The sequence below is a fragment of the Clostridium sp. 1001275B_160808_H3 genome, assembly GCF_015550425.1.
Taxonomy (GTDB): Bacteria; Bacillota; Clostridia; order Clostridiales; family Clostridiaceae; genus Clostridium.
This window is the reverse complement of record NZ_JADNAT010000013.1, coordinates 54717-109871: the sequence shown is the minus strand read 5'-3', so window position 1 is coordinate 109871 and position 55155 is coordinate 54717. Positions and strand designations below refer to the sequence as shown.

At 27.4% G+C, this 55155-nt stretch carries 67 protein-coding genes, 1 pseudogene and 1 CRISPR repeat array; of the genes and pseudogenes, 10 read left to right on the top strand and 58 right to left on the bottom strand.

Translation table 11 applies throughout. The features are described 5' to 3' along the window. Positions 1 to 89: 89 nt before the first annotated feature. Positions 90 to 1035: direct repeats of the CRISPR family, unit length 30 nt; unit sequence ATTTAAATACATCTCATGTTAATGTTAATC. Positions 1036 to 1442: 407 nt separating this feature from the next. After that, entirely contained in the window at positions 1443 to 1679 is a 237-nt protein-coding gene (locus I2A75_RS11510; protein WP_195264607.1) for a helix-turn-helix transcriptional regulator, read from the top strand. Beyond that, a complete protein-coding gene (def, locus tag I2A75_RS11505; RefSeq protein WP_195264606.1) occupies positions 1680 to 2132 on the top strand; it encodes a peptide deformylase in 453 nt (150 codons plus the stop codon). A 299-nt stretch (positions 2133 to 2431) separates the two neighbouring features. Here def and hydA read toward each other — a convergent pair whose 3' ends face one another. Both hydA and I2A75_RS11495 read right to left on the bottom strand, forming a co-directional pair. Further along, complete coding sequence (hydA, locus tag I2A75_RS11500) at positions 2432 to 3817, bottom strand: dihydropyrimidinase (protein ID WP_195264605.1); 1386 nt, start codon at positions 3815 to 3817, stop codon at positions 2432 to 2434. Between the two features lie 312 nt (positions 3818 to 4129). Further along, the gene (locus I2A75_RS11495; RefSeq protein ID WP_195264604.1) at positions 4130 to 5074 is read right to left on the bottom strand and encodes a hypothetical protein; all 945 of its coding nucleotides are present in this window, start codon (positions 5072 to 5074) and stop codon (positions 4130 to 4132) included. Positions 5075 to 5232: 158 nt separating this feature from the next. On the opposite strand from I2A75_RS11495, the gene I2A75_RS11490 reads away from it, so the two are divergent. Both I2A75_RS11490 and I2A75_RS11485 read left to right on the top strand, forming a co-directional pair. Continuing rightward, complete coding sequence (locus I2A75_RS11490; protein ID WP_195264603.1) at positions 5233 to 6909, top strand: DUF2207 domain-containing protein; 1677 nt, start codon at positions 5233 to 5235, stop codon at positions 6907 to 6909. Positions 6910 to 7163: 254 nt separating this feature from the next. Next, the gene (locus I2A75_RS11485) at positions 7164 to 8057 is read left to right on the top strand and encodes a DUF1002 domain-containing protein (protein WP_195264602.1); all 894 of its coding nucleotides are present in this window, start codon (positions 7164 to 7166) and stop codon (positions 8055 to 8057) included. Positions 8058 to 8246: 189 nt separating this feature from the next. On the opposite strand, the gene ybaK is transcribed toward I2A75_RS11485, so the two are convergent. The 4 genes from ybaK to I2A75_RS11465 all read right to left on the bottom strand — a co-directional run bounded on the left by ybaK (position 8247) and on the right by I2A75_RS11465 (position 12886). Then, positions 8247 to 8714, bottom strand: a complete 468-nt coding sequence (gene ybaK / locus I2A75_RS11480) for a Cys-tRNA(Pro) deacylase (RefSeq protein ID WP_195264601.1) — start codon at positions 8712 to 8714, stop codon at positions 8247 to 8249. A 566-nt stretch (positions 8715 to 9280) separates the two neighbouring features. Next, positions 9281 to 11332, bottom strand: a complete 2052-nt coding sequence (locus I2A75_RS11475; RefSeq protein ID WP_195264600.1) for an ATP-binding protein — start codon at positions 11330 to 11332, stop codon at positions 9281 to 9283. Positions 11333 to 11862: 530 nt separating this feature from the next. Then, positions 11863 to 12729, bottom strand: a complete 867-nt coding sequence (locus I2A75_RS11470) for an SDR family oxidoreductase (RefSeq protein WP_195264599.1) — start codon at positions 12727 to 12729, stop codon at positions 11863 to 11865. Further along, complete coding sequence (locus I2A75_RS11465; RefSeq protein WP_195264598.1) at positions 12722 to 12886, bottom strand: hypothetical protein; 165 nt, start codon at positions 12884 to 12886, stop codon at positions 12722 to 12724. Before I2A75_RS11465 ends, I2A75_RS11470 begins: the two co-directional genes overlap by 8 nt. A 147-nt stretch (positions 12887 to 13033) precedes the next feature. Between I2A75_RS11465 and ilvA the strand changes: the two genes are divergently transcribed. Continuing rightward, a complete protein-coding gene (ilvA, locus tag I2A75_RS11460) occupies positions 13034 to 14233 on the top strand; it encodes a threonine ammonia-lyase (protein ID WP_195264597.1) in 1200 nt (399 codons plus the stop codon). A gap of 165 nt (positions 14234 to 14398) precedes the next feature. Here ilvA and I2A75_RS11455 read toward each other — a convergent pair whose 3' ends face one another. The 11 genes from I2A75_RS11455 to I2A75_RS11405 form a co-directional block, all read right to left on the bottom strand. Next, the gene (locus I2A75_RS11455) at positions 14399 to 14614 is read right to left on the bottom strand and encodes a hypothetical protein (RefSeq protein ID WP_195264596.1); all 216 of its coding nucleotides are present in this window, start codon (positions 14612 to 14614) and stop codon (positions 14399 to 14401) included. A 153-nt stretch (positions 14615 to 14767) separates the two neighbouring features. Continuing rightward, positions 14768 to 15952 carry an amidohydrolase gene (locus I2A75_RS11450; RefSeq protein WP_243242155.1) on the bottom strand — a complete coding sequence of 395 codons (1185 nt, stop codon included), beginning with the start codon at positions 15950 to 15952 and terminating at the stop codon, positions 14768 to 14770. A gap of 314 nt (positions 15953 to 16266) precedes the next feature. Then, positions 16267 to 16419 (bottom strand): hypothetical protein, encoded by a 153-nt coding sequence (locus tag I2A75_RS11445; protein ID WP_195264595.1) that lies wholly within the window; start codon positions 16417 to 16419, stop codon positions 16267 to 16269. Positions 16420 to 16488: 69 nt separating this feature from the next. Further along, positions 16489 to 17001, bottom strand: a complete 513-nt coding sequence (locus tag I2A75_RS11440) for a hypothetical protein (protein WP_195264594.1) — start codon at positions 16999 to 17001, stop codon at positions 16489 to 16491. Positions 17002 to 17105: 104 nt separating this feature from the next. Beyond that, positions 17106 to 17834 (bottom strand): HAD-IB family hydrolase, encoded by a 729-nt coding sequence (locus tag I2A75_RS11435; RefSeq protein WP_195264593.1) that lies wholly within the window; start codon positions 17832 to 17834, stop codon positions 17106 to 17108. Positions 17835 to 17881: 47 nt separating this feature from the next. Next, positions 17882 to 19546, bottom strand: a complete 1665-nt coding sequence (locus I2A75_RS11430; protein ID WP_195264592.1) for a ribonuclease J — start codon at positions 19544 to 19546, stop codon at positions 17882 to 17884. A 129-nt stretch (positions 19547 to 19675) separates the two neighbouring features. Continuing rightward, complete coding sequence (locus I2A75_RS11425) at positions 19676 to 21184, bottom strand: DUF1846 domain-containing protein (protein WP_195264591.1); 1509 nt, start codon at positions 21182 to 21184, stop codon at positions 19676 to 19678. Positions 21185 to 21421: 237 nt separating this feature from the next. Further along, a complete protein-coding gene (locus I2A75_RS11420) occupies positions 21422 to 22354 on the bottom strand; it encodes a hypothetical protein (RefSeq protein ID WP_195264590.1) in 933 nt (310 codons plus the stop codon). Positions 22355 to 22430: 76 nt separating this feature from the next. Then, positions 22431 to 22763 carry a hypothetical protein gene (locus tag I2A75_RS11415; RefSeq protein WP_195264589.1) on the bottom strand — a complete coding sequence of 111 codons (333 nt, stop codon included), beginning with the start codon at positions 22761 to 22763 and terminating at the stop codon, positions 22431 to 22433. Positions 22764 to 22891: 128 nt separating this feature from the next. Next, a complete protein-coding gene (locus I2A75_RS11410; protein ID WP_195264588.1) occupies positions 22892 to 23788 on the bottom strand; it encodes an HD domain-containing protein in 897 nt (298 codons plus the stop codon). A 138-nt stretch (positions 23789 to 23926) separates the two neighbouring features. Then, positions 23927 to 24130: a hypothetical protein gene (locus I2A75_RS11405; protein ID WP_195264587.1), complete on the bottom strand. Its 204-nt coding sequence runs from the start codon at positions 24128 to 24130 to the stop codon at positions 23927 to 23929. Positions 24131 to 24293: 163 nt separating this feature from the next. Between I2A75_RS11405 and I2A75_RS11400 the strand changes: the two genes are divergently transcribed. After that, complete coding sequence (locus I2A75_RS11400) at positions 24294 to 24683, top strand: PadR family transcriptional regulator (protein ID WP_195264586.1); 390 nt, start codon at positions 24294 to 24296, stop codon at positions 24681 to 24683. 332 nt (positions 24684 to 25015) lie between these two features. Further along, complete coding sequence (locus I2A75_RS11395) at positions 25016 to 25495, top strand: hypothetical protein (protein ID WP_195264585.1); 480 nt, start codon at positions 25016 to 25018, stop codon at positions 25493 to 25495. Between the two features lie 29 nt (positions 25496 to 25524). Here I2A75_RS11395 and I2A75_RS11390 read toward each other — a convergent pair whose 3' ends face one another. The 5 genes and pseudogenes from I2A75_RS11390 to I2A75_RS11370 form a co-directional block, all read right to left on the bottom strand. Then, a complete protein-coding gene (locus I2A75_RS11390) occupies positions 25525 to 25722 on the bottom strand; it encodes a hypothetical protein (RefSeq protein WP_195264584.1) in 198 nt (65 codons plus the stop codon). A gap of 79 nt (positions 25723 to 25801) precedes the next feature. Beyond that, positions 25802 to 26335 (bottom strand): hypothetical protein, encoded by a 534-nt coding sequence (locus I2A75_RS11385; RefSeq protein ID WP_195264583.1) that lies wholly within the window; start codon positions 26333 to 26335, stop codon positions 25802 to 25804. Positions 26336 to 26359: 24 nt separating this feature from the next. Further along, entirely contained in the window at positions 26360 to 26542 is a 183-nt protein-coding gene (locus tag I2A75_RS11380) for a hypothetical protein (protein ID WP_195264582.1), read from the bottom strand. A 40-nt stretch (positions 26543 to 26582) separates the two neighbouring features. Further along, complete coding sequence (locus tag I2A75_RS11375) at positions 26583 to 27164, bottom strand: hypothetical protein (protein WP_195264581.1); 582 nt, start codon at positions 27162 to 27164, stop codon at positions 26583 to 26585. Positions 27165 to 27431: 267 nt separating this feature from the next. Then, positions 27432 to 27929 (bottom strand): annotated as a pseudogene (locus tag I2A75_RS11370) (FAD-dependent oxidoreductase); the annotation flags it as partial. On the opposite strand from I2A75_RS11370, the gene I2A75_RS11365 reads away from it, so the two are divergent. Then, a complete protein-coding gene (locus I2A75_RS11365; protein WP_195264580.1) occupies positions 27927 to 28220 on the top strand; it encodes a helix-turn-helix transcriptional regulator in 294 nt (97 codons plus the stop codon). The pseudogene I2A75_RS11370 and the gene I2A75_RS11365 overlap by 3 nt on opposite strands. 277 nt (positions 28221 to 28497) lie before the next feature. Beyond that, on the top strand, positions 28498 to 28782 hold the full coding sequence (locus I2A75_RS11360) for a helix-turn-helix transcriptional regulator (protein WP_195264579.1): 285 nt from the start codon (positions 28498 to 28500) through the stop codon (positions 28780 to 28782). A gap of 290 nt (positions 28783 to 29072) precedes the next feature. Here the strand turns inward: I2A75_RS11360 and mobV are convergent, their stop codons facing one another. The 5 genes from mobV to I2A75_RS11335 all read right to left on the bottom strand — a co-directional run bounded on the left by mobV (position 29073) and on the right by I2A75_RS11335 (position 32284). Then, positions 29073 to 30038: a MobV family relaxase gene (gene mobV, locus I2A75_RS11355; protein ID WP_195264578.1), complete on the bottom strand. Its 966-nt coding sequence runs from the start codon at positions 30036 to 30038 to the stop codon at positions 29073 to 29075. After that, on the bottom strand, positions 29989 to 31563 hold the full coding sequence (locus tag I2A75_RS11350; RefSeq protein WP_195264577.1) for a type IV secretory system conjugative DNA transfer family protein: 1575 nt from the start codon (positions 31561 to 31563) through the stop codon (positions 29989 to 29991). The genes mobV and I2A75_RS11350 overlap by 50 nt, the downstream gene beginning before the upstream one ends. Further along, positions 31563 to 31883: a hypothetical protein gene (locus tag I2A75_RS11345; protein ID WP_195264576.1), complete on the bottom strand. Its 321-nt coding sequence runs from the start codon at positions 31881 to 31883 to the stop codon at positions 31563 to 31565. The genes I2A75_RS11350 and I2A75_RS11345 overlap by 1 nt, the downstream gene beginning before the upstream one ends. Next, positions 31880 to 32023 carry a hypothetical protein gene (locus tag I2A75_RS11340; protein ID WP_195264575.1) on the bottom strand — a complete coding sequence of 48 codons (144 nt, stop codon included), beginning with the start codon at positions 32021 to 32023 and terminating at the stop codon, positions 31880 to 31882. The genes I2A75_RS11345 and I2A75_RS11340 overlap by 4 nt, the downstream gene beginning before the upstream one ends. A 96-nt stretch (positions 32024 to 32119) precedes the next feature. Next, positions 32120 to 32284 carry a hypothetical protein gene (locus tag I2A75_RS11335; RefSeq protein ID WP_195264574.1) on the bottom strand — a complete coding sequence of 55 codons (165 nt, stop codon included), beginning with the start codon at positions 32282 to 32284 and terminating at the stop codon, positions 32120 to 32122. Between the two features lie 84 nt (positions 32285 to 32368). On the opposite strand from I2A75_RS11335, the gene I2A75_RS11330 reads away from it, so the two are divergent. Then, a complete protein-coding gene (locus I2A75_RS11330; protein WP_195264573.1) occupies positions 32369 to 32737 on the top strand; it encodes an HNH endonuclease in 369 nt (122 codons plus the stop codon). Positions 32738 to 32883: 146 nt separating this feature from the next. On the opposite strand, the gene I2A75_RS11325 is transcribed toward I2A75_RS11330, so the two are convergent. The 31 genes from I2A75_RS11325 to I2A75_RS11175 form a co-directional block, all read right to left on the bottom strand. Then, entirely contained in the window at positions 32884 to 33081 is a 198-nt protein-coding gene (locus I2A75_RS11325; RefSeq protein WP_195264572.1) for a hypothetical protein, read from the bottom strand. Between the two features lie 87 nt (positions 33082 to 33168). Continuing rightward, entirely contained in the window at positions 33169 to 33831 is a 663-nt protein-coding gene (locus I2A75_RS11320; protein WP_195264571.1) for an AP2 domain-containing protein, read from the bottom strand. After that, positions 33816 to 34265: a helix-turn-helix domain-containing protein gene (locus I2A75_RS11315; protein WP_195264570.1), complete on the bottom strand. Its 450-nt coding sequence runs from the start codon at positions 34263 to 34265 to the stop codon at positions 33816 to 33818. The genes I2A75_RS11320 and I2A75_RS11315 overlap by 16 nt, the downstream gene beginning before the upstream one ends. A gap of 61 nt (positions 34266 to 34326) precedes the next feature. Further along, positions 34327 to 34647 (bottom strand): hypothetical protein, encoded by a 321-nt coding sequence (locus tag I2A75_RS11310; protein ID WP_195264569.1) that lies wholly within the window; start codon positions 34645 to 34647, stop codon positions 34327 to 34329. 187 nt (positions 34648 to 34834) lie between these two features. Continuing rightward, a complete protein-coding gene (locus I2A75_RS11305) occupies positions 34835 to 35734 on the bottom strand; it encodes an N-acetylmuramoyl-L-alanine amidase (RefSeq protein WP_195264568.1) in 900 nt (299 codons plus the stop codon). A gap of 2 nt (positions 35735 to 35736) precedes the next feature. Further along, positions 35737 to 35988: a phage holin family protein gene (locus I2A75_RS11300; RefSeq protein ID WP_195264567.1), complete on the bottom strand. Its 252-nt coding sequence runs from the start codon at positions 35986 to 35988 to the stop codon at positions 35737 to 35739. A gap of 18 nt (positions 35989 to 36006) precedes the next feature. After that, entirely contained in the window at positions 36007 to 36240 is a 234-nt protein-coding gene (locus I2A75_RS11295) for a hemolysin XhlA family protein (RefSeq protein WP_195264566.1), read from the bottom strand. 108 nt (positions 36241 to 36348) lie between these two features. Then, a complete protein-coding gene (locus I2A75_RS11290) occupies positions 36349 to 37272 on the bottom strand; it encodes a hypothetical protein (RefSeq protein ID WP_195264565.1) in 924 nt (307 codons plus the stop codon). A 72-nt stretch (positions 37273 to 37344) separates the two neighbouring features. Then, positions 37345 to 38364, bottom strand: a complete 1020-nt coding sequence (locus tag I2A75_RS11285; RefSeq protein ID WP_195264564.1) for a hypothetical protein — start codon at positions 38362 to 38364, stop codon at positions 37345 to 37347. Between the two features lie 15 nt (positions 38365 to 38379). Next, a complete protein-coding gene (locus I2A75_RS11280; RefSeq protein ID WP_195264563.1) occupies positions 38380 to 38886 on the bottom strand; it encodes a hypothetical protein in 507 nt (168 codons plus the stop codon). After that, on the bottom strand, positions 38886 to 39491 hold the full coding sequence (locus tag I2A75_RS11275) for a BppU family phage baseplate upper protein (RefSeq protein WP_195264562.1): 606 nt from the start codon (positions 39489 to 39491) through the stop codon (positions 38886 to 38888). Before I2A75_RS11275 ends, I2A75_RS11280 begins: the two co-directional genes overlap by 1 nt. A gap of 4 nt (positions 39492 to 39495) precedes the next feature. Then, entirely contained in the window at positions 39496 to 39810 is a 315-nt protein-coding gene (locus I2A75_RS11270) for a hypothetical protein (protein WP_195264561.1), read from the bottom strand. Between the two features lie 8 nt (positions 39811 to 39818). Beyond that, the gene (locus I2A75_RS11265; RefSeq protein ID WP_195264560.1) at positions 39819 to 42092 is read right to left on the bottom strand and encodes a phage tail spike protein; all 2274 of its coding nucleotides are present in this window, start codon (positions 42090 to 42092) and stop codon (positions 39819 to 39821) included. Next, positions 42089 to 42775: a distal tail protein Dit gene (locus tag I2A75_RS11260; RefSeq protein WP_195264559.1), complete on the bottom strand. Its 687-nt coding sequence runs from the start codon at positions 42773 to 42775 to the stop codon at positions 42089 to 42091. The genes I2A75_RS11265 and I2A75_RS11260 overlap by 4 nt, the downstream gene beginning before the upstream one ends. Beyond that, a complete protein-coding gene (locus I2A75_RS11255; protein ID WP_207733813.1) occupies positions 42768 to 46046 on the bottom strand; it encodes a phage tail tape measure protein in 3279 nt (1092 codons plus the stop codon). Before I2A75_RS11255 ends, I2A75_RS11260 begins: the two co-directional genes overlap by 8 nt. Before the next feature lie 15 nt (positions 46047 to 46061). Beyond that, positions 46062 to 46214, bottom strand: a complete 153-nt coding sequence (locus I2A75_RS11250; protein ID WP_195264558.1) for a hypothetical protein — start codon at positions 46212 to 46214, stop codon at positions 46062 to 46064. Between the two features lie 86 nt (positions 46215 to 46300). Then, the gene (locus tag I2A75_RS11245; RefSeq protein WP_195264557.1) at positions 46301 to 46657 is read right to left on the bottom strand and encodes a hypothetical protein; all 357 of its coding nucleotides are present in this window, start codon (positions 46655 to 46657) and stop codon (positions 46301 to 46303) included. A gap of 40 nt (positions 46658 to 46697) precedes the next feature. Then, complete coding sequence (locus tag I2A75_RS11240) at positions 46698 to 47276, bottom strand: major tail protein (protein WP_195264556.1); 579 nt, start codon at positions 47274 to 47276, stop codon at positions 46698 to 46700. 3 nt (positions 47277 to 47279) lie between these two features. After that, positions 47280 to 47624 (bottom strand): prohead protease, encoded by a 345-nt coding sequence (locus tag I2A75_RS11235; RefSeq protein ID WP_195264555.1) that lies wholly within the window; start codon positions 47622 to 47624, stop codon positions 47280 to 47282. Next, positions 47625 to 47972: an HK97-gp10 family putative phage morphogenesis protein gene (locus I2A75_RS11230; RefSeq protein WP_195264554.1), complete on the bottom strand. Its 348-nt coding sequence runs from the start codon at positions 47970 to 47972 to the stop codon at positions 47625 to 47627. It abuts the gene before it with no gap. Continuing rightward, positions 47962 to 48294 (bottom strand): phage head closure protein, encoded by a 333-nt coding sequence (locus I2A75_RS11225; protein ID WP_195264553.1) that lies wholly within the window; start codon positions 48292 to 48294, stop codon positions 47962 to 47964. Before I2A75_RS11225 ends, I2A75_RS11230 begins: the two co-directional genes overlap by 11 nt. Beyond that, the gene (locus I2A75_RS11220) at positions 48291 to 48569 is read right to left on the bottom strand and encodes a head-tail connector protein (RefSeq protein ID WP_195264552.1); all 279 of its coding nucleotides are present in this window, start codon (positions 48567 to 48569) and stop codon (positions 48291 to 48293) included. The genes I2A75_RS11225 and I2A75_RS11220 overlap by 4 nt, the downstream gene beginning before the upstream one ends. 30 nt (positions 48570 to 48599) lie before the next feature. Continuing rightward, entirely contained in the window at positions 48600 to 48755 is a 156-nt protein-coding gene (locus tag I2A75_RS11215) for a Rho termination factor N-terminal domain-containing protein (RefSeq protein ID WP_195264551.1), read from the bottom strand. Between the two features lie 10 nt (positions 48756 to 48765). Further along, a complete protein-coding gene (locus I2A75_RS11210) occupies positions 48766 to 49908 on the bottom strand; it encodes a phage major capsid protein (RefSeq protein ID WP_195264550.1) in 1143 nt (380 codons plus the stop codon). Positions 49909 to 49946: 38 nt separating this feature from the next. Beyond that, the gene (locus tag I2A75_RS11205; protein WP_195264549.1) at positions 49947 to 50663 is read right to left on the bottom strand and encodes a head maturation protease, ClpP-related; all 717 of its coding nucleotides are present in this window, start codon (positions 50661 to 50663) and stop codon (positions 49947 to 49949) included. Positions 50664 to 50666: 3 nt separating this feature from the next. Further along, positions 50667 to 51929, bottom strand: coding sequence for a phage portal protein (locus I2A75_RS11200; protein WP_243242153.1), 1263 nt, complete (start codon positions 51927 to 51929; stop codon positions 50667 to 50669). Between the two features lie 12 nt (positions 51930 to 51941). Then, on the bottom strand, positions 51942 to 53645 hold the full coding sequence (locus I2A75_RS11195; protein WP_195264548.1) for a terminase TerL endonuclease subunit: 1704 nt from the start codon (positions 53643 to 53645) through the stop codon (positions 51942 to 51944). After that, positions 53638 to 54072 (bottom strand): phage terminase small subunit P27 family, encoded by a 435-nt coding sequence (locus I2A75_RS11190; RefSeq protein WP_207733812.1) that lies wholly within the window; start codon positions 54070 to 54072, stop codon positions 53638 to 53640. Before I2A75_RS11190 ends, I2A75_RS11195 begins: the two co-directional genes overlap by 8 nt. 126 nt (positions 54073 to 54198) lie before the next feature. Then, on the bottom strand, positions 54199 to 54570 hold the full coding sequence (locus tag I2A75_RS11185; protein WP_195264546.1) for an HNH endonuclease signature motif containing protein: 372 nt from the start codon (positions 54568 to 54570) through the stop codon (positions 54199 to 54201). Further along, on the bottom strand, positions 54542 to 54916 hold the full coding sequence (locus I2A75_RS11180) for a hypothetical protein (protein ID WP_195264545.1): 375 nt from the start codon (positions 54914 to 54916) through the stop codon (positions 54542 to 54544). The genes I2A75_RS11185 and I2A75_RS11180 overlap by 29 nt, the downstream gene beginning before the upstream one ends. Positions 54917 to 54972: 56 nt before the next feature. After that, positions 54973 to 55125, bottom strand: a complete 153-nt coding sequence (locus tag I2A75_RS11175) for a hypothetical protein (RefSeq protein ID WP_195264544.1) — start codon at positions 55123 to 55125, stop codon at positions 54973 to 54975. Positions 55126 to 55155: the final 30 nt, after the last annotated feature.

Genomic DNA, 55155 nt, shown 5'->3' with positions numbered 1-55155 from the left:
TAACCAAGTTTAAACCACTTGTAAATGCTTATATATATGCTATTTTTTTAACTCAACATCGCAATCAAGCCAACTCATATTGCGTACTTATTTAAATACATCTCATGTTAATGTTAATCGGGGATAAAGTATTACCTGCTAAAGCTAAAGATTAATTTAAATACATCTCATGTTAATGTTAATCATCTATGGCCTATAATGAAATTACAAGATTAATAACATTTAAATACATCTCATGTTAATGTTAATCATGTAAAACTTGTAAAAAGGAATTTGTATTACTAACATTTAAATACATCTCATGTTAATGTTAATCCATCGCCTTTTGGTACTGAACAGGATACAAAACCTAATTTAAATACATCTCATGTTAATGTTAATCTCTACAATAAGGCACAATAGAGCAAGGGGAAGTCAATTTAAATACATCTCATGTTAATGTTAATCCTATAATTGGCAATGTATCAATTAATTCAGAACCAAATTTAAATACATCTCATGTTAATGTTAATCTATTATCGCGAATTAAGAAAGAGGGGTTAAAAATAAATTTAAATACATCTCATGTTAATGTTAATCAATGAGAAAGTGCTATGAGGAAGATGAAGAGTTTCTATTTAAATACATCTCATGTTAATGTTAATCAGAAAACGAAATTAAAAGTACAGATATAGAGATAACATTTAAATACATCTCATGTTAATGTTAATCCCAATTAAAAGAAAGATAAGTCCATTCAATCACTAATTTAAATACATCTCATGTTAATGTTAATCCAAATGTGTAAGGATTATTTTAATAAACAATATGAATTTAAATACATCTCATGTTAATGTTAATCTTACTAGATGGAAATGAAATAGCTTATGAAACTACATTTAAATACATCTCATGTTAATGTTAATCTGCAAAGTTTATACATTAATTCAACTGTTATTTCATTTAAATACATCTCATGTTAATGTTAATCGCAGGAGCAGGATACGCTATCTATAAAGGACTTAAATTTAAATACATCTCATGTTAATGTTAATCCATTGATTTTAAGCCTTTCATAAATTATACAATCCTAAGGAATCTTTGTAAATACCTCACTTTCCAGACTTTTTACCAACCTTGCTTAAATTAAAGAAACTTTATATAAATGACAGCCTAAACTGGCAATATAACTTATTTTTCAAATACTTCATGAAATAATAACTTGGTAAAAATACTTAATATGTTTTTTAACACTCCAAATAATATCAAGGGGGTCGCGTAACGCGACCACCTTTACAATCTGAATAATAAGTCTATTTATAATTTATTCAAATGAATATAATACTAAATCATATAAAAATTGTTACTACTTTCCACACATTTTATGTAAGGTTAGCTTGACACTCACCTAAAGAAATGCTAAATTAGAAATGTAAGGTAAACATTACAAGGAGTGATATTTGATGAAAAATAAATTAAAACAATTTCGTGAAGATTTGGGTTTAACTCAAGAGCAATTAGGAAAGCTTGTAGGTGTTTCCAGACAAGCAATTAATGCTATTGAAACTGAAAAATTTGAACCATCTATTTGGTTAGCTTATGATATTGCTAAAGTATTTCATAGTAATATAGAAGAAGTTTTTCTTTTTGAGGAAAGTGAAAGGAAATCAAGATCTGAACAAAGTAGAGGTGTTGTTTAAATGGCTTTAAGACAAATTAGATTATTTGACGATGAAATATTAAGAAAAAGAAGTAAAGAGGTTGAAGTTGTTGATGATAAAATAAGACAAATATTAAATGATATGGCTGATACTATGTATAATACAGAAAATGGTGGTGGATTAGCTGCTCCACAAGTTGGTATTTTAAAAAGATTGGTTGTAATAGATATGGGACAAGGGCTTATAAAGCTTGTTAACCCTAAAATAATAAAAAAAGAAGGAACTCAAGAAGTTATTGAAGGTTGCTTAAGTATTCCAAATAAATGGGGAAAACTTAAAAGACCAGCAAAGGTAACAATTCAAGCATTAAATGAATATGGCAAAAAAATTATTTTAACAGGTACAGGTGATTTAGCAAAATGCTTCTGCCATGAAATAGATCATTTAGATGGTATTCTTTTTACTGATTTTGTTACTGAATATATAAAATAGCATAGTTAAATTTATCAGTAAATAGGTTAAATTTTCACCGATAAACCTACTCCTCCATAATATTTAATATAGTTATTTAATTTAACTATATTAGGAGTCTACAGCAATTTATACAGAATTCATTGATTCAATTATTTCAATACCTCCTAACTCTACTTTACTTCTTAAAATAACCAATAGTTTATTATCTATCCAAACAATTGCTATAAATATATTTTGGTACGAAATTTAAATAAAATAGGAGATATATCTAAAGTGCTATTTATATACACTACACTTTAACTCTCTCCTATTCCTTATTATAACTTCTCTTTTATCTCTCTTTTTATAAATCTACCACTACCTTTTTCCCCTATAAAATTATTATCCTTTACTATAATATTTCCCCTTAAAATAGTATAAATAGGATAACCTTTTACTTTGATTCCTTCATAAGCACTGTAATCAACATTTGAATGTAAATCATTTATAGTTAATTCTTTTTCTATAGTTGGATCAATTATAACTATATCTCCATCTGACCCTACTTGTATTGAACCTTTTTTAGGATACAATCCAAAAATTTTAGCAGGATTCGTACAGCAAACTTCAACAAACTTATTAATGTTGATTTTTCCTTTCATTACTCCTTCTGAAAAAATTAATGGTATTCTCTCTTCAATTCCTGGTGCTCCATTAGGACATTTTGTAAAATCATCTTTTCCAAGTTGTTTATCTTTACTAAAGGCAAATGGACAGTGATCTGTTGCTATAGTTTGTATATATCCATCCTTAATTCCCTTCCATAAAGAATTTATATCATCTTCTTTTCTTAAAGGAGGACTCATAATATATTTTAATCCCTCATTATTTTCCAAATCATATTTGCTATCATCTAAAACTAAATATTGAGGACATGTTTCTGCATATATGTTTTGTTCTCTATCTCTTGCCATTTTTATATAGCTCAATCCTAAATTTGAAGATAAATGAACTATATATAAAGGTGCATCACCTGCCATTGATGATAAATTTATCATTCTGTTTACAGCTTCACCTTCTGCTTCTACAGGTCTACTTAAAGGATGATATTTAGGAGCTTTTAAACCATTTTTCACATAATAATCTTTTAATACCTTTATACTACCATGATTTTCACAATGAACAGTTGTAACTCCATTAAGTTCTTTTAATCTATTTAATACTTTTAATACTTCCTCATCATTTACCATATAATCATATGTTAAATAAACTTTAAAGCTTGGTATCCCTTCATCTTTCACTATGCTTTCCATTTCATTAAGTATTTCCTCATTTACATGTTGAATTACTCCATGAAAACTATAATCTATTACAGCATTATTATCTGCATATCCATGATATACATCTACTTGATGTTTTAAATTACATCCTTTAGGTCCAAAGCCCATATGGTCAACTATCGTAGTTGTTCCTCCACAAGCTGCTGCAACTGTACCTGTATAAAAATCATCATTTGCTACAGCAATTCCAACATCTAAATTTAAATGAGTATGAACATCTACCCCACCTGGTATTACATATTTCCCCTTAGCATCAATTACTTCATTTGCTTCTTTATTGATACAAGTACTAATTTCTTTTATAATGTCATCTTCAATATATATATCACCTTTATATGTTTCACTTGCTGTTACAATTGTCCCATTCTTTATTAGTAATGACATTAGCTTCACTTCACTTTCTTATATTTAAAATAATATATCTTTACATTATTTATTATATATAAGCAATGAATATGCCAAATTATATTTAATTGTAACAACTCATTTTTTAAGTATAATTTAATATCAATTTGAGAATTGATTATCATTTTGATAAAGCATTTTATACCATGATATCTTTAAATAGATCCTACACAATTTAAAATTATATATTATGCATTTCATGCTAAAGCAATTCTATAAAATCATTCAATAAAATAATAAGACATCCCAAAATTTTAATATTATGAGATGCCTATTTTATTAATATTTTTATTATCTTAATATTGATTGAGCCATTCTTCTATAAGTATGTCTAATTCCTCTTATTGTTACTGAAAGAGCCATTATATTTTCAGGTAATGCTATTCCAAAAGTTCCACAATCTCCAATATGTTGAATATCAGCTCCTGCCATTTTTGAATTTAATGCTATTTGCTCTATTATACTTTTACTTGAACCTTCTTGAGATGTTCCTATTGTAGTCATTGCAAGTGCATCATTTTCATGAATAAGAGAAATTATTTTCTTTGCTAAATCTAAATCATATCCTGGTACTGTTCCTGGAGCTGGTATTAATACAACATCTGCCCCACAATCTATAAAGCCTTTTATAGCATTTTCATCATATATATTTCCACTTCCTGCTCCATGCATTTTTCCTGCTATAATCAAAGTGCTATCACCTAATACTTCCTTAGCAAGCTTTATTCCTTCGCAAATGGTCTTTTCAGTAACACCTGTATTAGGGTTTCCTGTTAATACTATATAATCAAAACCATATTCCTTAACCTTCTCAAGATTTTCTCTATTTAATGTATATCCTCTTTCATAAGTGCTTCCTTCTGGTACAGGTTCTAAATTTACTCCTATCATTCTACCAACTAGCTTTTTAATATTTTTTATATAATCTTTATTATTTAAATTATCTTTAATTTGATCTCCTATTTTAGCTAAGTTATCTATTGAAGAAAGTAAGTTTGTTCCCCCATCTATTCCAAAAATAAAAGGTTTTTCAAAATTAAATGTATTTAAAGTTATCATATCTGCTCCAAAACTTGCAGCAAGCTCTAAATTTGATACTTCTCTTATAAATGGAGTATAACTTATAATAGTCTCTGACATAACAGTTCTACCTTCTGAAGTCTTTATTATCTCCTTAAGAGTATTCTTATTTAAACTTTCGATATCACTTGTTGTTAATTCAAATATTCTTTTCATAAATCTATTCTCCTTTATAGTTATTATGTAAACTATTATATAATACTTTTTTCCTTTTGAAAACGTTAACCGATATGAACATTATTATAATACTATTTAATAATATGGAGAAAATACATATAATATGATATCCTAATATTTACAAGGGGGTATAGATAATGAAAAAACTAATTTTCTTTTTAACCTTATTATTTTCATTAACAATTCCTATTACTGTATTTGCAGATAGTAAGAATTATTCAATTGATAAACTACTTATTAATGCTGAAATACAAAACAATGGGGATGTTTTAGTAAATGATGAATTTACTTATACTTTTAATGGAGATTTTAATGGTATTTACCTAAATCTAAATTTAAATGAATCTAATGGTTATTCTATTAATAATGTAACACTTGAGGATTCTACTGGATCATATAATTTAGAAAACAAAAATGATAAATCAAATAACAGTTACGAAATTATAAATACTGATGGGAAAGTTCAAGTAAAGATTTATTCTAAAAGTAGTAATGAAGAAAAGAAATTTAAAGTTGAGTATTTAATAAGCTCTGCTGCAAAGAAATATGAAGGTTTTAGTTCTTTAAATTGGAGCTTTTATACAGCTTCAGCAGACAATCCAGTAAATAATGTTGAACTAAATTTAAAATTAAATTCCGCAAATTTTAATGCAAATAATTTATATTATACTGTTTATGGTGATGGAGTTTTTAATGCAGGAACTTCAGAAGATAAAATTAAAATTACTGGTGAAAACTTAACTTCAAATTTTGGTCTTGATTTAAGATTTCAGTCTGATTTTCTTACAATTCCAATTACAACTTCACCAATTGAAAATAATAACAACTCAAATATTATAGATAATAATATAAATGGATATTTAGAAAAAGATTCTTCTGATATGTTATTACCTATTTTAATTCCTTCTTCATTGATTTTGTTAATAGCTATAATATTTTATCTTGCACACAAGCGTTCAAAAAGAATTTTCAATGAAGCTTTAAATGAATATAGATCAAACTTTGTTTTTATCCAAGAAGATATGCTTCCATATCCACCTTCTAACACAAGCCCAGCTTTGGTTGCATATTTATATAACAAAAATAATATTAATTGGCCTCTAGTTCCTTCTACATTAATGTATCTTGCAAATAAAGGTTTTTATATTCTAGATAGCAGTATATCTGATGGAGATGAACTTATTAATGTTAAATTTAAAAGAATAAAAGAAAGTTCAAAATGTGAATATTCACATTTAAAAGTTTTAATGGACTGGTTTAAAAAATATGAAGATAGTAATAATGAATTTTCTTTTGAATCTATAAAAAAGAAAATTAATAATAGCCAAAAGGCCGCTAAAAAATTTAATAATTCATATTATGATTTTATAAATGAAGTTAAACAAAATGGAAAATCTCATAATTATTATATAAGTATTAAGAATAAAGAAGTATTAAATAATGATGCTTATAATGAATATCTTAAATGGTCTGCTTATAAAAAATACTTATTATCATTAATAAATACTGAAAATATAGATAATATTAAAGAATCTATAATATATGCTCCTGCATTGGGAATAAGTCATTATGATTTAGATATAGATACTCCTAATGGAGATTCCCTTTCTAATAATAATTTTAATCACACTTTTTATAGTTGCTATATGACAAATTTATTTTTATTTAATGAAATACACAATTCAGTAAATGAGAATTATGGAAATGATACAAATTTCAATACTAGCATGGATTTTAGCAATAATAGTTTTAATGACTTTTCATCTGGAGGAGATTTTTCAGGTGGCGGAGGCGGAGATTCTGGCGCATTTTAAAATTAAGGAAGTCTATTTAAATTAGACTTCTTTTTATATTAGGCTTATTTTAGTATTAATATTTTTATTTTATTAAATTATTATATTCTAGATATAAAGCGTTTTATAATTATGATAATGAACTCAACTTAGTTTTATATTTTAATTTTTCATTATCAAATTCTTAAATAAATCTTAAAAGCCTTCTATTTTTCTACTTTCTTTAATAATATTAAAGTAAAGCAATTTTATATATGTAAAAGGAGTTTTTTATTATGAAAAAAAATATACTAAAGCTAATTACAGCATGCACTGTTGCATTTTCCTTATTTAGTTTTACTGTACAAGCCCAAAATAATGAAAGAGTTACTTTTGGTATTGACTTAACAGATGCTCAGGAATCTGAAATGTTAAAAGAATTTGGTGTTAAAGAAAATGAAGTTAGCATAGATAGAATAACTAATGAAGATATTATAAAACAATTAGGTCTTGATCCAAATGATCAATCTAATTATCAAGGTGGCTGTTATTCCTCTTCATATGTTAAGCTTACTAATAATGGTGGAATACACGTAACAGCTAAGAATTTAACAGAAGTCACTCCACTTATGCTTTCGAATGCTCTAGTTACATCTGGAGTAACTAATGCTGAGGTAAAAGCAAGTTCACCTTTCCATGTTACTGGTACTTCTGCATTATCAGGAATATTAAAAGGTTTTGAAGCTGTTAAAGGTGAAGAGTTATCATTAAAAAATAAAAAGACAGCTCAAGAAGAAATAGAAACAACATCAGATCTTGGAGAAGAAATTGGATATGATGAAGCTGCTAAAGTTATTAATGATGTTAAAACAAAAGTTATAAAAGAATCTCCAAAAAATAGTGAAGAAATATCAAAAATAGTTGAAACTGTTACAAATAATTATACAGTTGAAATATCAGATGAGCAAAAAGAGCAAATAAAAGCTTTGATGGCTAATATAAATGACTTAGATATAGATTATGATAATGTTAAAGATACTTTAAAAAATATAGGTAATCAAATTTCAGAAGCACTAAAAAACTCTGGGAAAGATATTCAAGATAGTGGATTCTTTCAAAGACTTTTTGATGCAATAGGTAACTTTTTTTCTAAGTTTCTTGATTGGATAAAAGGATTAGGAAATAATTAAAAACTCCATACTTACTTATTAAACTAAAAGCAATTAAATTTTATAGTATAATATATAAAGTTCCAACCATTTGCCTTAAATTTGGTTGGAGCTTTATAATTTCCTATGTCATATCCTTAATAATAAAGAATTATATATTTCATGAAATTAAATATGGTTAATTTATATTACCACTACAAATAAGACTATTTATACTAAGTCAGATAACTGAAATCTAATAACTTTTTTAAGCTCATCTAAGCTTAATTCCACTTGATATCCTATTTTACCAGCACTAAAAATAAATGTTTCTAGTTCTTCAACTGATATATCAATTGTTGTAACAAATGATTTCTTCATACCAATAGGTGAACATCCCCCGTGAATATATCCTGTCAATGGTAGTAATTCTTTTGATTTTATCATTTCAATAGATTTTTCACCAACACTTTTTGCTGCTTTTTTCAAATTCAACTCTTTTTCTACAGGTATTACAAATACATAATAGTTTTTTGATTTACCTACTGTAACAAGAGTTTTAAAAACCTGATTTGGGTCTTGCCCTAAAACGCTAGCAACTTCTACTCCACTTATAGCATCAGTATTTACATAAGAATAACTATTATATTTAATCTTCTTTTTATCCAAAATTCGCATTACATTTGTTTTTTCATCCATTTAGTATCCCTCCAAACAATACAATTATATCACTTTATAAAAACATTACCATTTTAAAACACTATAAGATTATTTAATAAAAATCACTAGTACCTCTAGCTAACTTTCTAAAACATTGTATATCTATAATTATTCTAATTTTATATTGTAATAAATAACGCCTTATTAAATCGTTTTCTAAAATATATTTCCATGCTAAAATATTAATATATAAATGAAATGAATATAACCTAACTTTTCATGTTTAAACTATATTTATCATATATTTAAAATAAACTCTACTTAATATTTATTAACATTAAAAGGGAGATTGAGATTTATGAAATTACAAAAAGAACTGCAAATTTTGCTAGAAGATTAAAATTAGAAAATGATGTATTTTTTACAGGTGGACTTGCAAATTCAAATTCATTTAAAGAAATATTAAGTGATTATTTAGAATTTAAAGTTGTAACTGATGAATTAAGTCAATATGCAGGAGCAATTGATGCATCAGTTATAGGCTACAAGAAACATAAAAAATTATATACTAAATAAAGATAGCCAAAATTTTGGCTATCTTTATTTTATTCTATATAAATGTTAGAAAACTCCATATCCATGGTTTGAACTAACCTATTATTTATAAGATTCATATCTAATACTTTAGTATCATCTGAAACTACTTTATTAGGAAGGATAATAGTAAAAGTACTACCTTCTCCCAATTCACTTGTTAATTCTATTTTTCCGCCCATAGAATTTATAAGCATTCTAACTAAGCATAATCCTATTCCTGTTCCTTCAGACTTTCTTGTTAATTCATTATTCACTTGTCCAAACCGATTAAAAATAATTTCTTGTTTTTCTTTAGGGATACCTACTCCCTCATCTTTAACTTTAATATTAGTATAGCTAGCATCACAATCTAGCTCAACCTTTACAGTCTTACCATTTGGAGTAAATTTAATTGCATTTGATAATAAATTCAATAATATTCTTTCATACTTTTCATCATCAACAGCTATAATTTTTTTATCAATATTACAAGTAAATTCAAGATTAATATCCTTTCTCACAGCAAAACTTCTAACAGATTCAGTAATTGCTTTAGACATACTTACAATATCATAATTACGTAAATTTACATTCAAATAGCCAGCATCAGCTCTTGTTATATCTAAAAGATTATTTACAAGCCTTAGCTGTTGTAATGTACTTAGACTTATTTTATCTATATAACTTATAACTTTTTCAGGTAAATCTTTTCTATAAACTAAATTTAATAGTTGAGTCGTAGAACTCATAACTGTTAATGGTGTTCTAAATTCATGCGCAATAAATGAAAAAAATTCCTCTTGAGTTTTTAATATTTCTTCTAGTTCTTTTTGATGACTTATATTGTCAGTTATGTCTATTCCAACTTTTATAACTTCCTTTATTTCACCATCAACATCAAATATATATTGATAGAAAGTTTCTATATATATATCTTTCCCATTAAGCACCACTTTAATATTACTTCCCCTAATCATAGAACTATTTTTTTGTTCTTTATCTAACATTTCTCTATCATTACTTGGAATTTGTAAAAAGGATGAATAAGTATTCTGATTAGAATATATTATTTCTTCTTTTACTTTTTTATTATAATGTATTACTTTAAAATCTGGATATGAAAATCTACATATAAGTAAATCTAAACTATCTATAATATTAAAAAAATTATCTCTTTGCTTTTTTAAATAATTTTCAACTCTCAATGAATCATTTAAACATCTAATACTAGATATTGCTCCAACCAACTCATTATTTTGATTATATAAAGGATTGCAACTTATATCTGTTTTGATAGTTTTATCAGGTCTTTCACATATAAATCTCATACTTCTTATAATTTCTCCATTCAATGACCGAGAAGATGGTAATTCACTTATATGCAATATATTCCCATTCAAGTCATAGTACTTAGTATGAGCAAGTGTTTGACCTAATACTTTTAACTTATCAGGTTCATAGAAAAAATCTTTAGCTGCTCTATTTAAAAATTCAACTTTCCCCTTTTTATCCAAAAAAATTAACCCGTCGGTTATATTTTCAACTATGTTTTTATATTTAAAAACTTCTTTACTTAATTTAGAATTTTCTTCTTTTAATCTTGTATTTTCCTCCTTTAATTTTAAAATTTCATTTTTTAGATTTTCTTTTTCAATAGCACTTTCTGTTACATTTAAAAGTGTTATTATTAAAAAAATCAGTGAATTTTCTTCCTTTACAGGAGTAATTACACATTTTAAGTAATCTATATCACCATTTTTATTTTTATGAATAAGATCTTGAGACATTTGTATTTTTCCGCTTTCTATAGAATTTTTTAGAAGATTTAATACATTGTCTTTATCATTTATATCCATAATTTCTTGTAGTGACATCTTTAAATATTTTGATTTTTTAATACCTATGCCTTCTAATATATCTGTATAAAACTTATTCGATCTAATTAGCTCTAAATTAGGGAAGCTATAAACACCAGTCCCCGACTTATCATCATTAATCAAGTCATCTAATGAAACTACTCCGCTTAAATCATCTCGTTCTAATTTAGAATCTTTATCACAAAAATTAACTAAATTACCCATATTTTTCACCCTAATCCCATATAAAATATAAAATAAAATTTATTATTTAATAAGCAATATATATAATACCATATTTTACGAATTTTTACCACATTTCACCTTAAAAATGCAAATCCATTCTACATTATAACTTTATACTCCACATCACCTAGAAAATAATTAATAAATATATATTTTTTAGTATTGTTATATATTTTTCAATATTTGTATATTTGAATATATTATTCTCTTGATTAACGGTAGAAAACTTAACTCAATTTTTCGTTCTATTCTATTAGAGCTTTAATAGTTTTAGTTCTTTTCAACAGTTCTAAACCTATACTAAAAAATATAACTTTAATAATAATCTATATTTTAAATCATTTATATTTTTTATTTTGTAAAATTCCCTTTATTTTTTGTTAGTAAAAATATTTAATATATATATAACTAAAAATAACAAATAAAAGTATACTTAAATAAAATAAGTATACTTTTGAATTAATTTTTATATTTTTATATTTATTAATATAAATGTTTTATGTTTAGCTTTATGAGTTTACAATTTCTCCTCCATTAACATGAATAGTTTCTCCTGTTATGTATGATGCACCATCACTTGCTAAGAAAACATAACTTTCCCCAAGTTCAACTGGCTGAGCTGCTCTTTTCATTGGGCTAGTTGTACCAAAGCTAGCTACATCACTTTCAGCAAATGATGCTGGAATTAATGGTGTCCATACTGGTCCTGGCGCTACAGCATTAACTCTTATCCCTTTATCAGCTAAATTTAATGCTAATGATCTTGTAAATGAAGTTAACGCACCTTTAGTCATTGAATAATCTATTAAAGTCTTATGCCCATGATAAGCAGTAACTGAAGTAGTATTAATAATACAGTCTCCTTCACTTAAATGTTTTAAAACTTCCTTTGTTATAAAAAATGCTCCAAATACATTAGTTTTAAATGTTCTTTCAAACTGTTCTTTAGTTATCTCTGTTAATGCATTACATACATGTTGTTCAGCAGAATTATTTACTAGTATATTTATTTTATTGAACTTACTTACTACTGAGTTAACAGCAGATATACAGAAATTTTCATCACCAACATCACCACTTATTAAAATACATTCTCCATTAATGTCTTCTATAAGCTTTTTAGTTATTTCAGCATCTTGATGTTCATTTAAATAAATTATTGCTATTTTGGCACCTTCTTTAGCAAATGCTATAGCTACAGCTCTACCAATTCCGCTATCTCCACCTGTAATAATTGCTACTTTATCTTTTAACTTATTGCTTCCTTCATTACATGTAACTGACTTAAAAATTGGTTTTGGATTCATATTTTCTTCTATTCCAGGCTGTACACTTTGATGCTGTGCTGGAAACTGTGTAGGATAATTATTATTCATTTGATTTCTCCTTAATACTATAATTATTTTTAAACTCTGTATTAGATGCTACACTTTCTAAATAATTAGTCTTATTAACTATATTCTTTTCAAAGTTTTTCACTGCATTTCTAGTGAAATTCCCTATATTAATTAAATCACTATATTTTTCATTCATAATAACTTCTCCTTTCTATAACTTATTACTTATATTTTTTATAATTTTTTAAAAAAATATACTTTTCTGAATTTTATATTCTTCATATATTTATATAGCAGTGATATAATATTTTTATTATATAAAATTTACTAGAGGTGGAAGTTTATGCATTTAAGTGAAATTGAGAAAACCAGAGAAAAAATTAAAGATGTTATTAACAAAACTCCAATTTTGTATAGTCCTATTTTTTCAAAGATGTCAAACTGTTCTGTATATATAAAATGTGAGAATTTACAACTTACAGGAGCTTATAAAATAAGAGGCGCACTTAATAAGATTCGTTCTTTAAGTGAAGAAGAGAAAAGCAAAGGTGTTGTTTGCTCTTCTGCAGGTAATCATGCTCAAGGTGTTGCATATGCAGCAAGCCTCCTTGGAGTTAAATCTACAATAGTTATGCCGAAAACTACTCCTTATATAAAAATACAATCTACTAAAGACTTTGGCGGTAATGTAGTTCTCCATGGTAACTGCTATGATGATGCATTTTTTCATGCTAAAAGTATTGAAGAAAATAATAATTCAATATTCATACATCCTTTTAATGATATTAATGTGATTTATGGTCAAGGAACAATTGCTTTAGAAATACTAGAAGAAATAAATGATATTGATATAATCTTATGCCCGATTGGTGGTGGTGGATTAATCAGTGGTATTTCTTTAGCTGCAAAAGAAATTAATCCTTTTATAAAAGTCATAGGTGTACAAGCTGAAGGTGCAAATGCCATGGAACAAAGCTTTAAAAATGGCGATTTAATATCCTTAGATACTGTTAATACTATTGCTGATGGTATTGCTGTTAAATCCCCTGGTGATTTAACATATAGGATAATAAAAGAATATGTTGATGATATTATTACGGTTTCTGATCAAGAAATAGCTGAAGCATTTTTAATATTATGTGAAAAACATAAATTACTTGCTGAAGCTTCTGGTGCTGCGTCACTTGCTGCATTAAAAAAATTAAGTTATACAGATAAAAAGATAGCGTGCATAATCAGCGGTGGTAACATAGATATGATAACTATTTCCTCTTTAATAAATGATGGTTTAGTTGAGAGAGGGAGATTATTTTGTTTCACTCTTGAACTTCCAGATATCCCTGGACAAATTCAAGAAATCTCTAGAATGCTTTCAGAATTAAATGCAAATATTGTTCAACTCGAACATAATCAATTTAAAGCCTCTAATAGGTTGAAAAATGTTTTATTAGAAGTTACCATCGAAACTAATGGTATTGAACATATAAGTTTAATTAAAGATACTTTCATAAGCAAAGGCTTCAAAATAAATCAAATGTATTAATATATTTAATAAAAATTTAATTTCCAAAACAAATTCTATTTTATTAAATAATGACTTTATAACATATTTGAAAAAGGAAAATATCAAATTAATATTATAGATATGGAATAAGTAGATAGTATAAGTACTTATTCCATATCTTTTTTATATACCATATTAATAAAATTATTTTGATAGCATCTGATTAAATATTCCTTTTTTAAAATTTCTTAATTTAGATATATCATGATTTTCAGAATACACCCCAACAAATATTAATGTTAATCCTAATCCCACAGATAATCCTTTTATAAACTCAGGTAATAAATCAGTATAATTTCCTAATAAGAAAACACCATTAAATAATAAACCAAAATTTATATATTTATTAAATTTCTTCATACAACTCCTCTTCTCCCTTTTATTAATGCATATATATTATACAATTCTTACAATTTTCTGTATAAAATAATTTATTATTTCCCTTATATTTAATAATTTATATACACCTTTCTGTCAGTAATTAAATAAAAAATTATTTTTACATAGCGTTATCTATTCTAAAATTAAGTTAATAGCTAAAAATGCAAAAAGATTTACTGCACTTTCTAAAATATCTTCATCAAAATTAAATCTTGGACTATGCAGTGGGTATATTATCTCTTTATCTATATTTTTTGTTCCAACATATATGAATAAAGAAGGTACTCTTGTGCTAAAATAGCAAAAATCTTCTCCTGTCATAGAACCATCCTTTAAAATAGATACTTTATGACTTGTTTTACTTAGTATATTTTTAGCTTTTACTACTAAATTTTCATCATTTATAACTGCTTTTATAGGTTTTGAACATGTTATTGTATATTGGGCTCCTTGGCTTTCTGTTATGCCTTTTGTTATGCTTTCTAGCAAGTTAGTTATTTCAACAACTTTATCATAACTTTCTGCTCTTATTGTTCCTTCAATTATCACTTTGCTAGAAATAACATTATAAGATCCATTTCCTATAAATTTCCCTATTGTTAATACAGCATTACTAAATGGAGATGTCCTTCTACTTATTATTTGTTGTGAAGACATATAAACCTGATTTGCTATAGCTATAGGATCTATAGTCTTATGAGGTTCGGCACCATGTCCACCTCTTCCACTTATCTCGATGATAAACTTATTTGCAGCTGCCATTGCTCTTCCATTTACAATCCCATATTCTCCAGAATTAATTTCTGGCCAAACATGTCCTGCTATTGCATAATCTACTTTAGGGTCTGATATTAGTATATCATTACTTTTTAACAACTCATCAGCTCCACCATAATCTTCTTCTGCTGGTTGAAATAATATCTTTATATTACCGCTAATTTTATCTTTTAGCTTATTTAAAACATATGCCGTTCCAAGCATCCAAGTAACATGACCATCATGTCCACATGCATGCATTACTCCTTTGTTTATTGATTTATAACTACAATTATTTAACTCGTCTATTGGTAATGCATCCATATCAGCTCTTAATAAGATAGTTTTCCCTGGCTTTTTTCCTCTTATAATTGCTAATACAGCAGTTTTATATATATCATTACTAACTTCTTTAATTCCAAATTCCTTTAGCTTTTTATATATAAATTCACTAGTTTCATATTCCTTTAATGATAGCTCTGGATTAGAATGAAGCCTTCTTCTGATATTAATTAAATCATCTTTTATTTCATCAACAATATTCTTAATTTCTTCTTCCATCAGTCTCCCACCTAACTAAATATAATCATTATATAATATACATTTCAGTGTATATGGTTGCTATAAAGGTTTTATATTTCCTAAAATATATTATTAATTAATTTGGATTACATTATTGATTAAGGATTAAGGATTAAGAATTAAAAGTTAAATACATCATAACTAATCCAATTGTCAAACAATATTATCATTAACTTATATAATTATTTAGTGGTTAAATTAATGTTTTAAAGTATTTATAGTAATTTAAAAGTAATAGTAAATTACTATAAAAAAAGTAATATCTAATGTTACATTAGATATTACTTTTTTGTTTATTTCATTTTTCTTTTTGCTTTATTAATTTTTTTATATAATTTTGCATTATGAACTATATCCATAAAGTCATCAGCCATTTCTAATAATAAATTGCCTTTTTTCTTAGCTCCTTTAAGATTTCTCTTAACTTTTCTCATTAGTTTGCTCATGTTTAACACCTCCTAAGGTTGTACTTTACATTTATAGTTTCCCCTTAAGAGTAAATTTTATTATAGAAATTAAACTATTGTAGTTATTATAGTATTTATAAAATCTTCCTTTTTAGAATTTAAATACTCTCCATAATAATCATTATTTATATCAACATTCATTGCAATTATGCTAGATAATATAAAGCTATCTATATCTATAGAGTATCTAACTTCAATTTCATTTTTAATACTTCTAAATTCTTCAATTCCACCATCTTTTCTATATTTTCTAATTAAAGAATCTAAATAAGTGTTATATTCCTTTATCTTATAAACTATTTTTTGAACGTATTTCTTTTTAGTTTTTATATAATTTTTTTCATATTCTAACTTTATTTTAAGTAAGTCTGAAATCGAATATTTTTTTTCTAGTACTTCTATATATGCATATTCATTTTGGAAAGAACTTTGTAATATAAGAAGTGCTAATTCATTATCACTTTTTATAGTTTCTAAAAGTTCTTTTCCTCCCACTATTTCAATAGCTTTTCTAAGCTGTTTTATTTTTTCTTCTAACATCTTATTATTAATAGTTAACATACCATTCTCCTTAAATAAATAACTTTTCCTTCGTAATTCATTAATTATTATATAACCTAAGGAGTTTATTGTCTATTATATTATTAACCTCATTATATTAACTTTTATAAAATATTTATGCAATTTATATCTAAGTTATAAGTTACATCCTTACGCTCCACAATTACCTTTATCTTTTCTCTTATTTCTTTATCTTCCATAACTTTATCTAAAAGTTCTTTTGTAGGATTTATTGCATATGGTATTCCTACAGAGTTGAACATAGTTATGTCTCCAGATGTATCTCCATATGCATAACTTTTGCTTAAATCAATATTATATTTTGCTTGTAATTCATTAATAGCATTTAATTTGCTTTCATGATCCCACATAGGAATTACTTCACCACTATATTTATTATCATCATCTAATTTATAGATTGTTCCTCTATAATCATCCATGTTATATTTCTTGGACATTTCTCTTACTAATTCACTTGGAGATCCTGATATTGCAATAACTATATGCCCTTGTTCCTTATGCCATTTTATTCTTTCTCTACTAAAGGTATATACTCTATCTCCTTTTTGCTCTATAACCTTTTTAGCTATATAATCTATGTGATATTTATCTATACCTTTTATTGCTTCAACATAAACATCTACCATCTTTAAAAGATAAGTGTCATAATCACCTTGCCTTTTATCCCATTTTATATATGAAGGTCTTACGTCTTTATACCATTTATTTTCACTTACTAGTTCATATTTTATTATTTTTTTAAATACTTCTGTAATTAAACCTTCTCTATATATAGTCCCATCAATATCAAAAAATGCTGCTACGTTTTTCATAAAACCCCTCCTATTTACTTTTTACTATCTATTATATATTAATTTTTTTAAATTTCCATAATTATTGGTATAATTGTTGGTCTTCTTTTTGTTTTATCATAAATATATCTCTCTAAAGCTTTCTTTACATTTGTTTTCATTAAATACCATTCTAAAATTTTGTCATCTAAACAATTTTGCAATTCATCAGCTGCAATCTTCTTTAATTCTTTAATTAATTCTTCTGACTCTTTTACGTATACAAAACCTCTTGTTATTATATCTGGACCTGCTATAATGCTATAACTTTCTTTTTCTATAGTAACCACCATATTAACTAATCCATCTTGTGCTAAATGCTTTCTGTCTCTTAATACTAATGATCCTACATCGCCAACTCCTAATCCATCAACTAAAACAGTACCTGTAGTTACTTTTCCAGATATTCTGGCACCTTCATTACTTATTTCTAATACTTCTCCACGTTCTACTACAAATACATCTTTAGAATCCATCCCTAGACTTATTGCTAAATCTTTATGATGCTTTAAATGTCTGTATTCACCATGAACTGGCATAAAGTATTTTGGTTTTATTAATCTATGCATCAGTTTTAACTCTTCTCTGTATGCATGACCTGATACGTGAACTTCTTCTAAATCTTCATAAATAACATCTGCACCTTTTTTAAATAATTGATTTATGACTTTTGAAATTAATTTATCATTACCTGGTATTGGTGATGCCGAAATTATAAACAAGTCATCCCTTTCAATTCTTATTTTCCTATGAGTTCCAAATGCTATTCTTGCAAGTGCTGCCATTGGTTCACCCTGACTACCTGTTGTAATTATAGTTATTCTTTCGTTAGAATAATTATTTATATCATCTATTTCAATTAACATTCCTTCTGGTATATGAAGATATCCAAGCTCAAAAGCTACTTTTGATATACTTTCCATACTTCTTCCTGAAAATGCTACTCTTCTATTATTTTCTATAGAAGCATTAATTATTTGTTGCATTCTATGTATATTGGATGCAAAGGTTGCTACAATTATCCTCCCCCTTGCCCCTCTAAAAATTCTGTTAAAAGTATTACCAATTGATTTTTCTGACATTGTATGCCCAGATCTCTCAACATTGGTACTATCAGCCATTAATAAAATAACTCCCTTTTTTCCTATACTTGAAATTCTATCTATATCTATAACTTTATCATCTATAGGTGTTAAGTCTATTTTAAAATCACCAGTATGAAATATAACCCCAAGAGGAGTACTTATAGCTAAACAACAAGATTCAGCTATACTATGAGTACTTTGTATAAACTCGATACTTATATTTTCTAAATCAACTTTTGAACCAGGGTCTACACTAATTAAATTGCTAGTTTCTATTAAATCATGTTCTATTAGTTTATTTTTAATAATTGCTAATGCTAATTTTGTTCCATATATAGGTACATTTAATTGTTTTAATATATATGGAATTGATCCAATATGATCTTCGTGCCCATGAGTAATAAAAAAGCCTTTTACCTTGTCTTTGTTTTGTATTAAATATGTTATGTCTGGAATTATTAAATCTACTCCATACATTTCTTCGTCCGGAAAAGCCACTCCACAATCTACTACTATTATTTCATTTCCAACTTCTATCGCTGTAATATTTTTTCCTATTTCACCTACTCCACCTAAAGGAATAATTTTAACAGATAAATCATCATTCATTGAAAAAACCTCCTATTCTATTAAGAATAGTATTTCCTAAATATTGATTTAAAATTATAGTTTGCATAGGAATTTTATTAATTTATAAAAAAACTATCTCTAGAATATTCTAAAGATAGTTTTAAGTTTCTAATTATTATAGTATAAACTTTCACTTTGATACTCTGGATCACAAGTTATATCTATTCCAAGTCTTCTAAAAGTTTGTTCATCATTTGTGGTTATAATAGTTGTTGAATGAGCCTGACAACCTTTTAGATCCTTTAGCTTATCTAGTGCAACTTGAGCTGTTGGATTAGTTGCAGCACATATGCTTAATGCTATTAATATCTCTTCACAATTTAAAACTGTATTATTTATTCCTAATGTCTTAAGTTTTAAATTTTTAATTGGCTCTAATATTACAGGTGATAAAAGATGAATATCATCTGATATATTAGCAAGATATTTAATTGAGTTTAATATAACTGCTGCTGAAGCATCCATAATCTTTGAACTCTTACCTGTTATAATAGTTCCATCCTCAAGCTGTAATGCTACTGCTGAAAAAACTTCACCTTTATCTGCTAAACTTCTAAGTCTTAATAAATACTCTCTTGCTGGAACAACTACATTTCTATCAGTTTCTTTTAAATTTAGCTCTTCCATAATTAATTTAGCTCTATCAGATGTTTCTTTATCAACATATCCTTTTTTGTATTCACAAATAGTTTTAAAGTATCTTCTTATTATTTCTTGTCTTGATGCTTCTTTAACTACTTCATCATCTACTATTCCATATCCAACTCTATTTACTCCCATATCTGTTGGGGATTTATAAACTGACTCTTCACCAGTAATCTTTTCTATAATTCTTTTTAATACTGGGAAACTTTCAATATCTCTATTATAGTTTACAGCTACCTTGTTATAAGCATCAAAATGGAATGAGTCTATCATATTTACATCTTTTAAATCTACAGTTGCTGCTTCATAAGCTATATTTAAAGGATGTTTTAATGGAACATTCCAAACTGGGAAAGTTTCAAATTTAGAATATCCTGCAACATTTCCTCTCTTATTTTCATGATATAATTGACTTAAACATGTAGCTAGTTTACCACTTCCTGGTCCTGGAGCAGTAACTACCACTATTGGCTTAGTGGTTTCTATGTAAGGATTTTTTCCATAGCCTTCATCACTTACTATAGTATCAACATCTGTTGGATAACCCTTTGTAGCTTCATGCTTATAAACCTTTATCCCTCTACGCTCTAATTTGTTTATAAAAACAGTTGTTGCTGGTTGTCCATTATATCTTGTTATAACAACACTATTTACATCAAGTTCATAAGCTCTTAAATCATCTATTAATCTTAAAACTTCTAAATCATATGTAATACCAAAATCGCCTCTTATTTTATTTCTTTCTATGTCTCCTGCATATACACAAATAACAACTTCAACTTTTTCTTTTAGTTTTTGTAAAAGCTTTATTTTAGCATTTTCATCAAATCCTGGCAAAACCCTTTTTGCATGTAAGTCAAACATAAGCTTTCCACCAAATTCTAAATATAATTTATCATAATTATTTACTCGCTCTAATATATATTTAGATTGCTCTTCTAAATATTTTTTATGGTCAAATCCTACTTTCATCTTAATGCCTCTTTCCTTTTTATTCTTTATGTTACCCATTAAGTATTAATTATACAGTATAATTTTTTTTCTTTCTACATTAAGTTAAAAAATGAACAGATATAAGTTTACTAAAAAAAGAACAATATAAAATATACTTACCTTTAAAACTGATATATAATACTTTATATAATTACATTGCTTTAATTTAAACTTTTATATTTTCTATATTAAATTAAAGTATATGCTTATTAGGGTTTATAAGCATATACTTATAGGTAAAATCATTATCATTTTTCCCTTTATATTACACTCGGGTTTTTTAGGAAGAATTATATTATTTTTTCTCAAAACTTCTAAATATGGTTCTATAGAATCTAATATTTCTTGATAATAATCTTCTTGTGATGATTTTCTTAATAAACTTATGCATTTATTATTATCTTCTTTTATCATCATAACCTTACCAAATATTTTGCAAGAACAATGAACTAAATCAAATATGTGAGAGTGATTACTTAAGAAATTATTTTCACTTATTGGTAGAACTAATGATGCTTTTTCATTTTGAATTACTAAATCATAACTTCCCCTTGCAGTTATGGATTTTCTTAATCTTTCTAAAAGCTTACAAATTATATTAAAATTTAAAGTCTTTAAATTTTCCTTTTCTAGTAATGTGTTTAAAAAATCTACACCATAGCAATTTATACTATCAATTAATGTATCTATATAAAATGGAAGTGAAATTTCTTGCACACATCCACTAATTTGTACATAATCTCCTTCTTTTACATCTCCATTTTCAATAGAATTACTGTCTACTTGCTTAACGTTCTTGCTAGTAATCATATTATTTAACAACTCATTATGCAGAGTAAAAATAGTAGTGATTTTTTTTATTTCTTGCTCATTTCTATCAAAATCTCTTCCTTCAAAACCTAAGCTTTTATCTCTTCCATTTTGATAGTGGTCTTCATAAGTTTTATGTTTAGTTTTATATCCCTCTATTTTATCTCTATGATCTCTAAAATCTGAGCCATTTGATTCTCTATCTCCTATTTTTACATTGCCTCCAAATGTTCTATCCTTAATCCTTCTATATGTTCTTATATCAATATAACCTCTTAATGCTACTGAATTCAAATTTTTGATTAAAGCTTCATCTAAATATATTAATAAGTCCAACATAAGTGTCCCCCTAAAGCAATTATATACTTTTACACCATATTATATTAGACTAAATCTTATTTAATAACTTAAGAAATTATTTTTTATTTTTATTTAATAAAATACTTTCAATTTCATTTAAAAGTTCTCTATCCCCATTTTCTAATATAAGATTACCTTTTTTGCTACCTTCTATAATTCTTAATATTGTCACTTCATCTTCTAATTCTTTTATTTTTTTATTAATTTCAATTTTGTTCTTTTTAGATAATTCCAAAGAATATACTTCATTTCCACAAACTAAGCATTTTCCATATAGTTTATCATAAGTAATTTTCCCTATATTAAATTCTTTACTTTCTTTGCAACTATTAACTTCTATATATTGAATCTTATTACATTTCTCACAAAAACATCTATTTTGTTGCATAACTTCACCTCTAATATATTATATTAATATATTGTATCATACACTTTATTATTTTTTATGATTTTATTGACATTATAATAATAAAATATTATCTTCTGTAAAAATTTATTAACTATTTATATACGTTATTATATATATATTCGTCCATTTATTCTTTTATCAAAATTACTCCACTCACCACTCTCTAAATCATTTGATATTATACTTATCTTATTTAATGTAGCATCAACATAATCAGCATAATGAACTATATAGGCTTCCATAGAATTTGGCTCTTTAGGAGATCCAAATTCAGGTTTACCATGATGCTGAATAATTATAGCCTTTAATCTATTAATAAAATCATTAGAATAAATCTCTCTATTGCTATTAAAAGCTTCTTCTAACATATTTAACCCAATAACAATATGTCCTTGAAGTTCTCCTTCTAATGTATAAGAAAATGGTCCATCATAAACCATTTCTCTTATTTTTCCTATATCATGTAATTTTGCTCCTAATATAGCTATTTCTTTATGTTTACAATCATATCTATAAGCTAACTCACGTGCTAGGCTTGTTACTGCTAAAGTATGCTCAGCTAGACCTCCTATATAATTATGATGATTAAATACTCCACCTATTGCCTTTTTAAATTTATCTATAAATTCTTCATTACCAAAAAAATAATCATTAATTGTTTTAGCTTCTAAGCTTTTAAATTCAAATTTACTTATATCATTTAATTCATTCATAATTTCATTTATTGATCTCTTAACTGAAGGTAAGTAATCCAATATATTTATGTCTGAAATCTTTTTTATAAAATTAACTTTAAATTTTGATAAGAGTTTTCCTTTAACTAATATAACATCTCCAATATTTATAACTGTATTTATATTTTTTATATAAGCTTTTACTTCTCCTGAATTATCTCCAATAACTGCAACAAAATCATTTTTATCATAAGATAATATTTTTATCACCATAAAAGTAGTTTCAATAGTTTCATTCATTTTTGCATCTTTTAAATATAATTTTTTCATATATACCACCTTATTTATCTTTTACTTATAAATTATTATTAGCCTATATGAAAAAAAAATTCTTACATAAATCTGTATTTGATATCAGATTTTAATTTTAATAATAAAAGGATGCTAATGCATCCTTTTACTATTTTACTACCAACAGCCACCTAGTAATAATAACCATAATAATGGAAAGAATCCTCCACAACCGAATCCACAATTACCAAATCCGCCACAGCCACCGAAACCTCCACAGCCTCCGCAGCCTCCGAATCCGCCACCACAGTTATTACAGCATCCTCCGCCACAACAGTTATTTCTACAGCAGCACCTGTTACAACAAGATCTTCTTGACATGTTAATCAACTCCTACTCTTTTGTATAGTACATTGTATTCATTACATATTGTTTGTGTTCGGTAATATTTCTTTTATTTTTATTATCATTTACGAGCATATTACTTAAATGTACATTCATTAAATTATATGATAAACTATATTATATATAAGGAGGGTATTATATGGATAAAAGAAATAGATTAGTTGCACCTAGAAATGTAGTAAACACAAAAATGCTTTATAGCTTCTATATATTAAAAGAATTATCAAAAGGCAATGTTATATTTGGAAATAGGGTTCTTGAGGAATTTAGAAATAGATTTTCAGAAACTTCTCTGCCATTTCCTGTTTCATCTAGTACAATATATGAAACTCTTTATGACTTAGAATTAAAAGGATATGTTAAAAGCTCATGGACTGGTGATGAATTTTTAAATAAAAGAAGTAAAAAAGTATATTCTATTACAGACAGTGGAGTTGAATATTATAAAAATCATATTGCAGATTATATTAGTAACTTAAATAAAACTAAAGCTACCTTAGATATAATGATAGATATGCTGATGAGATAATCAGCATTTTTTCTTTTTATTAATAAAACTTCTCTTTCAAAATAACTTGTAACTTTTCTTAGCCATAGAAATATTATAGTTAATATATATGTTTTCAAGCTTTTCATTTTATTTAAATTAATTTACTAACTTTAATACTAATAGAATTAATTTAAACTTATATAATTCAAATAAAATCTTTAACATGTTTATTAAATTATAACAATATATTATAAATATATTTTATTTGTTTAATTACCTAACAAAATAGCTTTAAAACTTATATAAGTTGTATTTATATTTATTTAAATAATATAAGTACAGCTTATATAGTATTTCTAAGGAGGAATATTATGAAGGAAACTAGAAATATTGATAATTTTTTCAAACTACATCTCAATAATTTTAATATTTTAGAAAAAGATATAATTTCCTTTGAATTAAAAGATGATAAATTATCTCTAAATTTTGATAATATCAACTATCTACCTACAAACAAAATATCTGTATTTTTAAAAAATATTAAAACTCGTGAAATATTTAAATGCTCTTCTGTTATAAACGATAACATCTTAAGCATTGATTTAAGCAATTTAAAATATTTTTGTACTGATTATGAGTATAGTATTATTATAATTAATGAATTTAATAACTCATCAACAATGATTTATCCTAAATATAAAAATAATGCTCAAAACTACTCTATAATTGGTAGTTCATCAAATCAACATATTAAATGGTTTTTAAGATTATTGGAAAATGGAGAATTTAGATTATCTACAATTGTCTTATTTCCAAATTATAATAATGTTGAAGAAAATATTTCTTCATAAAAATAAGGGTACCTAATTAAGGATACCCTTTAAAAATATTTACAATTTAAATTTTCTATAAAGCACTTTTTAGAACAATATATATTTAAATCTTCTTTATCTATGTATGAATCTTTAATATTAATAGCTTTATTACAATATTTACATTTTAAAGTTATTTCATCTATTCTATCTTCTTCTAAATCATCATTATTAATTTTTTTTATAAAATTCTTTAAATGGTTCATAAATATCCCCTACTTATCTAATAAACTAACATTAATTATTATGATAGACAAGTATAATTTATGTCTTTTACAAAAAGGTTCATAATAAATTATTATTTCTTGCAATAATAAAATAATCTTTTATACTTTCTTCATCTATATTATCTTTATCATAAAACAGTGGAAACTTTAAATTATAGTTTCCCCATATTGTAACTGGTCCTTTAGTAAAATAGAATGTTATAAAAAATAATTCTCTAGTGCATAACTTAGTTAATAATTTTATGTATTTTTTGTCACTTATTTCAAAAAACATATCATTTATAGTACCTGAATTTAAAATTTCATTGAATAGTTTTATTTCTTCTAAATCAAGATTATTTTCAATAAATTCAATACTATCTTTATCTAGTTTGTTTTTATAAAAATCTACTATTATTTTATTTTCATCGTAATTTAAATCAAAAAAGCTTTCTAATGTTTTAATAAAATCCTCTTCAATTTCTTTATTTTCTTTATATTTTCTAGAATAAAGCTCAATATAATTAAATTTTTCAAATCCATCTAAAATATTATTAAACTTTATTTTCACTATTTTATCAAAATCTATTTTATTTATGGCTTTAATCCCCATACTTCCCCCTATTTAATTGTTTATTTATATAATTCTGTTCCATTCATAAAGTTGTTTCCTAACTTCACTAATTAATTCATTTAAATTTTCTGTTTCAATTTCTGTAACTTCATTTAAAGTATTATTTTTAATTACCTGTTTATATTTTATTATCTTATTATGATTGTAGTTCCAAATCTCTTGTATTTTTCCTTTTTCTATTTCCATAACTATTCTCCTTTTATATATTAAATATTAAAGGATAATATTAAAACTTAAAAACAGCCTTTTTTTCTCCTACAACATCACTATAACAAATACCTATCTTTTTCTTAGTAATTTTACCTTTTTCAAATAAATATCCATTATAGTAACTCTTATCATTTAGTATATCCCTAATTATATAAATTACTAACATATCTTTTTTTATTTCTAAATATGACGTATTAATTATATTGTTAAGATAATCTATACGTGCATTTGATGAAGTTTCTAATATTTGTACATATGCTTTATCGGGATCTTCTTTTACTTTATACAATAAGTTTTGTATTACCTCCAAATCATTAACTAAATCATCTTCTCTAAAAAGCTGTAATTTTATAGAACTTGAGGATAATGTATTAAAATCATAATCTTTCCATGCTACTTCAATATTACTTAAAGAAGCTTCATCATCATTATTTATTCCCTTGTGCATTACTGAATAGCCTAAAAATTGTCCAAGCATTATGAAATATTTAATTTCTCTTTTTACTGCTTCAAATCTACTACTATTCTTATTTAAACCGAAATTTGCATAATTTCTTATAAATCCATTAAATATATTCATTAAATCAAAGTCTAACATATCTACTCCCTGTCCCAAATTTATATATAGTATTCTATCACTTATATTCAGATTATTCCACCTAATATAAATTTTTATTTTATTATTAATATATGTTCAAATTAGTAATAATATATCTATTTCTTTAACTAAAGTTACAGCTAGACATCCTTTTTATTTTGTTCCTATTATATAAATGAAAAAATTTCCTAATGACTAACCAATCTTAAGGCTTCTATATAAAGAAAAAGAGAATAAAATATTCTATTCTCTTTTTCTTACTTCTTACTATATTAATTTTTGATCAAATACTTTATCTAAATTAACCTTTTTAATTCTATCTTTTATTTCCTCTCTATCAACAGTATACAATCCTAATTCTTTCATTCGTTTAAAGTATTCTGCTCCTGCAAATGTATATCTATTTTTTCTACCTTCTCTTGTTCCTGCTTTTTCATTTGCATAAGATATTATATCCCCTATAGCTATTGATCCTGGTAGAATTAATAGAGGTATTCCCATTGCAAGCCTTACAGCATTATGCCCAGCTAGGCTACCAGTACATATTGCTTCTGTATGCCCAACAAAAAGACCAGATTTTTCACCTGCACAAAATAAATTATCTACGCCTTTTACTTTTAGATCATTAGTTCTTGGCGCAACTGATAAATATCTTATTGAATTTCCTTTACTACCTGCATATGGATCTACATATTTTGCATTTTCTAATCCTTTAATTTTTCTTAGTTTCTTCAATGGATAGTACGTAGTCATAAGTTTAGCATGTTCAAGGTCAACAAAACTGCAACTTTTGATAAAGTATTCTCTGACTTAGAAAACTCAGTAAGCGAGCAATACAAAGACCTTCCAGAAGCCACGATTTCTCAGAAAATTTATAAGTTAAGAATGTTAAATGGATTAAATAAATATAAATTTAGTAAATTTGTTGGTATTGGTTATTCTTCAATTATGAAATATGAAAAATATATGCTACCTATTAGTGAGGTAAATAAACATAAAATCTGCAAAGCTTTTAATCTACCATGCAATTACTTTGATATTAAAAATAACGAGTAGAATTTTACTACTCGTCATTTTTTTCTGGGTCATTAGGTACTTTTTTTATTTTTTTAATCTTTAACACAATCCTCTTCCTTTTTATACCTTCATCCATAATGTCATCTGTCCCCTCTAAATAATACGCATTTTAATTATACCAAACATGCGTTCTTTTAACAATATTATTTTTTCTATTAATGTCGTATTTTGGTTTCTTAATTGCATATTTTTCTCTTTTTTGTAGCATATAAAGTTTTTATTTTTGTATTTGGTAAAATATTCTTGGGGTGTTTATATGAATACAAGTATTTTAAAACTATTAAGAAATGAAAAAGAATTAAGACAAGAAGATGTTGCGCAAAAATTAAGTATAGCTAGACAAACTTATTCCTCGTGGGAAACAGGGGAGCGTACTCCAGATATAGAAAATTTAATAAAAATGGCAGATTTTTATAATGTTAGTTTAGATTTTTTAGTTGGCAGAACAAATATACGATATAACTATAAAGCTGATGAAAATTTAGAGAAATATATAAATCATTGTATTACTGGATACTATAGATATTTATATGAAAAATAGAGTAGAAATTAATCCTACTCTGAATAATAAAATAAAATTAAGATAATACTATTTGTATAACATTTTTAAAATCTCGCTTGTGTGATTGATAGTTAAGGTTGGTTGCTTTAACATACTATAAATCGCATGAGCATTATTTTTTTATTAAATTCTATAAATATTGTTAACCTACTTTCTACCACTTTCTAAAAAGGAGTACTTACTACGTTTTTTTCGCATTATGTAAATAACAAGCTTAATTATAATGATCCATCTATACATAACTGGTTAACATAAAAAAGAGAAAGAACTTATCTTTCCCTCTCTATATTCTTGCCATTATCTTTATTTTTTATAATCTTATAGACCTCAACTTCTGGAATATTGTATTTAGTTGCTAAGTTCCTTATTACATATTCATATAGCTTTTTATCTTCTTTTAACTCTTTATTTTTCTTAACCATTTCTTCTGCTAACTTTAGTTCATCTTCTTTATTTTCTAGAGTATCATGGAGCTCTTCTATTTTCTTCTTATTTATAAAATTCTCTTTAGCATTAGCCAATATAACATCTGCATTTAATTCATTTAAATTCTCCTTTATAAGTGCATAGTAAGTCTTTAAATCTACATGGGTAGCTTTACTTCCTCGAATACCTCTCTTAAATACATTTTCAAAATTATCTGTTAAGGTGTTAGTGTATTTATCTTGCCATGCACTAAGCTTTTCTTTATCTCCAAAGTAAAAACTATTATTAAGTGTAGATATTCTTCTTTTTTCATTATAGAAAACTGGTACTATTAAGGCATGGATATGTGGAGTAGTTTCATCCATGTGTAAAACAGCATATACACAATTATCTCCAAAGTTATCTTTTAAGAATTTCATATTAGTATCTATCCATCTTTGCCTATCTGTATCACTTAACCTTTCCCAAAATCCATTTCCAGCACTTAATATAATTTCTCTTGCAATAACAGAATTATCTCTTATTTTAACACCTTCTAAATACATCTTAACAGTTTCTTCTACATTTTCATTTCCTATAAGAATTTGATTTAGATGTTTCTTTTTAGGATCTGCATTAGGCACTTTCCCTTTTCTATTGTTATGCCTTTCAAACTTAGCCAATCCATCTATAGATATTGAATCAGCATTAGGATTATTTTTAAATTTTTCTCCAACTCTAAATACTGTAAAAAATCTAGCATCAGAACTGTAACGCCTATTAGCTTTCTTCTTTAAATATTTGTCGTAAAGTTCGTCTTGCGTTGTCATCTTCTAACTCCTGCTCATTGCTAAGTGATTTTATTCTATCTATCTCTTTCTTAAGGTTATATATATTTGTAGAGATTTTTTTATATTTAACTTCTTCTATAACATTTTCTTTTAATTCCGTTTCAAAATACAATGATATTTCATCTATTACTGGCATCTTATTATTAACTACTATTAAAGCGGTATTATCTTCTAGTGTTCTTAATTCTCCATCTTCAAATATCTTTTTCTTTGTCTTAGAGTAGCTGGTGCTTTGTTTTTGTTCTGAATAACTTGTGCTTTTAGTATTAATTTCTGTTACTCCGCATAGACTAGAAATATAATTTATTGTATCAACATCTGTTATTCCAGGAAGTACAATCTTTGTTTTCAAGTTATTTAGTATAGATTTACTGCTATGCTCTCCATATACTTGATACAGTTGAGTAATACTTTGAACACAAGTAGTTATACTCATTTTTCTACTTCTTACAGTAGCAGCATTGATACTCATATTAGAAAGCATTCCTATATTCCCAAATTCGTCAAATAAAAGGCGTATAGGTATGCTTTTATTATTATAACTATCTATAAGCTTATCTATTAATTGTGAAAATAAAGGTGCTATAAAAGGCGCTAAATATACACTTTTTCTTTCAGGATATATTACATATAAAATTGATTCCTCTTTCCTAAAATCCTCTATATTGAATGTGGTATTAATTGATATCTTATTGACATCCTTAGTAGTAAACAACTTCATATTACTTGCTAAAGTTATCTTAATACTTCCCTCTGTTCTATCTGCTCCACCTACCATAAGGAATATATCATATTGAGTTATGGCATCTATATTTTTAGATTTATCTATTAAACCTTTAAGTTGTCCATTATTAAGGTTGAGGATTAATTGTAATGCAAATTCTATTGTATTAAATGGTTTCTCTAAATCTTTTACATAGAGTAATACTGCTGCAAGTAAAGGCTCGGCCATTTGAATCCATTCTACTCCTCCTGTTTTCTTTCCGCTTGCTAATTCTACTGATAACGCTCCATTTAATAGTAAGTTACTTGCTAGTTGTATAACTTCCTCTGAATTCTCACAATTAGCTAATAAATTATATCTTTCACTATAATCAGTATTGGAGAAATCTATCTTATAAACCTTTCTTTTACAAATATTCTTTTGATATCCACTAGTGAGATTATACAATTCTCCTTTTGGATCTGTGACAATCAAGCTACCTCTTAATTTATTATCTAGTAAATTATTTAAGAATAATGATGTAGTTTTACCTGCTCCAGTTGGTCCTATTAAACATATTCCCTCATAATCTATTTTTTCTTTCAGACTTATATTTTTAGATATTTTTAATCCATCTTCGCCAATAATATTATTTAATTCTTTATAGTTTTTTATATCATTATTAGCTAATTTATCTTGTTTATTAAGATGTTTTTTTAATGAAGAATATGCTCCTCCTGTTGCTATTAAGCCTAAACTATAGTACAAGAATTGTGTCGCTAATCCTAACTCTGCTATCATTAGAATAAACTCCTTTCTAATTCTATAGTTTTATCTTCTACCAATATATTTAATAAGTCCTGCTCTTCTTTTAATAATTTATTATATACTTCGCTATCTTTATCTACTCTCTTCATAAGTTCTCTAATATCATCTAGGTTTAAGCTATAATCATCTATCGTGCATACCTTCCAATCTCTACATTTATAAATATCATTTACACTATAAGCAATCTCTCTCCCTTTATAATCCATAACTAGCCTTGTATTAGGAGATAATTTATTAAGTTTATCTAAACTAATAACAATATTTAATTCTTTGTTTATATAATAAACCTTCACTTTTTCTCCTCCATATTTTTAAGTGCTTTTCTAATTAAATCTTTTATCTCAGTAGATTTATCTTCAAGAGATACTAAATAACTATATAACTCTATATCCTTTGTTGTTTCCTTAAAACTAATAGTAATCTTTCTTGCCATAATTTTCTCCTTTTTTTATATCTTTAGTTTATATATATGCAGAATATTTCAGAATAGTTCTTAATATTTCAGAATTTATAAATAAAAAAATAAGAGCTACTTATCGCTCTTATCTTTAATCATTAATTCATATAACATTTGCTTTACTAATGTAGATTTATTCAATATACCACACTTATTTTCAATCCAATTATATAATTCCATTTCTTTTTCATTGTTTACTGAAAATGCTAAGTCTATTTTTTCGTAATTTTTACCCATACGCCCACCCCTTACATGTATATTTTACCATATTTAAGGGAAAAATCACACTAGGAAGGTGATTCTATGAACCTTATGTTGCTAATGCCGATTACAATTGTTCTATCAATTCTATTCACAATATTAGTCGTTAAAAACGAAAATAGAAAAGATAAGTTATTATTAGAAAGAAAAAAATCAATAAAAGAAAATATTATCTATAAAGATTTTATAGATTCATATAAAAGAGAAAATAAAAAAATAGAATATCAAGAATACTTAAACAGCCCGCATTGGAAAGAAACTAGATTAAAAGCCTTGAAGAGAGCAGGTAATAGGTGCCAATTGTGTTCTAGTACAAAATATTTAAATGTTCATCATAATACATATAAAAATATAGGACATGAGGATTTAAGCGACTTAGTAGTTTTATGCAGAAAATGCCATGCGAAATTCCATGATAAAAATTATTAAATGAGGTGATTATATGAAAAGAGAATTTATAAGAATAGATTTAAGCATATCCTTAATGCTTATGTGCGTGTTTGGTTCTTTAATAGCCGGATTAATATTAAAATAAAGCACTTAGATTAAATTCTAGGTGCTTCTTCATATTCTTTCTATAATTTATTTAATAACTCTTTAGCCTTATCTAATGATAAATATCTAATCTTTAAATCTTCTCTATTCAATACATTTATATATGCTTTTATTTCCCCTTCATGAACAATGTAGTCTAAGCTATTATTAATTAAATGTAATACATACTTTTCTAAAGATTTTTTTAATAGGTCCATTATTTCTTTTTCCTTTAACATTTCAATTCCTCCTTGAATTAAGGAAGTAACATATGCTATACTTAATTTGCGCTTAGGTGGTAGCTTCGGTTACTGCCTTTTTATTTTCTATTTTTCTTCTAATTTTCTTAAAAATTCTTTATGCAATTTTTCCTCTGCTTCTTTTCTCGCTTTTACTGCATCTTCTTTATTCTCGTATCTTCCTAAGTAGTAGCTTTTCCCTTTAAATACTATTTGAGCCATCCATTTCCCTTTACTTTTATCCCAAGTAACTCCTGTTATCCCGCTAGTATTTGATTTAATCGGCTTTTCTCTAGATATATTTGCTAAACTAGTACCTTCAAGTAAGTATTTTTCTCGATATTTCCCAAGTGCTATTTTTTGCTTATTCAGTGCGTTTTCAGTTCCAAGACACCCACATGATTTAGTTTTTTCTGTTGTTAATAGATCTGCTTCAATTACTTTGATATTTCCACAATCACATTTACATTTATAATAATATTTCTCGACTTTCTTATTTACCTCTTCTAAAACTGTTAATCTTCCAATTTTATTTCCTGTAAGGTCTTTATGCTTAAATTGTTTTTTCTTAGATAAGCAACCACAACTCTTTTGTTTTTCAGATGTAACGCTATCTGCTCTAATCCACTTTTCATTACCACATTCACATTTGCATAGATAGTAAGTCTTTTTATTTCTAAACTCACTATCTATTATAGTTAACATATTAAATTTACTTCCAATTAAATTTCTTTTTACTCCTTGTGCCATATTCCTTCTCCATAAACTCGCTCCATAGCTTCTTTAGTTATAAGAGTTATTCTTCCAGCTTTTCTATAATCCACTCCTGGTATGAACTTCTTAGCTTTTATTGCTGCTCTTATAGCACCTTCTGTCTTTCCCCATATTTCAGCTGCTTCATTAACTGTCATAACTTCATCTACTACAAATTTAACCTTTTCTTTAGTTTCTAAAATAACTCCCTCGCTAGGATCATATATTATAGCATCATCATCAATTATATATTCATAGTCTCCTTTGTCTTTACTTATACACTTAACATATCCTGATATAGCTAAATCTTCAGTTAAATCATATATACATTCTCCCTCTTTTACATTATCCCAAATAGTCGAGTTCATTAACAAAAACTCTTTAGTTTCTTTTTTTAAATCTCCCCATCTAACTCCAACTAAATCACTCATATATATTCCTCCATATTTTATTTAATTTGCTAGTTTTTAAGAGATCTAGCAACTCTATTGATTATAGTCCTAATTCATCTTTCATTTTATAAGCTATTATTAATTCTAAATCTACATTGCTTACTTCTGCTTCTATTTCATAATCTTTCATGTTTCTTAGTATATAACTAAAGTTATCTATGAAGTATTTTGAACTTTCTTCTTCTTCAATTTTGTTAAGCGCTTCTTTAGCTTCCTCTAACATTCTTAAAGTTCTTTTCTTTCCTCTTTCTTCATGTTCTTCTGCTCTAATTTCTACTAACTTTTTAGCACCTTTTAAAACTACCTCTCTGATATCATTTGCCCAACTAACTTGTTTTTCACTACCCTTTAATTCTACCATTTCATTATCTCCTTTATTTTTTAATTTGTTTTACCTTATGATATAATTATAATACGTTTAAACGTAAATGTAAATACTTTTTATAAACATTTTTACTTTTAATCGTAATTTATTTTTCGACAAATAAAAAAAGGCTAGTAAGTAAAATTGCTCCTACCTACTAGCCTTTTAAAATTATCTATTCATTCTATACTATTTCCCATTCATTATCTCCAGGTGGAAGATATACAACCCCACGTCCAAAATCTCTAGTTTGAATTGTTACTGCATTTGCTTGTGGCCTACTTAATATTTCATATGTTAAAATTCCATTATCACCGTAATCTCTTGGATTTAAAAATCCTTTTTCATTTCCTGTCACTAATGCTACATTTTCAGGATAAATTCTCCATGAACTAGCATATTTTAATTTAACATATTGTTTATTAGTTTTTTCAACGACTTTATCTATTGGATATATTTTTTCTCCTTTACTATTAAATACAAAGAATCCTTCTTTCATATCTACTAACTTTTTAGCATTATCTAAATTAGTAAATGCGCCTATCTGTGTTAATGCATTATCCCAACTCTTTCTTACTCTAAACAGATCTCCTGTTTGGTTGGATGTATTTAATTCAGCTTGGATCATATTTAAAAATCTTTGCCAACCTAAATCCAATGTCAAATGGGGGCAATATTTATTGCTAAAATCTCTATGTTTCTTTACATTATTTATTGTCCATCCATATTGTTTTAATAATGCTGCTACTTCTTTAGCTGCTCTTTTCTCAGCGTTTATAAATTTCAATCCGCCAGATTTTGAATAACAAATTTCAATAGATATATAATTTCTATTTCCTTCTCCACTTCCTCCATCTCCTGCATGCCAAGTGTTACGATTGAAAGGTATTCCTTGAATAGCTTCCACATCATCTATTGCAATGTGGAATGATACTTCATTGTTATTTGATTGCATATAAGCTACTTCATTTGATGCAGTTGCATCATTTGCAGTATTATGAATACAAATCCCCTTTGGTGCCATTGAATATGGACACTTTATACTATATTTATCTGGACTTATTAATCTTTGAATTAACGACATATCTATTCCCCCTTATTTATTTGTTTAAATAACTGATTAGTATATACTGATGCACCCGTAACTAGAATACCTTGTATTATTGCATTAATATTAAATCCTAATAAGGCTATTGCTCCTACAATTCCAAATATTAATAATATTACTGGAATGTATTTGTCTCCTATTTTTTCAGTTCCTTTTAATATTAAACCTATAACATATAAGGCAGGCACTAATATTAAAGCATTTTCAATTATGAATTTTACAAATTCCATTTTACATACTTCCTTTCATTATTTAAATTTAATAAAAAAAGCAATTACTGCACTTATTAAGCTACCAGCAAATGCTCTCCATAACCATTTATTATTATCTTCTAAATCCTTAATTCTGTTATTGGCAACCTTTATTTTTTCTTCTTGAACTTGAAATTTTAGATCTGTATTCTGGACAATGCTTGTTAATGTAGTTTTAATTTCAACTACATTCTCTCTTATTTCATAAATAATGTTGTTATCATCAGCCATTTCACACCTTCCTTAATATAAAAAGAGCCTACATTCCGTAAGCTCTTAAGATTTATTATTCGTATTTAATTTTCTTTAATTTAGTGCGTAATAATTATCGATTGCCTATTAAACTGCATTACCCAGGCTATCTACCCACCCATCATTCGAAGAATTTCTCCAAATAGGTTTATTTAGTGATGTATCAAAATATATATCTCCTGTTTTAAGTTTTGTTACATCAGTTGGTCTTTCTGTTGTTGTACCTACCATATTTTTAATTAATGAATAAGTATTATCACCATTCTTAATATATATCTCACCATTTACAATTACTTTTTCACTATTTGGAGAAAACTCAATGTTACCATTAACTGTTTTCAAATTCATTCCGTTTTTAGAATCTTGTCCTGCAATTAAATCCACGGTTCCGTTTTTAGAATTAGTAATTTCAAATGCTGTTTTACCACCATTTCTTATCGCAAATAACTTTTCATGGACTTGATAAGCTTCTAATTGAAAAGCTGGAGTAGAGTCATCTATCTTATTATTCCCTAGAACAGTAGTCTTGTTACTATCTAGCCATATCAAGTCTCCATCTTTATTAATTGTTAAAATTCTTTTGCTATTTTCTCCATCTGTATGTTCTAATAATTGAAGGAAGTTAGCAGTACCTATGAATTTATTATCTTTATCAGGTCTTCTTGATGGATTATAGGCATTTTTTAAAACTAAAATAGTATTATTCTCACCTACATTATCCACTTGAACTGCTATTCCATCAGTATAATTATGCACTATTTGTCCTATTGGTGCGTTTGTCCCTAGATCCTGTCCCGAAAAATTTGCTATATTTGTATTCCCAGCAACAGAATCCTTTGTATTAATCATATCCAATCTTTCTTCATTTAAATTTAAGGTTGTTACACTATTATTCTCTGATAATTTTATATAACTTTCCAATCTCATAATTTTTACCATACAAAATACTAAAACAGCTATAATTGTTGTTGAAAAAATTATATTAAAATAAAAGTATTTATTATTTTTCATTTTCTTACCCCCATTATGATTAATAGCATAATTATATCATAATGTATATTTAAACTGAATATTTATTAAAAGTTAAACTACTGAACCATTAGCATCAACCCATATCACACTTGGAGAAAATTGTTTACACCATATTGGTTTCCCTAATTGTGTATCGAAATACGGTTGACCTATATATGTCGGAGTAGGTCTTAGTGCACTACTTCCACTAGAAGCCATTACAGCTCTACCATAATTACCATTTTCAAGCATATACAAAACTCCATTTGCATAAACTTTATTTGTTGCTGGCTTTAAAACAATATCTCCTACTGCCGTTTGTATATTCAACCCAGCTCCACTATTACCAACTAATAATTCAGTATAATTATTAGTCATATTGTGCTGAATTATTAGTTCAGTTAAAGTTTCATTCATTATTTTTAACAATTGATTATGTTTAGTGCTAGTTTGAATCTGAAAAGCAGGCGTTCCATCTTCTTGTTTATTACTATATAGTAGAACTGTATCAGACTTATCAAACCAATATAAATTACCATTATTCCCAACTCTAAATAACCTCAAACTAATTTCTCCGCCGTCTACATGTTTTAAACAATCCAAAAAGTGTGCATTACCTACATAATTCGATGGTTTATCTGGTCTCCTTGAAGGATTATTAGCATTTTTTAATACCAATATTGTATTACCTTCGCCAACTTCATCAATTTGTAAAGCTATACCATCTGTATAGTTATGAATTACATTGCCTATCGGTGCTAATGATCCTTTATTTTGACCGCTAAAATTAGCAACATTCAGAGTGCCTTCTGTATCCATTGTTGTATTTATTAAATCAACACGTTTATTGTTTAAATTAGATTTTGTATTGAGTTCTGATTTTATTACCTTTCCTTGTTCTGCCGACAAAACTTTATCAGCTCCACCTGCGGTTAGATTATCTACTATTTTTTTGCTATCTACTAATTTTATATTTCCGCCATTTCCACCGATAAAAACCTCTTCCGAATCTGTACATAATGCAGGTTCTCCAATATCCAACACTGGTAATTTTGCTTTAAGTCCTCTTTTAATTTGTATCTTATTAGCCATTCTTATCCCTCCTTATTAAAATGTACCTCCATCTATATCATCTGAACCATTTCCGGTTGTCGTTATAGTTATATTTTGACTTCCATCAAAGTTCGCCGAACCAGTAATTGAACCAGTTAATGTTATAGTTCTAGCTGTTTGTAACTTACTTGCAGTTCCTGCATTACCACTAACACTTGTTTTATTATTTACAGCAGTAGTAACAAATGCTGTAGTAGCTATTTTGGTTGTGTTATCTCCGGCTGTTGGAGTTGTTGATGTTGGAGTACCTGTAAGTGTTGGCGATGTAAACATAGTTTCTTTACTCTCATTGGTTACATTATTCAATCCTACATCTTGTTTAGTTAACGTTACTATTCCTGTTTTCCCTGCAACTGATTTTATTGGATTTATTAGAATTTTATCTGTACCATCACCGACATAGAATTCTTTATCATCAAGTACAAAAGCTGGTTCTCCAGCTTGTAAAGTTACAGTTCCTAAGTTTGCTTTATTTCCTCTTTTTAATTTTATTATCCCCATTAATATATCCCTCCATCTATCATTACATTTGTATTTCCATTACCATCAAAATCCTCGAATGTCCCGCCATTAACAGGCATATAATTTAAATAATCACTCATTTGTTCCAATGACGCAGTAATTTCTTTGACTTGTCCTGTAGTTGCAGCACCACCATTTTCTATTAATTGTTCGGTTTCTTCTTTAACTGCTCCTGCTTCTACTATCTTATCTTGTAATTTTTCTAATATAGTTGCAGTATTAGAACTTTCTACTGCTCCACGAATAACACTTCCAACAACTTCGAGAGTAAAGGAAAAAGTAGTATTCTGCTTACTACTTTCTGTTAAAACTACTTCTATTTCTGTTTTTCCTGATACTCTTGTAAAATCCCTAACAAGGTTGGCTATAAACTTATTCTTCTCTTTAGTTATATCTGTATTCTGTATAACATAAGTATTATCTACTTTCTTAGCTTGTATTACTACAGAACTATTAGTTAAATCTTTTTCTAAATTATTTTCATAGATGCTTACTTCTAGAATTAAATCATCATTCTGTTTACATTTAAATACTCCATACAACTCTTTAGAAGTATCTAAATTAACGACTATTTTACTAGCCACTATATCACCTCACATTTAATAATTGCTCTAGTTTATCTAATCTAGATTTTAAATCTTCGTTTTCATTTTTTAATTCTTGAAAATCTTCTACAGTAGGTTGTTTTATAACTATAACTTCCTCTTTAGGTTTTAATCCCTCTACAACTTCAAACGCTTTTGTTTCTTTATTATATCTAAGATTATAGGTATTTATTTTATTGTTTGGATCATCAACTACATAACAATTAGGGAACCAATTTTCTTCCCACCTGGTATCCACATCTATATTTATTATTTGTTCTACGAGATCAGTTTCTTTATTACAATAAACTTTATTCATAATTCACCTTACCTTTGCGTCCAATTTGTCCAAGCCCCATTTACCCACGCTCTTTGATACATAGTATTAGAAAAATCGAAAGCTATTTGTACGAAATCACTTTCTCCCCACTTAAGATGAAGCATAACACCATAGCTTGAAGGCGCTCCGTTAGAACCAGAACTATAAGCATACCAACCGCTATCATAATACACATTTAAATTACTAATTCTCTTAGCAGTAGCTTCTATCGAACCACACCAACCTTCATGATAATAACGCCCAGTATTGGCATATTTATATATTTCATTGACACTTGTAATATTTTTATCATTTAAACTTAACTGCTTATTTATAAAAACCTGTGTTCCGTATTGATTAGGCTTTTCATCAATTTGTATAGCTGTTACTTTTTCTACTCCATTCATATAGCCTAAAAAGGCTCCATTGTCTCCGAATATAGCTAAATGCCCACTTGCTGTGTTATAGATTTCGTGAGGAAATTTGCTATCGTTGGATTCTAAATAAAAACTTTTCATATTGGCAAGTCTTACATTATCTAAAAGCTGTATTCCTATAAAGTTACCAGTCAGGGGGTTTATATTTTTACTAACTCTCACCTTTGGATAGAATTTTGATGCTCCTTCAAAATTCTCACTATCAGTAAAGCCAATGTCTATAAAATCTCCATCTCTTGTATTAACTATAGAAAGACCATTAATTGCTAAATTATCTGTATATCTAGAACTTCTTATACCTCCAACTACTTCTCCATCTGTAGCAAACATAATTCCGCCTTGATCCATTTCTACACCATATCCATTTAGGATATTTATTATTTTCCCTATAAGCTGTATGTTCAAACCATCAAAACTTAAATTTCCATTAGCAAAATCAAATGTACCATTATCAAGATTTAACCAACTTACTCCATTTTTACTCATTAAAATTCCAGCTATAATACAATCTGCTATAAAACCTTGTCCAGTTCCAAATGTTCTAAAATCCCACTCTGTAGTACCTGGTTTAAATTTACTTGCTATTTCAAATCCCATTGTACCCAGTACCATACACCCAAAGGTCGGACTTTCTTCTACTCTATCCTCAAATAGAATCGCTCTTACATCCTGCGGTTGTGCTATATCCCTAAGTGCCTTAAATTGTGTTTGAATAGCATTAATAACACCTTGTATTTCACTTGCATTAACAGTCCCATTGCTATTAGTTATTTTATTTACAGTAGCTTGTATATCAGCTTGTTTATTAAAAAAGTTATCTACTGCATTTCCTAACTCTAAAGAAATATATTCCCCTGTTAATAAATCTTTTTCATAATCTATAACTCTAGCTTTAACATCTATATCTAAGTGTGGAATATAGCAAGTTACTGTATCTCCTTTGCCTACATTAACTAACATTTTAAAATTTTCATATTCTGTTGTATTGGCTAAATTGATCATATCAATTTTATAATTTACAGTAGGCTTATCTATACCTTCTTCATATAGTTTGTTACATCTTTTTATTAACTCTGCTCTAGCTTCTTGTATAGTATTAAATCCCTCTTCATCACTAGAATTTTCTTTAATCTTAACATCATTAAAATTTATAACACGCATTTTAGGATGAGTGTATTTATTTATTAATGGACTATCTACCCAGGGATTATTACCTTCTAATGTTATACCATTAAAACCAACTGGAATTATTCTAGTCGCTATATTATCTGTATTTACATCTTCTTCTATTTCATCTAAATTATATCCAAATTCAACTCTTACACCATTATCAGAACCAATTCTATCATTGATATAAACATCAAAGTTCTCGCAATAAAACTCTCCACCCCACCGATTTAAGAAAGAATTTTCATCATCTCCTAAAAGTGCTTCTACAATATTTTTTCTAATGTAATAAGAAGTACTTAAAGTAGTTAAATTACTATGTCCTATGAATGGTGTATCTGCTAAAACTATGTTTAAAGCTTCTTGTCCAAGTTCATTTGTTGGTCTAACATCTAATAAGACTTTATCTATTAAATCATAAAAAATAGGTCTTGCATAAGCTGTTACACTATACAAAGACCTAACTACATTAAATATTCTATATAATATTTTCTTTTCATTTTTTTCTACTGCAATTACATTTTCAAATTCAATATATTTCCATCTACCTTCTTCATCTTGAAAATGTTCTAAAGTTATTAACTTTTCACTATGCTTATAGGTACATGATGTAGGATCTAATGTTATATCTCCATTACTTTCATAATCAGTATTGCTTTTTATATATATTTCTATCATAAGCACCTCCAATTAGGTAAGATATAAATTTTAAATCCATTATTCCAACCGAAAGTATTATTTCCTTCTTTTAAGTACATATCTTCATATTTTCCAGTAAGTGCTACATTATTTACTATTCCTTGTCTATAACATAGTCCTTTATTTGTATCTATTATTAACTCTTGTCCTACATTAGCCTTAATAGTTTTATTATTTATAGTAAGATTTAAATATCCTTCTCCTACAATACGATAAACAGGCCTTGCAATTAAATAATTATTATATAAAATTTGATTTAATTCTCTTTCTCCTTCATCTAAATAAATGTAAGGCTCACAAGTAAACGTAACATTAAATTTACCTATCTTTTTCATTAACCTTTCTGGTGTATCTATAGTTACTTTATTAACTTTGTAGAACACTTCTAAATCATCACTAAACTTTAATTTATTATTTACTTTGCTTAGTAACCAGCTTTTTATAAGCCTAAAATCTTTATCCCAGGTGTACTTAGACATAAAATTAAAAGATACAGGTATATCTATATCTTCATATCCCTTTTCTCTATATAAAGTTTTCCCTCCTGGTACTTTAACTTCTTCATATTTCATTATTGGAGAAGGTTTAGAAGGTCTACTTGCTACTAATAAATTTACATCTAAATTAGTTTTATCATTAAAATATATAAAATATTTATCCAAAAGCTAAACCTCCTTTTCCTTTTCTATAATTATTTGTACTTCTTCCTACAGATTTAACTACTTGTTTAGTAGTTTTATCTATAATCTCTTTATCTCCTAAATAAACATGTAATTCTATATTATTGGAACTATCATTATTAATTACTCCCGCTATAGCCTTTGCAGTTTGAATAGCAGTATCTTTAATCATATTTTCTGATTGTAAATGATTTTTAACTTTGCTTCCTCTTGGCAATTCTATTACTTCATATCCTTTTTCATTAATTTCTGTCATTCCACCTTGGAAGTAAGAAGTACCTAAAGCATTACCGATTCTATTTCCAGACATTCTTTCAGTATAACTTACTGTTTTTAATTCTTTAGTTTCTGGTTGCCATCCACTCCACCATCTTTTTATTTTGTCCCAAGTAGTTAAAACAGTACCAGATTGGGTATTAACTTCTCTATCTAAATCCTTATTCATTTTTCGCATTTTATCTATAGCGCTCAATCTAGTATCTTCCGCCTTTTCTACTACTCCATCTCTTTGTCTTTTAGCATCAGCAATCATTTTATCAGCTTGATCAGAACTAATAGATTTAGATTCATCTCTTAATCTTGTTATTGTAGCGATCTTCTTTTCATACTCATCATTAGCAATCCTTACTGCATTATCTCTACTTTCATTCAATTTTGATATATGTTGTGCTGCTTGTTCTGCTGTTACTCTACCATCATAATCCTTCATTCTTTGTAATATTACTTGTGCTTCTACTTCATTATCGCTTAATGCTTTTACTGCATTTTCTCTCATCATATTTTGCAATGCAGTTATTTGTTGTGTTTCTTCTGTTGTTAAAGCTCTCTTTTCTTGACTAGCTTTATTCATTATTTGATTAATGCTATTTTCATAGTTTTGTGTCTGAGTTTTTCTATCTTCATAGAATGTTCCTGTTTTAGCAATAATATTAGCTTGTTCTTCTGCAGTTAAAGTGCTTTGAGTATTAAACATTTCTTGTAACTCTGCTACACTATCAGTCTTTTGTTTTTCATATCCTGCAACTACTTGACTTGCCATTTCTCCAAATTTTGTAGTCATATCAGTTTTTATTTGTTCAGAAATAACAGTAGAATTTACATATAAACTTTGCATTTCATTTTTTGCACTATCATCTAGTTCTACATATGCTCCTACTGCAGTTTTAGTTGCTTCACTTATTTTAGTAACAGTAGCTTGTGCTCCATTAGCCATATAGGTACCACTAGCGTCCATTGTTTGTGCTGCATATTCTATTTTATCTGCGAAAAGGTCAACCTCTGGAATAACTTCTTCATTAAGTCCTTTATAGATAGCATATCCTGCTCCTGCTATTGCTGCTCCTGCTAATACATAAGGCGCTGCTGCAACTACAACTCCACCTAAAGATGTTGCTAATCCTGCTACTCCTGCAGTTCCTCCTGCCGTTGCTGCTGCAGTTCCAACTCCCGCGGTCGCCACTTCTGCAGCTCCTAAACCTGTTGAAAACTTTCCAGCTACTTTTAAAACACTTCCAAAACCTTGTGCTAACTTTCCTACTGTTCCAACTACCGGGCCAATCACCGCTGCTAATCCAGCAAATTTAATTATATTTTCTTTTGTAGCTGGACTTAAATTATTAAATTTTTCTATTAAATCTTTTACTACTACTAATCCATCTTTTACTATAGGAAGTAACTCAACTCCTATTTCTCTAGCCATATCTACTATTTCATTCTTTAAAATGGCAATTTGACTTTCGGTTGTAGCATATCTTTGACTAGCTTCATTAGTTAACGCTGTATTTTCTTTCCATGCTTGACTACCAATTTGAATAGACTTATTAAATAAATCTCCTGCACTACTTGCTCTTAAAAGTGCATCTCTAACCCTTATTTCACTAAATCCTAAATCTTCTAATACTACTGCTTTATTATCTAGTTTTCCTAATCCTTCTATAAAAGTTATTAAAGCTCCTGTGGCATCATTTTTAAATTTATCTGCAAATTCTTGCGTAGACATTCCTGCAACTTTAGCAAAATCGCCAACAGATTCAGAACCACTTTGAATTGCCATTTGTATTTCTAACATTACTTTGGAGAAAGCACTTCCCCCTGCTTCTGCTTCAATACCTACAGAACTTAATGCAGCCGCAAAAGACATAATATCAGATTCTGTCATTCCTACTTGTTTTCCTGCTCCAGCTAATCTCATAGCCATAGAAACTATATCAGCTTCTGTTGTCGCCATGTTATTTCCTAAAGCAACTATAGTAGAGCCTAATCTATCAAAGTTTTTCTGTGACATTTGAGTAATATTAGCAAACTTAGCAAGTTGACTAGCTCCTTCTTCTCCAACTAAGTTAGTTGCATTCCCTAAATCAATTATGGTCCTTGTGAAGCCTAAAATATTATCTGTTTGAATTCCTAATTGACCTGCTGATTCAGCTACTTTTGCAATATCCTCTGCACTTGAAGGAAGTTCTTTAGACATATCTTTAATGCCTTTTTCAAGCTTTTTAAAATCCTCTTCTGTTCCATCCACTGTCTTTTTTACCCCAGCAAATGCACTTTCAAAATCTATTTGTGCTTTTACCGCTGCAGTTCCTATCGCTACAATAGGTAATGTTACTGTCTTAGTTAGAGTTCCGCCTATCTTACTAGCCTTTTCTCCAAAACTAGATATATTATCTCCAGCTTTTTTAAGACTTTCTCCTGCCGATAACCATTTAGAATTTTGTTTATCTAATTCAGAACTAGTTTTGTTTAATTCTCCTTGAACTTTAGATAATTGTGCTTCTGTTTCATTCAGCTTAACTTTATGATTATTTACACTAGCAATATTTTTATCTACTACAGCTTTTTGCTCTGTATATTCTTGATTGACTTTATCTAATTGATCCTTTAATTTTTGAGCCTGCTCCGATTCTTCTCCATACAGTTTTACAGCTTCTTTATATTCTTTCTGTAAATTCTGTTTAGTAGTTTTTAATTCTTGAAGTTTCTTATTATTTTCTTCTGCTCTGTTACTTGCTTTTTCTATACTATCTTTATATAAATTAATCTTATCCTTAAGAGTTTCAGTTTGCTTAGCTAACGCTTCTTGCTTATATTTCAAATCATCAGTATTTTTACCAAAGGAATTCATTCTCTCTCCAGCAAGTTTTATCTCACTTTGAGTTAATTTATACTGAGAATTAATTTCCTTAAGTTTTTTATTATGTTCATTATCATCTATTGTAAATATCGTACTGACTTTTCTTATAGATTCACTCAAATTTCCACCTCCTTCTTAAAAAAGGTCTGAAAAGCTTTCTACATATATTTCTTCCTCTTCTTCTTGTGAGTTTCCAGACATAGTATCAAGTGTTTCTGAAACTATTTCCCTTAAATTATTTTTAAAATAATTACTGTGAAACTCTTCCAAAATTAAAATTTGTCTCAATGTAGAATTTAAAAACTGTTCCTCGGACATATTTAATTGATGTATTGCTACATAATAGAAATAATCTAAGTTGAAATCTTTAATTTCTACTTCTTTTCCTCTACTTTTTGATTTTTTTTTACTTCTGATTTAACTTGGAATTCAGATACATCAGATAGCTCTTGATTTAGCAAATCTAAAGTTATATTACTTAATGTTTCAATTGCTTTTATATTGATTAGCATATTGTTTTTTATATCTTCTTCTGATATCTCCTTATTTGCCATGCATCTTAATATAGCTGGTAGCTTTTCAAAATCATTTTCAAAAGCATATGAGTAAATCAATAAAAAAGCATTTCCATATTCCTTATGCATTTTAATAAGAGCATTAAAGTCTAACTTCAATTCTATTTCTTCATCTTTTAGATTGATCTTGTAAGTTTTTATTTCATTTACTAACATAATTCCTCCTAAAAATAAAAGGTAGCCTAAGCTACCCTAATTATGCTGCTGTCTTTTCAGTAGGTATTACTACTGTCTTTCCCCACTTGGCAGCGTGAGTTTCAGCATTAAATCCTTCATCTGTAGTTTTTACTGCATGCTTCCATATACCATTTTCTAAAGGCATAAATAATCCATTTAAAGAAACAGTTTGATATTCTGTCTTTCCTTCTTTTGTCTTGGCCTTATCCTCTGGGATAGCTAGTTTTCCTTTGAATAAAGTCATGTATTCTTTAACTCCACCACTTAATGTCTTTTCTACCATTAAAGCAATGTATGGCGGTTGATCATCCACACTTTCTATAATTCCTCCATCACTAGCAACTTTCTTTCCTAATAGAGCAACATAATCTTTTGTATCTATTGAAGCAAAATCTAGAGTAACTTCAATTTCTCCTAAAGAGTTTTCGCTATCATATAATCTATTTTCAGCATAAATAGTTGCTTGTTCCTCATTAGCTGTTACAGATATTTCTCTTAATCCTGGTAAATACTTAGCAGCAGCATAAGTTGGTGTTGCTCCATCTTCTGACAAGATTGAGTAATAAGCCTTTTCTACACCTGTAGTAATTTTCTTCATTATTTATTCCTCACTTTCATAATTAAATCTCAAAATATAATGAAAGAGCTTGGAACTTTCCTCATATAGAGAACCTCCAAACTCTTTCATGAATCCATTTTCTTTCATTACATTTTTAATAGCTTTCACTATTGCCGTATAACTTCCTTTAGTAAATATATCTATTTGTACTCTATAATTAGTTCCTATTTCCTCATTTTCAGCATATAAAGAACCTTCTTCATTCAATATCTCATACTCAATATAAGGTGCTATAGTGTTATCTGGAGCCTTTAAAAGATATATTTTATTCCCTACTAAACTTGTTATTCTTTCATCAAATAAAATCTTTCTTAATAGTTCTTCCATCTACTTAAGCACCCCCTTAGAAATACTATTTACTGCTTTATCAGTTGCTTTATCTACTGCATTGCTAAAGAACCCTATATGTTTTTTGTTTTTACTAGAACCAAACTCATTTTCTATATCTTGAACTGTATCTCCTTTAACTTCAAAACCTAGATTGCCATCAAATCTTTTTATACTGCTTTTCCATCTTTTTTTCATCTTTCCACTTCTAACCGGAGAATTATCTATTACAGATTGTATTACTATTTCTGCACCTTCTCTTAATGCTGTTCTTTTCTTTTTATCAGAGATATTCATATCATCTAAATCCTTAAAAACATCATCAAAGCCTTTAATTTCAATTCCCATCGTTAATCACCTGTAATTTAGCTTTTATTTTCAATTCTTTATTAAAATATTTTATATTATCTATCTCTACTATTTCATATCTCTGATTATTGAAAAGTATAAGAGAATTAACATCTATATTTTTATAGTACCTTGTATGAAAAACTGTAATATTTTCTGAAATTACTTGCTTACTATTCCAATATTCCTTGCCATAAAGGTCATTAACATCTGCCCAAGCTTTTTGAAAAGTAATATAATTCTCTATAGGGAATCCTTCTTCATCATAAACAGTTTCTAACCTTTGAAATTCTACCCTATGTCTTAGTCCCCCTATATTCATATAACATCACCTTGACTATATTTTAATTGAATTAGTATAGTTTCTAATCCAAAAGCAATTTTGCTTACATTCTTACCTATAGTTTCAACTGACCTATTTTCGTACCAATGAGATACTAATATTTTTATAGCAAGTTTATACAGTTCCTTAGAATAATCTTTATTTATTCCTGCATTAGTTAAGTATTCTTCTGCTGATAATTGTAATGCTTGAACTAAATTATCTTCTTCATAATCATCAATTCTTAAAAATAGCTTTAACTCTTCTAAATTCATAATTCACCTCATAAAAAAGAGAATGAGAAATTAAATCTCACTCTCTAAAATAGCTTGTATTATATCAGCTTTCTTCATAGTTGAAGTAACCTTTATTCCTTTATTTTCAGCTATAGATTTTAACTCAATTACAGTAAGTGAATTATAATCTGTTTCTGCTCCTTCATTATCTAAAGATAACATCATTGGAGCTATGTTAGGGAGTAACTGTTATATATCCATTAACAAGAGCTTTATTATCTTTTACTACTACATCTTCTCTTTCTATAGCTCTGAATAAAGTTAAGTCCTCTTCAAAAGCATTTAATTCTCCTATTACTGCAACATCTGATTGCTTAATAGTAGTTAATTCTCTATCAAAGAATTTAATAGCTTCTTTTAAATCCCCTATTACAAAAGGTATTTTATTTTCTACTGTAGGCATATCAGTATTAGGATATACTTCTACTGGTATAGTAGTTGCTCCAGCACATAATCTTAATTGCATTGGGTCTTGTGGATTAGGTTGTAATAAATATTTACCATCAGTATCTTTTAATGTATCTAAATATTGTAGTCCATCATCATTTGTAACTATTTTTGATGTAGGTTTAAATGCTTGTCCTAAAGTTACATTTAACGCTTTCTTAATATCATCTAATCCAGCTAGTTCAACTGGTGCAAACTTAGCGTTAATTTCTGCTACTATTAATTTATTGCTAGTAACTCTTGATTCATCACCTATCCACTCAACTAAAGTATTAACTATTGATTGGTCAGAATCTTTTAATAGTTCATTAGTAACAGGAAAATATCCAGCATACTTTTCAATTTCAAAGCTAAGTCTTTCAAATTGTGGTGTATTCTTAGCTCCTATTTTCCCACCTTCTCCAACTTTAGTAAACCCAGTTTGTTGAGCTCTCTTCTTAAATGTTCTTTGCCCTTTTTGTACTGTTACTTTTTCTACATCTACTAGATCCTTTAATGATTTCTTCGCTTCCTTATACTTATTTATCTTTGTTTGTATATCTTGAGGTACTACATAACCTCCATCAGTATCAGAACCACTTGACATGCTATTTTGAACTTTGAAACCTTGTCTTGCTGCATCAGCAAATTGTTTTACTATATCATTAGATTTATTAGTAACTTCTTTTACTTCTCCAGTTTCTATTTTATTTTTAATTTCTTCTTCTGCTTCATCTTCTAAGTCATATAAAACATCAAACTTAGCTTGAAGATTTACTAAATCTTCTTTAGCAGCCTTTGCTTCATCAACTTTATTTTCATTTACTAAATTTTTTACTTCTGTCTTTTTAGCGTTAATTTTGTCTAATAATTCTCTTAATTCTTTATTCATTAATATCCACCTTTCTTATTTAAGCAATAAAAAAAGACTTAGATTAACTCTAACTCTTCTAAAATTGCTTTCTTTTCATTTTCTAAATTATTTATTTCTTCATGATTATTATTTTTATTTTCTGCTTGACTTAATACATAATTAACAGGTATATTTCTATACTTATTTAATATATTTAAATCAAATTTAGCTGCTATGTTGGTATCTTCACCAACTATATCACACAATCCATAATAATAACATTCTTGAGCTGTTAACCATGTTTCATTGTCCATTAATGTAATTAATGTTTCTTCATCTAACTTTTCTCCTGCTTTATCTAGATAAGTTTGCCTTATACTTGCATTAACCTTATCTAAATCGTCAGCAAGTTTTCTTAATTCATTAGAGTTCCCTGCTGCATATGTCCATGCATTATGAATCATCATCATTGCATTACTAGGCATTATTATTTTATCTCCAGCCATAGCAATAACACTTGCTATACTTGCTGCTAATCCATCTATATATACATTCTTTGTACACTTCTTACGTTTTAACATATTCATTATAGTGTTACCTTCAAATACATCTCCACCAGGACTATTAATATATATATTTAGAGTACTTATTTCTCCTAGATCATCTAATTCTTGTTTAAAACTTTGTGCTGAATGTGCTGCATATCCGGCCCCCCAACTAGCTACTTCAATATATAAATATAAATCAGCTTCTGTTGATGATTGATTTTTAAATTCCCAGTATTTCTTATCCATCTATCATTCACCCCCTTTCTTGTATTGCTTACCTACATCTGTTATAGGAATGTAATTTCCATTCATAAATAATTTATCTCCACCTTCAGCTGCTGGATATCCTAATTCCTCTCTTCCTTCATCCGGCATGATTAATCCATTATTAACACCCTTAGAAAGTACTTCCATCTGTGTTTTAGCATCTGTTCTTAAAATTACCTTTTCATTAAATTTAAAATGATATCCTTGTTCTATTTCATCTTTACTTAATAACTTATAATTAAGTTCTTCTTCATATTGCTTTAATATAAATAATACTGTATCTACATAAAAGCTTAGTTGTTGCATTTCTGAATTAGAATAAGAACTCTTATCATAGTCATTTAATTGGTTAGGCTTTATCCCAAAAGCTCCTGCTATTTGAAGAGCATTAAACTTCTTTAATTCAAAGAATTGACTATCTGTAAGTTTAATATCTAAAGGAACTAATTTCATTCCTAATGGAACTGGAATAATCTTTCCAGAATTTTTAGAACCATTCGCAAAATCTTCAAAACCTTTTATAAGTCTTTCTTTAGCAGTTGGGTCTAAATCCCCAGTATATTCAAGTACAGCTTTTGCAGTAAGTCCACTTTTATAAAGGTTATTCATAAAGTTTTGGCTTTCTAAACCACCTTCAACTGTGCTTTTTAAAATTTCTCTTACTGGAACACCTAAAATTCCGTCAAAACTATATGATGTTTTAAAGTGCATTACTTCATCACTATTAAATACATATTGCTCTTTTGAATACTTATCAGTATATAAGTACCACATTCGCCCCTTTGCACCAAAATAACCTTGGTCATCTATAAGGACTTGGACATTTTCGGATGGCATAATCCATAAATCTTGTATTTCTTCAACTCCACCATACTTATTTCTTTTAAATTTTCTTCTTATCCATACATAAGCATTTCCATAGTGATTTCTATTTTGCTCTACAGTTGCCCAAAATATAGAAGGTGTCATTAATGCATTAGGTCTTGTCCTTAAAAGCTTATGAACCTTATTAGACTTAACCCTTTGTACTCCCTTATCCGTATCTTGACGAAACTTCAAAGGCATTTTTCCTAATGTTTCTGATAACATTTTTAAACAAGTGAAATAAGTAACTTCACTTACCAACTTCTTAGGAGTTGAACTTATCCCAAGCCAATCTAACAACTCTTGACTCTGCATATCTACTGATGTTACAGGAATAATAGCATTTTTTATCCCTTTTGCAATTCTACTAAATACATTCAATTTCTCACCTCCTTACCATCCCATCATTTTTAAGAAATCCTCTGTAACTTCATTAATATTTATTGAGTTACCTTGTAAATATAGTTGTGTATAACAGAAAATACTTGCTACAACTAAATCTATCCTTGTTTTATTCTTATTTTCTTTTGCTAGCAATATATCATCTGTTGTTCTACCTTTTACAGTTGTAGTATTACTCATGCACCAATCTAATAGTTTATTATTTTCATAAAATACTTTTTCTAAATAAATATCATCTCTAAATTGCTTTATAGCTGGTGATAAATTGCTATATGTTTGCTTTAATAATATAACTTCATAATCCCTAGCTAGACTTTCCATCATCTGCATAGCATTGAATGGATCTGATACAATACATTTGATTTTACAATTATACTTAGTTTCTATGTTCCTTATATGTTCTTCAACTATTGTATAATTAACTATTGCACCAGGAGTTATAGTGCAGTATCCTTTTTCTTGATAACTTCTATAATCTATCTTTTCTCTTCTTTCTGGGAGTGTATCTTCTGGTAAAAATCCATGTGAAGTTAGATAATATTTATCATCTTCTTTATACATTATAGATACTGCAGTTAAGTCAGTAGTTAATGATAAATCCACTCCAACTATGACTTCTTTTCCTTCAAAATCTATATTATTAAGTGAGCCTTTCTTCCATTTTTCAAAATCAACATATCCATTTTCTAAAACTCCATTAAGTCTTTCATTTAGAATCTTAATTCTAAACTCTTTCATAGCACTTGGTATTTTTAAACCTTTTTTATATTCTTGCCTTAAGAAGTTTCTTCCATTTTCTAAACTCATTTGTAATGGATTGGCCTTCCACCAATTTAATTCATCATTAAAATCATCACCTTCATCAAGTTCAAAAAGTAATCCAAATGTATTTATTGTTTCATCATCTACACCTAATAAAATGCTCTTATGATATTCTAATAAATCATTAAACGCATTAAATTCTAAGTCATATTGAGTTGATATATAAATACTCAATCTATCCTTAGTTGACATTTGAGATAGTTTTAAGGCTCCTATTATAGTTCCATCTTCTTGGTTAGCAACTTCATCTACTATAAAGCTACTAAGTAATAAACCATTTATGTTATTTGCTTCTCCGCTTAAATGCTTTGTAGTACATTCATTTAATTTACATTCAATTTTATCTCTAGTGATTTTGAAGTGCTTTGCAATCAACGGACTAGCTTTTATAATTTCTACTATTGCATCTCTAACTAAAGCTGATATATCTCTTGTTTTTCCCGCAGTTGCATGTTGTGCAAATTTAGGACTTCTTAACATTATAAGAATTTCCGTTACTGCTGCCATAAATGATTTAGTAGCTTTTCTTCCTATTTCAAGATAAACCTCTTCAATCATTCTTTTTCTAAAGCCATTTTCATCTAGCTCTTTATAATACCAGCAGAAAATATTTTCCCAAATCATCATTTGAAATCCTGCTGCATAATCTAAAATAGGCTTATTGGCATAAAATCCAGTAGCATAATTTATAAGACTTAATAATTTATATATTGTTTCAGCTTCATTAAAATCAAAAAAACAAGGTAAATTAACCTTGCCTTCTAATCTATCTACATATCTTTTACATTCTAACTTAACCCACTTATTAGCTATAAACTTACCTTCAACAACTTGCTTGGCCCATTGATAACCTTTAAGGTCTTTCTTATCCATTTCTACCACCTGCTAAAACTTGTAGTAAAGGATCTTGTCTCTCTTGTTCTGCTTGTAGATTGATATTACCTAATTTTGCTCTGCTCTGTGGACTTAATGATAATTCATTACAACACCTAAAGAAGTCTTTAGTATATTCAGATTTAGCTTTCAATAAATCTTTATCATATATTCGATTTATATCCTTATTTATCATCTTCTCTATTTTTTGAAGCCTATCTATTGATATTGCTGCTTGAGATAATATATAAGTATCTAAATTACCAAGTATCCCACTTTCTTTTAATTGTTCTATAATATAATAAAATATTTTCTTTTGACTAGCATTTAAATGTGTTGGTGGGGAAATGTTATCTGCTCCACCTTTGAGTTTTTCTTCTGTTTCTAATCTTAACTCTTTTTCTTCTTTAGTTAAATTTTTATTCATTACTTTAACGCTTTTACTAGGTCTTACCACTTCCTCGCCTCCTTATTTTTTCATTTAGGGAATTTTGTGAAACTGAATCTCTACACGCACTCTCCAAGTGAATGTTCAATACTTTCTTGATACCCCCTACCCTTTCATGCTATTATGTCTCTTCTGGTGGCAACTCTCACACAAGCATACTAGGTTGTTTATATCTAATCTTCTTGACCAATCTTCTTTAATTGGTACTATGTGGTGTACTGTATTGTATGGTGTTATGACATTGTTATCTAAGCAATCTTTACATAATGCATGATCTCTTACTATTGCTAATTGTCTTACTGTGTTCCATTCCTTACTCTTGTAGAACTTATTATATTTACTATCTCTTTCATAAGTAGTTTGCTTATAGTATTTAATATTCTGTTTTCTTTCTAACTCTACTTTGCTTTTACATCCATCACATAACTTAATACTATAAGGTATTACTTTACCACATCTGCATATCTTCTTTAACATTGCTTTCCTTTATAGAGAATCTATTAATTATTTCTCTTTTCATTTCCTTAATGCTTAAGAATATATTCCCCTTTATAAATAGATTTGCACTTATATCTTTATATTCAAAGCTAACTTTAGTACCTACTAAAATATGTTCTACTATTCCACCTTCACAACTTATTAAATCTGTCTGAAGTCTAACATCAGTTATTCTTATATCCTCTTCTTTAATCTCATAAATATTACTTACTAATTCTAATCCATTGGGTATAAGAATAACTTTCTCTCTAAATTTTTTTGATAATTTCTCCTCTATTTCTCTTATATCTTCACTTTTACACTTAGACTTTAATCTAAATATCATAATATCCTCTCCTTTTATATAAAATAAAAAGAACCCTATTTCTAGAGTTCTTAAACCTATTCTATTTCTTTTATCTTTTTTGATATTTTCTTGTTATTTTCTTTTATTTTTTCTTCTACTATTTTATTTATATATTCTTCTAATGTTATATCTTCGTCCATTAATACCCTAGCTTTTGATACAACGTTATCAATTTCTTTATTTAACATACCCTCACCCCCTTTATTTTACAATTCTAC

Excerpts from the sequence above, each read along its gene's own strand:
- I2A75_RS11510 (WP_195264607.1), top strand. The coding sequence starts at position 1,443 with ATGAAAAATAAATTAAAACAATTTCGTGAAGATTTGGGTTTAACTCAA.
- def (WP_195264606.1), top strand. The coding sequence starts at position 1,680 with ATGGCTTTAAGACAAATTAGATTATTTGACGATGAAATATTAAGAAAA.
- hydA (WP_195264605.1), bottom strand. The coding sequence starts at position 3,817 with ATGTCATTACTAATAAAGAATGGGACAATTGTAACAGCAAGTGAAACA.
- I2A75_RS11495 (WP_195264604.1), bottom strand. The coding sequence starts at position 5,074 with ATGAAAAGAATATTTGAATTAACAACAAGTGATATCGAAAGTTTAAAT.
- I2A75_RS11490 (WP_195264603.1), top strand. The coding sequence starts at position 5,233 with ATGAAAAAACTAATTTTCTTTTTAACCTTATTATTTTCATTAACAATT.
- I2A75_RS11485 (WP_195264602.1), top strand. The coding sequence starts at position 7,164 with ATGAAAAAAAATATACTAAAGCTAATTACAGCATGCACTGTTGCATTT.
- ybaK (WP_195264601.1), bottom strand. The coding sequence starts at position 8,714 with ATGGATGAAAAAACAAATGTAATGCGAATTTTGGATAAAAAGAAGATT.
- I2A75_RS11475 (WP_195264600.1), bottom strand. The coding sequence starts at position 11,332 with ATGGGTAATTTAGTTAATTTTTGTGATAAAGATTCTAAATTAGAACGA.
- I2A75_RS11470 (WP_195264599.1), bottom strand. The coding sequence starts at position 12,729 with ATGAATAATAATTATCCTACACAGTTTCCAGCACAGCATCAAAGTGTA.
- I2A75_RS11465 (WP_195264598.1), bottom strand. The coding sequence starts at position 12,886 with ATGAATGAAAAATATAGTGATTTAATTAATATAGGGAATTTCACTAGA.
- ilvA (WP_195264597.1), top strand. The coding sequence starts at position 13,034 with ATGCATTTAAGTGAAATTGAGAAAACCAGAGAAAAAATTAAAGATGTT.
- I2A75_RS11455 (WP_195264596.1), bottom strand. The coding sequence starts at position 14,614 with ATGAAGAAATTTAATAAATATATAAATTTTGGTTTATTATTTAATGGT.
- I2A75_RS11450 (WP_243242155.1), bottom strand. The coding sequence starts at position 15,952 with ATGGAAGAAGAAATTAAGAATATTGTTGATGAAATAAAAGATGATTTA.
- I2A75_RS11445 (WP_195264595.1), bottom strand. The coding sequence starts at position 16,419 with ATGAGCAAACTAATGAGAAAAGTTAAGAGAAATCTTAAAGGAGCTAAG.
- I2A75_RS11440 (WP_195264594.1), bottom strand. The coding sequence starts at position 17,001 with ATGTTAACTATTAATAATAAGATGTTAGAAGAAAAAATAAAACAGCTT.
- I2A75_RS11435 (WP_195264593.1), bottom strand. The coding sequence starts at position 17,834 with ATGAAAAACGTAGCAGCATTTTTTGATATTGATGGGACTATATATAGA.
- I2A75_RS11430 (WP_195264592.1), bottom strand. The coding sequence starts at position 19,546 with ATGAATGATGATTTATCTGTTAAAATTATTCCTTTAGGTGGAGTAGGT.
- I2A75_RS11425 (WP_195264591.1), bottom strand. The coding sequence starts at position 21,184 with ATGAAAGTAGGATTTGACCATAAAAAATATTTAGAAGAGCAATCTAAA.
- I2A75_RS11420 (WP_195264590.1), bottom strand. The coding sequence starts at position 22,354 with ATGTTGGACTTATTAATATATTTAGATGAAGCTTTAATCAAAAATTTG.
- I2A75_RS11415 (WP_195264589.1), bottom strand. The coding sequence starts at position 22,763 with ATGCAACAAAATAGATGTTTTTGTGAGAAATGTAATAAGATTCAATAT.
- I2A75_RS11410 (WP_195264588.1), bottom strand. The coding sequence starts at position 23,788 with ATGAAAAAATTATATTTAAAAGATGCAAAAATGAATGAAACTATTGAA.
- I2A75_RS11405 (WP_195264587.1), bottom strand. The coding sequence starts at position 24,130 with ATGTCAAGAAGATCTTGTTGTAACAGGTGCTGCTGTAGAAATAACTGT.
- I2A75_RS11400 (WP_195264586.1), top strand. The coding sequence starts at position 24,294 with ATGGATAAAAGAAATAGATTAGTTGCACCTAGAAATGTAGTAAACACA.
- I2A75_RS11395 (WP_195264585.1), top strand. The coding sequence starts at position 25,016 with ATGAAGGAAACTAGAAATATTGATAATTTTTTCAAACTACATCTCAAT.
- I2A75_RS11390 (WP_195264584.1), bottom strand. The coding sequence starts at position 25,722 with ATGAACCATTTAAAGAATTTTATAAAAAAAATTAATAATGATGATTTA.
- I2A75_RS11385 (WP_195264583.1), bottom strand. The coding sequence starts at position 26,335 with ATGGGGATTAAAGCCATAAATAAAATAGATTTTGATAAAATAGTGAAA.
- I2A75_RS11380 (WP_195264582.1), bottom strand. The coding sequence starts at position 26,542 with ATGGAAATAGAAAAAGGAAAAATACAAGAGATTTGGAACTACAATCAT.
- I2A75_RS11375 (WP_195264581.1), bottom strand. The coding sequence starts at position 27,164 with ATGTTAGACTTTGATTTAATGAATATATTTAATGGATTTATAAGAAAT.
- I2A75_RS11365 (WP_195264580.1), top strand. The coding sequence starts at position 27,927 with ATGTTCAAGGTCAACAAAACTGCAACTTTTGATAAAGTATTCTCTGAC.
- I2A75_RS11360 (WP_195264579.1), top strand. The coding sequence starts at position 28,498 with ATGAATACAAGTATTTTAAAACTATTAAGAAATGAAAAAGAATTAAGA.
- mobV (WP_195264578.1), bottom strand. The coding sequence starts at position 30,038 with ATGACAACGCAAGACGAACTTTACGACAAATATTTAAAGAAGAAAGCT.
- I2A75_RS11350 (WP_195264577.1), bottom strand. The coding sequence starts at position 31,563 with ATGATAGCAGAGTTAGGATTAGCGACACAATTCTTGTACTATAGTTTA.
- I2A75_RS11340 (WP_195264575.1), bottom strand. The coding sequence starts at position 32,023 with ATGGCAAGAAAGATTACTATTAGTTTTAAGGAAACAACAAAGGATATA.
- I2A75_RS11335 (WP_195264574.1), bottom strand. The coding sequence starts at position 32,284 with ATGGGTAAAAATTACGAAAAAATAGACTTAGCATTTTCAGTAAACAAT.
- I2A75_RS11330 (WP_195264573.1), top strand. The coding sequence starts at position 32,369 with ATGCCGATTACAATTGTTCTATCAATTCTATTCACAATATTAGTCGTT.
- I2A75_RS11325 (WP_195264572.1), bottom strand. The coding sequence starts at position 33,081 with ATGTTAAAGGAAAAAGAAATAATGGACCTATTAAAAAAATCTTTAGAA.
- I2A75_RS11320 (WP_195264571.1), bottom strand. The coding sequence starts at position 33,831 with ATGGCACAAGGAGTAAAAAGAAATTTAATTGGAAGTAAATTTAATATG.
- I2A75_RS11315 (WP_195264570.1), bottom strand. The coding sequence starts at position 34,265 with ATGAGTGATTTAGTTGGAGTTAGATGGGGAGATTTAAAAAAAGAAACT.
- I2A75_RS11310 (WP_195264569.1), bottom strand. The coding sequence starts at position 34,647 with ATGGTAGAATTAAAGGGTAGTGAAAAACAAGTTAGTTGGGCAAATGAT.
- I2A75_RS11305 (WP_195264568.1), bottom strand. The coding sequence starts at position 35,734 with ATGTCGTTAATTCAAAGATTAATAAGTCCAGATAAATATAGTATAAAG.
- I2A75_RS11300 (WP_195264567.1), bottom strand. The coding sequence starts at position 35,988 with ATGGAATTTGTAAAATTCATAATTGAAAATGCTTTAATATTAGTGCCT.
- I2A75_RS11295 (WP_195264566.1), bottom strand. The coding sequence starts at position 36,240 with ATGGCTGATGATAACAACATTATTTATGAAATAAGAGAGAATGTAGTT.
- I2A75_RS11290 (WP_195264565.1), bottom strand. The coding sequence starts at position 37,272 with ATGAAAAATAATAAATACTTTTATTTTAATATAATTTTTTCAACAACA.
- I2A75_RS11285 (WP_195264564.1), bottom strand. The coding sequence starts at position 38,364 with ATGGCTAATAAGATACAAATTAAAAGAGGACTTAAAGCAAAATTACCA.
- I2A75_RS11280 (WP_195264563.1), bottom strand. The coding sequence starts at position 38,886 with ATGGGGATAATAAAATTAAAAAGAGGAAATAAAGCAAACTTAGGAACT.
- I2A75_RS11270 (WP_195264561.1), bottom strand. The coding sequence starts at position 39,810 with ATGAATAAAGTTTATTGTAATAAAGAAACTGATCTCGTAGAACAAATA.
- I2A75_RS11265 (WP_195264560.1), bottom strand. The coding sequence starts at position 42,092 with ATGATAGAAATATATATAAAAAGCAATACTGATTATGAAAGTAATGGA.
- I2A75_RS11245 (WP_195264557.1), bottom strand. The coding sequence starts at position 46,657 with ATGTTAGTAAATGAAATAAAAACTTACAAGATCAATCTAAAAGATGAA.
- I2A75_RS11240 (WP_195264556.1), bottom strand. The coding sequence starts at position 47,276 with ATGAAGAAAATTACTACAGGTGTAGAAAAGGCTTATTACTCAATCTTG.
- I2A75_RS11235 (WP_195264555.1), bottom strand. The coding sequence starts at position 47,624 with ATGGAAGAACTATTAAGAAAGATTTTATTTGATGAAAGAATAACAAGT.
- I2A75_RS11230 (WP_195264554.1), bottom strand. The coding sequence starts at position 47,972 with ATGGGAATTGAAATTAAAGGCTTTGATGATGTTTTTAAGGATTTAGAT.
- I2A75_RS11225 (WP_195264553.1), bottom strand. The coding sequence starts at position 48,294 with ATGAATATAGGGGGACTAAGACATAGGGTAGAATTTCAAAGGTTAGAA.
- I2A75_RS11220 (WP_195264552.1), bottom strand. The coding sequence starts at position 48,569 with ATGAATTTAGAAGAGTTAAAGCTATTTTTAAGAATTGATGATTATGAA.
- I2A75_RS11215 (WP_195264551.1), bottom strand. The coding sequence starts at position 48,755 with ATGATGTTATCTTTAGATAATGAAGGAGCAGAAACAGATTATAATTCA.
- I2A75_RS11210 (WP_195264550.1), bottom strand. The coding sequence starts at position 49,908 with ATGAATAAAGAATTAAGAGAATTATTAGACAAAATTAACGCTAAAAAG.
- I2A75_RS11205 (WP_195264549.1), bottom strand. The coding sequence starts at position 50,663 with ATGGATAAGAAATACTGGGAATTTAAAAATCAATCATCAACAGAAGCT.
- I2A75_RS11195 (WP_195264548.1), bottom strand. The coding sequence starts at position 53,645 with ATGGATAAGAAAGACCTTAAAGGTTATCAATGGGCCAAGCAAGTTGTT.
- I2A75_RS11190 (WP_207733812.1), bottom strand. The coding sequence starts at position 54,072 with ATGAATAAAAATTTAACTAAAGAAGAAAAAGAGTTAAGATTAGAAACA.
- I2A75_RS11185 (WP_195264546.1), bottom strand. The coding sequence starts at position 54,570 with ATGTTAAAGAAGATATGCAGATGTGGTAAAGTAATACCTTATAGTATT.
- I2A75_RS11180 (WP_195264545.1), bottom strand. The coding sequence starts at position 54,916 with ATGATATTTAGATTAAAGTCTAAGTGTAAAAGTGAAGATATAAGAGAA.
- I2A75_RS11175 (WP_195264544.1), bottom strand. The coding sequence starts at position 55,125 with ATGTTAAATAAAGAAATTGATAACGTTGTATCAAAAGCTAGGGTATTA.